This is a genomic window from Rahnella sp. ATs2 (assembly GCF_051851855.1).
In the GTDB taxonomy this organism is placed as follows: Bacteria; Pseudomonadota; Gammaproteobacteria; order Enterobacterales; family Enterobacteriaceae; genus Rahnella; species Rahnella variigena.
This window is the reverse complement of record NZ_JBLYPL010000011.1, coordinates 1-57,671: the sequence shown is the minus strand read 5'-3', so window position 1 is coordinate 57,671 and position 57,671 is coordinate 1. Positions and strand designations below refer to the sequence as shown.

The window sequence follows — 57,671 nt, the reverse complement described above, 5'->3', positions numbered from 1 at the left end:
TGTCATGCAGTCCGATTCCCTGGGTTTTCCGCTGGAAACAACCATTGTTTTTGTCGTCGTGGCGGTCGCCGCGTTGTTAACTGACATCTTTGCGCACCGCAGTCACAAGCCGATTGGCCTGAAAAGTGCCTCTTTATGGACACTGTTCTGGATTGCCGTTTCCCTGAGTTTTGCCGCGTTTTTATATGTCCATCATGGCAAAGAAGTCGCGAGTCTTTTCCTCACCGGGTATGCGCTGGAGCAGGTGCTTTCCATCGATAACCTGTTTGTGATTATGGCGATTTTCGCCTGGTTCAAAGTGCCTGACGGTTATCGTCACCGGATTTTGTACTGGGGCGTGATTGGCGCAATCGTGTTCCGTGGGATTTTCGTGGTGATCGGCACCAGTTTGCTGGCGCTCGGACCCTGGGTCGAAATGGTGTTTGCCGTGGTGATCCTCTGGACAGCGATCCTGATGATGCGTGCGGGAAATGATGACGAAGATAATGATGATTACTCAGATCATATCGCCAACCGGCTGGTTCGCCGTTTCTTCCCGGTGTTTCCAAAACTGGTCGGCCCGCATTTTCTGGTCAGCAGTGAACAGGTCGAAGCTGAGCTGGCAAAGCCTGAAAATCAGGGCTTCAGTTTTACGGTGAAAAAGGGCGTGCGTTACGCGACGCCGTTGCTGTTGTGTATTGCCGTGGTTGAGATTTCTGACCTGATGTTTGCGTTCGACAGCGTGCCTGCGGTTATCGCCGTCAGCCGCGAACCGCTGATTGTTTATTCCGCCATGATGTTTGCCGTACTCGGTTTGCGTACGATGTATTTCGTGCTTGAAGCATTGCGTAAATATCTGGTGCATCTTGAGAAATCAGTGATTTTCCTGCTGTTCTTTGTGGCGGCGAAACTGGCACTGAATTCCAGTAATCATCTGTGGCATCACGGGGTTGAAATAAGCGCTTTAGCCAGCCTCTACGTGGTGCTGGGTGTTCTTGCGCTGGGCATTATTGCCAGCTTGTTGTTTCCCGGCAAAAAAGAAGCCGCATAGCGTGAGCTGACGTTAAGGTATAAAAAAACGCTGCGGATGCAGCGTTTTTGCTTTGTGCGGAGAGAGAAATTACCGGCGCTACACATCACCCTCGTTATCTTTTTCCACCGCTTCGTGAATGCGATCCAGCATATCCGGGAAGGCAGACTGTACGCGGCTCCAGCTCGGGATAAAGGGTTTTTCGCTCGGCGTATCCACAAATGCCTGACCGGCTTCCATAATCGCGCCTGAAAACAGTTCTACAGCAGATTCTTCGCTGTGACGGTCAAACGATAATCCGTTCATTTTTGCGTCATTCTCAAACCCGTCAATCATATCCAGCGCATTGCGATAGTAGGTGGCTTTGAGGATACGGAAAGATTCGCTGGTGATATTCACTCCAAGGATCGCCATCTTGCGGTAAAGCGCCTTGGTGATATCGATACTCATGCGTTGCAGCCCGTTTGTCGCATCATCTTCGGACATCGGCTGGTGCTTATGATCGTAGGTATCGGCGATATCGACCTGACAAATACGCTTGGTCGCCGTATTTCGATGAAGTTCTGAAAGCACGCCAATCTCCAGACCCCAGTCGCTCGGGATACGCAGGTCATTCAGAATGTCCGTGCGCATCGCAAATTCGCCGGAAAGCGGATAGCGGAAGGTACGCAGGTATTCCAGAAAGTCAGAGTGGCCGTAAACAATTTGCAGCGATTTCAGCAGCGGGAAGACCAGAAGACGTCCCACGCGGCCATTGAATTTTCCGTCGGCGACGCGCGCGTAATACCCTTTACAGAAATCGTAATGGAAGTTGGGATTCGCCACCGGATACATCAGACGGGCCAGCATATCGCGGCTGTAAGTGACAATGTCACAATCATGCAGTCCGACCACCGACGTGCGCCGCGATGCCAGCGTATAACCGGCACAGAACCACACGTTGCGGCCTTTGCCCGGCTCATTCGGTGAAAGATTTTCTTTTTTCAGCCCTTCATCCAGCGCTTTGAGGCGCGGGCCATCATTCCATAAAATTCGGTGGCGCTGCGGAAGGCGGGAGAAAAATTCACGCGCAAATAAAAACTGATCGCGATCAGCGCGATCTAACCCAATAACAATCTCTTCCAGATACGGGACTTTGGTCAGCTCATCCACAATGCGGGTCAGCGCCGGACCTTCAAGTTCTGAAAAAAGTGACGGTAATATTAATCCCATTGAACGGCGGCCTGAAAAAACCTGCAAATCGTATTCCAGTTCTTCGACTTTGCGGTTAGTCAGATTATGAAAATTGGTAATGACTCCATCCTGATAAAAATCGCTCATACGGTATTCTCCAATTTTAGAATTGATAAAATTATTGGAAGTCTTCTCTGTAAATACAGAACGATAAACAATGTGAAAACAATTTATTAATAAAGGCCATTACCTCTTCAAATTTGCCCTTTAATGAGGGGGATAAAATGACTCAGCCCCTGACTCCAGCCATGAGGTCCAAATTCACTGGTACGAAAAACTCCTGAGATATCGTAACGATGCAGCGGCATTTCATGGTCATGATGACCTTTAACCACCACCGCATAATTCACCACCTCCAGCATGGATAAATCATTCGGGCCATCGCCAAGACCGATGCTGATAACCGCTTGCCCGCGTTTTTGCTGATAGCGATCAGACAACCACTGCACAGCCTGACCTTTACCTGCACCGGCTGCCATGACATGCCAGAACCGTCCGCCACGGGTGAGTGCCAGACCTTCGCGGGCCAGGCATTTTTTCAGATGCGCAAAATCCAGATCATTCCCAAACCAGACCAGCGGTTCGGACGCCACGCGCTGCATGGCGAGCTCAGCTTCCTGCTCCGATAAACCCGTCCAGACGGCGACTTGTTTTGGCGTGACATCACCAAAACCGCGAAACTCAAAATCGTAACGCTGACGCAATTCGACCAGCGTCTGGCGGATTTCGCTGTAGCCCGCGCCATTGATATAAAACGGGACTTCATCCGCGGTTCGCCAGTCCGGCGGCAGATGGATCATCGCGCCATTTTCAGCGATAAAAGGCTGGTGCGTCAGGTGCAAAGCTGACTGCAATGTCGCGACTTCAGCAGACGTTTTACTGGTCGTCAGAATAAGCGGAATTTTTGCCGCCGAAAGTTTATCCAGCCAGGGTTGGGCCGGTTGCCAGCTGTAATCATGATGATCGAGCAGGGAGCCATCAAGGTCAGTAAAAATAATCAAGGGATCGTCAAGGTAAGGCATCTTTTCTCCTCAATTCAGCCGGTAACAGACGCAAATCTTTAACGATTTAGTTTTGTCCCAGCAGCTAAGTATAGATAGAAAAATGAGTTTTATTGACCGCGCCGCCATTTCAGGATTTTTTACCGCCGCAGGCTCGTTTGCTGACAGCTTTACCCGCAGGAGGTTTACAGGGATAATTTGCAGCAGTCCCACCGCTGAGAAAGAGGTAAGCAGATGAGCGAAGATGATGATTTATTCAGTCAGGAAATGGCCGGAGTTCAGCCACTGGCGTCGGATAAACGGGTGGTCTACCTCAAAAACTCAACGACCGGACAGAAGGTCAGCAGCGAAGAGGTAACGGAAAAACGTGAAAATCCGCTGACCACTGGCTTTCTGAATATCCAGCCGTGCGACGAACCGCTCGGGTATAAGCATGACGGTGTTCAGCAGGGCGTTCTCGACAAACTTCGTCAGGGAAAATACCCGCTGGAAGCCAGCCTGAATCTGCTGCGCAAACCCGTTGAACAGTGTCGTCAGGAGCTATTTACGTTCTTCTGCCAGGCACAGGCCGAAAATCTGCGTACTTTGCTGATCATCCACGGTCGTGGCCGTGATGATGAAAGTCATGCCAACATTGTGCGCAGTTATCTCGCCAAATGGCTGAAACAGCTTGATGATGTTCAGGCGTTCTGTGTGGCCATCCAAAAAGATGGCGGTGCCGGTGCCTGTTATGTCGCGTTGAAAAAATCCGCGCAGGCGAAACAGGAAAACTGGGAACGCCACGCCAAACGCAGCCGCTGATACTCGCGGATCCGGCCAAGTCAACGTTTGTTGCCGCGTGGTTTAAGCGCTATCCCTTACTGTCCTGACACTTTTCCATGCCCGGTAACGGGCACTTAATTGAGTTATTTGCATGTTCCTGAAACCGATTTATTTGCGCTGCGCGCTGTTGCTTTGCGGCGTCACTCTTTTATCTGCCTGTGACCGCAAAGCGGCTGAACAGGGCAAGACGATGGTGATTGAAGGTAAGACCATGGGGACGTTTTACCGCGTCAGTCTGGCGGGTGTGGATAAAAGTCGTGAAGCCGCGCTGCGCGAACAAATCGAGGCGCAGCTTAAAGAAGATGATCACCAGCTTTCGACTTACAAAGAAGACTCGGTGCTTTCGCGCTTTAATCAGTATCAGGGCAGCGTGCCGCAACCCATCAGCGCAGGCATGGCCGATGCGATTGTTACGTCTATGCGCATCGGAATGCTGACCGGCGGCGCGATGGATATCACCGTTGGCCCGCTGGTCAATCTTTGGGGCTTCGGACCGGACAAACAACCGGTCAAAACGCCGACGCCGGATCAGATTGCCGCCGCACGTAAACTGACCGGATTACAGCATCTGAAAGTGATCCAGCAAAGCGACGGACAGTATCTGCAAAAAGATTTGCCGGGGATGTACGTGGATCTCTCAACGGTCGGCGAGGGTTACGCCACGGATCATCTGGCGCGTCTGATTGAAGGCAATGGCATCAGTAATTATCTGGTGTCTGTGGGCGGTGCGGTGGTGTCTCGCGGACATAATGCAAAGGGCAATCCGTGGCAGGTGGCGATTCAGAAACCAACGGACAAAGAAACGGCCGTGCAGGCGATTGTCGATTTGCAGGGCATGGGTATCAGCACGTCCGGCAGCTATCGCAATTATTACGAACTGGATGGCAAACGCCTTTCACACATTATTGATCCCGCCACGGGTTCGCCGATCACGCACAAGCTTGTATCCGCGACGGTGATTGCGCCTACCGCGCTGGAAGCCGATGGATGGGATACCGGACTGATGGTGCTGGGCACGCATAAAGCGTTGGCGCTGGCGGAAAAACAGCATCTGGCCGTGTATCTGATCACCAAAGAAGGTGACACGTTCAAAAGTTATATGTCGCCGCAGTTCAAAGCCTATCTCAAAGACCCGGAATAATTCCGCGTAATGAATCCGCAGACTACAGCGCCCCGTGAAGTTTTTCTGAGAGGAAATCCAGAAACACCCTCAGCGCGGGCGACTGGCCTTTATGACTGGCATACAACGCAGAAATGGAAGACGGCTGCGTTTGCCAGTCAGGTAGCAGAGGCATTAATTTGCCTTTGTTCAGACTCTTTTTGCAGGCCATTTCCGGCAACAGCGCGATGCCCATGCCGTCCACCGCCGCCTGACGTAAAACCAGTAAATTATTGCTGATCATGCGGGGGGTTAACGACACCTTTCGCGTGCCTTCCTGCGGATGAGCCAGTTCCCACTGTGATCCGGCCCACGGTGTTTTGCGCACCAGCGTTGGCAGATAACTCAGTTGATCCACAGAAGGCGGCGCAGGTAATGCCGCAACAAACGCCGGACTGGCAACCAGCACATATTTCAGCGTCCCGAGCGGTTTGCGGTACAACCCGGAATCTTCCAGAGGTTCGCTGTGCGAATGTATCGTCACATCAAAATTTTCCTCGAGTAGATCCACGCTGCGGTTAATAGCCAGAAGTTCCAGCGTGATAGCCGGATAACGTGTCAGAAACTCGGTCATCAGCGGAGCCACGACCATTTCCGCCATCATTACCGGCGTGCAAACCCGCAACAATCCGCTGGGATTTTGCTGTAAATCGTCAATCACCTGTTGTGCCGTTTGCGCCTGTTGCAGCAGTTTCTGGCATTCGATGGCGTAGCACTCGCCGACACTGGTCACGGAAAAATGGCGGGATGTGCGTTGCAGCAGCCGGACCCCGAGACGGGTTTCCAGTGCGTCAATCCGGCGGCTGAGCAGGGATTTTGAAACGCCCAGCGCCCGCGCCGCGGCGGTGAATCCCTGATGCTGTACGACGGCGGCAAACAGCGCCATATCATTGAGATTATCGTTCATCTGCCTTCTCATATTCATCGTTGCAAAATGGCAACGATATGTTGCCATATTAGATATTTCACGCCATATCAACAACGATTATCCTGTGTTCATTCCGCAGAACATCTGCCAACAGGATTTAAAAATGAAAATATTACATATCGATTCAAGCCCGTTTATTAACGAGTCCGTTTCCCGTGAACTCTCGGCGATGATTGTCTCGGAACTTTGTTCACGTCATCCGGACGCCAGCGTAACCTATCGCGATCTCGGTACTGCGCCACCGCCGCACCTTTCAGCCGGTGCCATGAGCCTGCTACACAACGCGCAGGATGTGACGATCACGCCAGAGTTGCAGGCCGAACTCGACGGGATTTATCAGTCAATCGAAGAACTTGTCGCCTGCGACGTACTGGTGATTGGCGCTCCGATGTATAACCACTCGATTGCGAGCAACCTGAAAGCGTGGCTGGATCAGGTCTGTCAGAAAGGCAAAACGTTCCGTTATACCCCGCAGGGTGTGGTCGGGCTGATCCCAGGCAAAACGGCTTTTGTTGCCTCAAGTCGCGGTGGCGTTTACAGCACACCGGAAACACTTCCGCATGATTTTCAGGAGCCGTATCTGGCGTCGATTCTGGAACTGATGGGCGTAGCGGATTGCCATATTATTCGTGCTGAAGGTGTGAGCCGTCAGGCAATTGGACGTGAGAAAGGGCTGGCAGAGGGAAGAGAAACGCTGCTTCAGATCCTCGGTAACTGAAACAGCGCTGCCCGATTTTAGTGTTTCGAGGTACTTATCAGTTCGAAAAGCACCACGGTGCGGGATGTGCAGATATACTCGCGGCCGAATTCGAAATTATGTTCGTTAACGTCATCCGGCTGGAAGGTGTCGAAAATATGCCGCCAGCTTTCGCCGTGTGCAACGGAAGGCAGCGTGAACACCACGTCTTTGTGTGAGGCGTTAAACAACAGCAGGACCGTACTTAACGAACCCTGACGCAGTAAACCAGTCGGTTGTGCGCGACCGTCAAGCAGCATTGCAATGCATTTGGCGTGCGGATCTTTCCAGGCTGCATCGGTCATTTCCGGCCCCTGTGGCTGGAACCAGCTGACATCTTTCACGCCCAGCTTCTCGTGAACCGCACCGGTGAGAAAGCGCCCGCGATGTAAAATAGGGAAGCGCTTACGCAATGCAATCAGCCGGTAAGTGAACAGCAGTAACGCCTGACCTTTTTCTTCGATATTCCAGTTAATCCACGCAATCTCAGTGTCCTGACAATAGGCATTGTTATTGCCATTCTGCGACCGCGCAAACTCATCACCGGCCAGCAGCATCGGCGTACCTTGTGAAAGCAGCAGTGTCGCCAGCATATTGCGCATCTGCCGCAACCGGAGTTCATTGATGGCCGGATCATCACTCGGGCCTTCCACACCGTAGTTGGCCGAGATGTTGTTATCGCTGCCGTCCTTACCATTCTCGCCGTTGGCTTCGTTGTGTTTGCTGGCATACGAAACCCAGTCATTGAGTGTAAAACCGTCGTGCGCGGTAATAAAATTCACAGAAGCGTAGGGCTTGCGGCCACGGTGATTGAACAAATCCGCTGAACCGGAAAGCCGTGTGGCGAACTGCGCCAGCTGGCCTTCATCACCTCGCCAGAATTTGCGCACCGTATCGCGGAAACGGTCGTTCCATTCCATCCAGCCCGGCGGGAAGCCGCCCACCTGATAACCGCCGGGGCCACAATCCCAGGGCTCAGCAATCAGTTTGCACTGGCTTAAGATCGGATCCTGACGGCAGGTATCGAGAAAACCGCAACCTTCGTCGAAACCGTAACTTTCACGCCCGAGAATGGTTGCCAGGTCAAAGCGGAAACCATCGACCTGCATTTCTGTCGCCCAGTAACGCAATGAATCGGTAACCATTTGCAGCACACGTGGATGGCTGAGATTGAGGGTGTTTCCGGTGCCGGTATCGTTAATGTAATAACGTTTATTGTCCGGCATCAGGCGGTAATAGCTGGCGTTATCAATGCCTTTAAATGAGAGTGTCGGTCCGAGTTCGTTACCTTCCGCCGTGTGGTTATACACCACATCCAGTATCACCTCGATATTGGCGGCGTGCAGGGTGGCAATCATCTGCTTGAATTCGTTTACGGTGTGCGTCGCCATATATTGCGGATGCGGCGCAAAGAAACTCAGCGTGTTGTAACCCCAGAAATTATGCAGTCCTTTGTCCTGCAAATGCCGGTCATCAGTGAATGCATGAATGGGCATCAGCTCGACTGACGTTACGCCCAGCGAGCGGATGTATTCCACAATGTGCGGGGTACTCATGCCGGAAAATGTTCCGCGCAGATGTTCGGGAACCGCCGGATGGCGCATGGTATAACCGCGAACATGCGTTTCGTAGATCAGCGTTTTTTCCCACGGAATGTGTCTTTTACGCGAGCGTGCCCAGGAGAACGCCGGGTCGATTACACGACACTTGGGCAGAAACTCCGCGCTGTCGCGGTTATCAATGTGCAGGTCTTTTTTCGGGCTCTGCATATCATAGGCGAACAGCGCATCGTCCCATTTCAGCTCACCGACAATCTGTTTAGCATACGGGTCGAGCAGCAGTTTGGCGGGATTAAACCGGTGTCCGTCATGGGGCGCATACGGGCCATGCACGCGATAGGCATAAAGCAGACCGGGACGGGCATCGGGCAGATAACCATGCCAGACCTCATCGGTATATTCCGGCAGCTCAATCACGTCGTACTGTTCGCCGTCTTCATTGAAAAGACACAGCTCGACTTTGGTGGCATTAGCCGAGAAAAGGGCGAAATTCACACCCAGTCCGTCCCATGTCGCTCCCAGCGGTACGGGCAATCCTTCACGTACGCGGGTGGTATGTCCGGAATCGAAACTGCGAACAATTTCGCCGTCACTGTAGGGATGGATAATCCTTACGCCGAGTTCATCCACGGCGATATCAACCTGAGCATGTGAAGGAACTGTGCGAACTTCTTCCTTTGTGGCGGTAGGTTTACTTGTCTTGCTGGACCGGGCCTTTGTCATACTCGACGTCACTCCGTTTCAGGGAAATCTGACAAAAAATTGCCGAAAGAGGGCCATCTGCGCATGCACAAACGACAACAACGAGTGTAGACCGGAGTTTGGAACTTCTCCCGTTAACCGTCGAAAAGCTGTACAAGGCGCCGGGCTTCAATGATAGTGAGAACGAAAAGGCTAGCCTGCTAGTTATTGTCTGACTTTCTCCCGAGGAATCCCCATGACCATCGCGTTACTCAGCCATGTCGATCTTGATGCTGGCTATCCTGACCGGTTCGAAGCGGCCGGTTTTACTCTTTATTTTGCGACGACCCCGGAACAACGTGCCTCGCTGGACCCGCAAATAGCGCAGCAGATCCGCGCGGTGCTGACTATCGGCAGTATCGGTTTAAGCGCGGCAGAAATGGATAACCTGCCCAATCTGGAAATCATTTGTGCGCAAGGTGTCGGGTATGAACATATTGATGTGGTTGCAGCGAAACAGCGCAGTATTTATGTCACGCATGGTCCGGGAACCAATAATTCTTCCGTGAGCGATCACACGCTGGCGCTGATGCTGGCGATCACCCGTAAAATCCCGCAATTTGATGCGGCGGTGCGTGGCGGAGAATGGAAAAAAGCGCGCTGGAATACGCCGGGAATGGCGGGTAAGCGTTTAGGGATTATCGGCATGGGCAACATCGGCAGTCTTATTGCACGCCGCGCTGCGGGCGGGTTTGATATGGAAATTGCTTATCATAACCGTCGTCCTCTGCAGGACACGCCATACCGTTATTTCCCGGATATCACTGGACTGGCGCAATGGGCCGATTATCTGGTGGTCGCCACGCCGGGTGGCAAAGATACGGTCAGGCTGGTGGATGCGGAGGTGCTTCGCGCGCTGGGGCCGGACGGATTTGTGATTAACATTGCCCGCGGCAGCGTGGTGGACAGCGGGGCGCTGATCGCCAGTCTCCAGAATCGTGAAATTGCCGGCGCGGCGCTGGACGTGGTTGATGGCGAGCCAAAGGTACCTGCACAAATGCTGACACTGGATAACCTGGTCATCACGCCACACGTGGCAGGCCGTTCGCCAGAATCCGTGGAAAACATGATGACGCTGGTATTATCTAATCTCACAGCGCATTTTAGCGACAAACCGGTCATGACCCCGGTGCCGGAATAGCACGTTATCACCGCTCGCCTGCACCCTGAAATAAACGCCGCCTGACGGCGTTTTTTTTCGAGTGTCATCCCTCCGTTAGTCAGAAAAAGCATAAGACACAGCTTTTTCTTATTTGTCTGGCATAGCAACAGATCGTAACAATAGGGTTTTGGCAAGCAAGAGGCAGACAGCGGTGAACTTTCAACAACTCAAAATTATACGGGAATCAGCGCGATGCAATTACAACCTGACTGAAGTCTCGAACATGTTATTCACTTCACAGTCAGGGGTCAGCCGCCATATCCGCGAGCTGGAGGATGAGCTGGGCGTTGAGATATTTATCCGTCGTGGTAAGCGTTTGCTGGGGCTGACGGAGCCCGGTAAAGAGTTGCTGGCTGTTGCCGAAAGGATCCTCAACGAAGCCCAGAACATTCGCCGTCTGGCCGATGTTTTCTCGAAAGAGGACGCTGGCGTTCTGACTATTGCCACGACACATACCCAGGCGCGTTACAGCCTGCCGAAAGTCATCAAAGCGTTCCGCGCGATTTATCCCGGCGTTCGTCTGGAATTACATCAGGGCTCGCCACAGGAAGTCCTCGCGATGCTGCTGAGCGGGCAGGCGGATGTGGCCATCGCCAGTGAAAAACTGATGAACGACCCGGCTGTGGCGGCGTTTCCCTATTACCGCTGGCATCACGCGATAGTGGTTCCGCAAGGGCATCCGCTGACGTTGCAGCACCCGGTGACATTGCAGCATCTCAGCGAACAGCCGTTAATCACTTATCGTCAGGGGATCACCGGCCGCTCGCGTCTCGATGAAGCGTTCAGCCGCGCCGCGCTCACCGCCGACATCGTGCTCAGCGCTCAGGATTCCGATGTGATTAAAACCTACGTCGAGTTAGGGCTGGGTGTGGGGATCCTGGCGGATAAAGCGTTCGAAGCTGCCCGTGATACTGGCCTTCAGCTGATTAACGCCGAGCATTTGTTCGAAGCGAACACCGTCTGGCTGGGGCTGAAAAAATCGCAATTGCAACGTAACTACGTCTGGCGGTTTATTGAATTGTGTAATCCGGGACTGTCGGTGAATGAGATTAAAGAGAAGGTGTTTACGACGGGGGGAGAACCGGTAATTGACTATCAGATCTGAGAGAACGGGCTGGCTTTTCGCTCCTCCCCCTGCGAAGGGGGAGGTTGAGAGGGGGTATAGCAAACGAAATTAATGCCAAAGCATACTTCAACTGTTTGATTTGTCAGTAATACCCCACCCCAACCCTCCCCTTCGCAGGGGAGGGAGTTGACAGAGCACTTTCTCAGCAATGCCTCTTTTGGGCATAAAAAAACCGGTCCTGAGACCGGTTTTTTACCTTCGCTAAACGCGAAATTTACACCGCCGGTTTAGCAATTACATTGCGATTTTCCATGCGAACTTCCGCAATGTTCACATCAATGATGTCGCTCTGACGGTAGGCCACTTCGCCTTTGATCAGCACGGTGCCGGTATCAGCGCTGCATACCAGTTCGTCGCGCACACTGTGCAGGAACGGAGCAGGGATGAATGCCACGGCGCCGATATCTTGCAGACGCACTCGCAGACCGCCGCGGGTGACATCGATGATTTCAGCGCTGAATTTAACGTCAGTGCCGACTTTATCTTCCAGATAACGCGCATACAGCCAGTCACCAACATCGCGCTCGGCCATGCGGTTGGCACGGCGGCGTTCTGCCAGCTGAACAGTCATCTCGTCCTGAGGTTTCTCAGCAGACTGTTGCAGGATCATCGCTTTCAGCAGACGGTGGTTCACCATGTCGCCGTATTTACGGATTGGCGATGTCCAGGTGGCGTAAGCTTCCAGACCCAGACCGTAATGCGGCCCAGGGGTGGTGCTGATTTCTGCAAAAGTCTGGAAACGACGGATACGGCTGTCGAGGAACTGCGTTGGCAGCGCATCCAGTTTACGGCGCAATGCGCAGAAACCTGGCAGTGTCAGCAGTTCTTCAGCATTAGCTACTACGTCGTTGGCCTGCAACACGGTCACTGCGTTTTCTACCAGCAGCGGATCAAAACCGGTATGCACGTTGTAAACGCCGAAACCGAGGCTGTCACGCAGGGCGATAGCCGCACAGACGTTGGCGGCAATCATCGATTCTTCCACGATGCGGTTAGCGATACGACGATGTTCAGCGACGATTTCCAGCACGTTGCCTTTCTCACCTAACACGAAGCGGTAATCAGGACGATCTTTGAATACCAGCGCGTGCTCGGTGCGCCATGCGCTGCGCACGTCACAGACGCGTTTCAGCAGACGGATCTGAGAAGCAATGACATCGCTGGCCGGTTGCCATTCGCTTTTCTCATCCGCTTCAAGCCAGTCAGACACATCGTCGTAAGCCAGTTTGGCTTTGGATTCGATGGTCGCGGCGAAGAAGCGAATATCACTGCCCAGTGCGCCATCGGTGCCCAGCGTCACAGAGCACGCCAGAACCGGACGGCTGACGTCCGGCCACAGGGAACAGATATCATCAGACAATTCACGCGGCAGCATCGGGATGTTGAAGCCCGGCAGATAGTTAGTGAATGCGCGTTTTTTGGCAATATTGTCGAGATCGCTGCCTTCACTGACGTAAGCCGTCGGGTCAGCAATCGCGATAGTCATTTGCAGGGTGCCGTCGCCGTTGTCTTTCACATACAGCGCGTCATCCATGTCCTGCGTGCTGCCGCTGTCGATGGTGACGAATGGCAGGGCAGTCAGATCTTCGCGGGTCAGGCCTTCATCGCGCAGTTCAGCGATGTCAGATTTTGGCGCTTCACGTTCGAGATTATGACGTGCCAGCGTTACCCACCACGGGGCGAGATCGTCGGTGCCGGTAGTGATCCATTCGGTGATTTCAGCCTGGAAGCTGTGATCGCCTTCTTTCAGCGGATGGCGGCGCATTTCAGCCACACACCAGTCGCCGTCGCTCACTTCATGATTGATATTGCGGGCAACACGGCACTGAATGGAATCACGTAATAAAGGATGGTCCGGGATAATGGAAAGACGGTCGTCTTTCTTGGTCACGCGGCCTACAAAACGGCTGAGGAACGGCTCAACCAGCGTTTCCGGCTGGACGATTTCACGCTCTTTCTCAGTTTGCAGGGAGGCAATGACGCGATCCCCGTGCATGACTTTTTTCATGTACGGAGGCGGAATGAAATAGCTTTTTTGACCGTCTACTTCAAGAAAGCCAAAGCCTTTCTCAGTGCCTTTCACGATGCCTTCGACACGTGGAGTCTGAGAGTGAAGTTGCTGTTTTAGCTGCGCGAGCAGCGGGTTATCTTGAAACATATCGTCCAGAGAATTGGGGGTTAATGTGGCTCGATTAGCGGCAGACAGTTTTACGCGATCTGGCCCCTTCGGGCAAGCGGCATCTACCCCTTTCGCCTCATAACCCTGAAGCGAAAGGGGAGATTTGCGCGATGGTGCGCAAGTCTGACTTAAGCGATACGTTGCAGGTCGACTTTTTGCTCGCAGCGACGGATAGTCACCGGAACAGCTTTGGAGGTCGGGGTGTGGGTCTGGTCGCCAAAACTGGACATCGGCACCAGCGGATTGGTTTCCGGATAATAAGCCGCCAGATTACCGCGCGGAATGTCGTAACTGACCAGTTTGAAGCCGGTAACTTTACGCTCGATACCGTCGTTCCACAGCGTTTCTATTTCCACCAGTTCGCCGTCTTTCAGGCCTAAATCAGCCAGATCCTGCGGATGGATGAACAGCACTTCGCGCTGGCCGTAAACGCCACGGTAACGGTCATCAAGGCCGTAAATGGTGGTGTTGTACTGGTCGTGCGAACGCAACGTTTGCAGGGTGAACGGCGCATTTTGATCGCCCATCGGGATCAGCACGTCCGGCAACGGAGCCGCGCTGAAATTCGCCTTGCCGCTGAGCGTGTTGAAATTCAGTTCCGCTGCCGCATTGCCCAGATAGAAGCCGCCTTTGATATCGCAGCGTGCATTGAAATCTTTAAAGCCCGGAATGGTCGCTTCGATGTGGTCGCGGATCAGGTTGTAATCGTCAGCCAGCGCCATCCAGTCGAGGTATTTATCACCGAGAACGGCATTGGCGATACCGCAGACAATCGCGGTTTCGGAACGTTGTTCTTTCGATAACGGAATGCCGACGCCTTCGGACGCATGTACCATGCTGAAGGAGTCTTCAACGGTGATGAACTGCGAACCGGTGGCTTGCATATCCAGCTCAGTACGCCCCCGTGTTGGCAGGATCAGTGCTTCTTTGCCCGGTGTCAGATGCGAGCGATTGAGTTTTGTGCTGATTTGCACAGACAACTCAAGATTACTCAGCGCCCGTTCGGTGCGCGGTGTGTCCGGTGCCGCCGCTGCCAGATTACCGCCGAGGCAGATCAGAACTTTGGCTTCTTTACGCAGCATCGCTTCCAGCGCTTCAACGGTGTTGTGGCCCGGCACGCGTGGTGGCGTGAATTTAAAGTGGCTTTCCATGGCATCGAGCAACGCTTTTGGTGCTTTTTCATCGATGCCCATGGTGCGGTTGCCCTGTACGTTACTGTGGCCGCGAACCGGACACAGACCGGCGCCCGGTTTACCGAGCTGACCAAACAACAGTTGCAGGTTAGTGATTTCACGCACGGTCGGAACGGAGTGTTTATGCTGCGTTATGCCCATCGCCCAGGTACAAATCACGCGTTCGGCGTTCATATAAATAGACGCTGCTTCACGCAGATCCTGTTCGCTCAGACCGGACTGTTCGGTGATTTTTTCCCAGCTGGTGGCATCCACGACGGCCAGATACTCATCCACGCCAACGCTGTTAGCCGCAATAAAATCTTCATCGAAAAGGGAAGGCTGACCGGAAGCGATACGCTCACGGTGAGTCTGCAACAGCGCTTTGACGATACCGCGCACGGCGGCCATATCGCCACCAAGATTCGGCTGATAATACGCCGCACTGATGCGACCGGCTTTAGGTGTGACCACTTCCAGCGGTTTTTGCGGATCGGCAAAACGTTCCAGACCACGCTCACGCAAGGTGTTAAAACTCACCACTTTTGCGCCACGGTCAGAAGCATGACGCAGGCTGTGCAGCATACGCGGATGGTTGGTGCCCGGATTCTGGCCAAAGACGAAAATGGCATCGGCTTTTTCAAAGTCATCCAGACGGATAGTGCCTTTACCGACGCCGATACTTTGTTTCAGGCCGACACCGCTGGCTTCGTGACACATGTTTGAGCAGTCAGGGAAGTTGTTAGTACCGAACATGCGGCCGAAGACCTGATACAGATACGAGGCTTCGTTACTGGCGCGGCCGGAGGTGTAAAAATCTGCCTGATCCGGGTTTTCCAGACCTTTCAGATGACTGGCGATCAGCGCAAATGCGGCGTCCCAGCTGACAGGTTCATAATGATCAGTTTCGCGGTTATAGCGCATCGGGTGAGTCAGGCGTCCCTGGTATTCCAGGAAATAATCGCTTTGTTCGCGCAGCTTGCTCACGCTGTGTTGGGCGAAGAATTCAGGCTCAACGGCTTTACGGGTGGCTTCCCAGCTGACGGCTTTCGCGCCGTTTTCACAGAAGCTGAAGGTGCTGTGGTTATCATCGCCCCAGGCACAGCCCGGACAGTCAAATCCGCGACCTTTGTTAACACGCATCAGGTTACGCAGATTAGACAGAACTTTTTTACTGTCGAAGACGAAACGGGTGGTTGATTCCAGTGCACCCCAGCCGCCGGCCGCGCCGTGGTAGGGTTTGATCTCAGTTTTGAATTTCATAATTATGCTTCGCAGGTGATTTTTGTCTGATTTAAAACAACCGCAACGATGAATTGTTAACCGGATTGTTAATTTTATGTCACAAGTTTAGGAGGGGTATGCGTTGCCGTCTAATCGAATGCCATGATGGTGTGATAGAAGCGCTCTATCGCAGGAAAATATCGGGGAATAACGCAAATAGCGTCTAAAAATCAGGGGCGGGAGCGCACTGCCAATCAGTTTGAAAACAGCGGGTTGTGATAATGAAAACTAATGACCTCGCGCGATGTGGTTTTCGGCTGAAATTAACACAAGTTGTAACAGTATCGTTTCATTATGAAATGCTTAGCAAAAGACTAAGGGTTTTTCTGCGAGTAGTTTTAGTGCAACCTATGCCGCAGATTTTGAATCCATAGGTTTTTTGTATAGAGTGCGGCTCAGTTTATGCCCCGACTCTGTAGCGCGTTTAAGGAAGATTCAGTGAAACGTAGTGTAATTAGTGTCTTATCTTGTGTATTGATGTTCTCCGCAGGCAGTGCGAAAGCTATCGCACCACTGGATTTCCCTGTTGTCCCGCCGAGCATTGATGCAGCTTCTTTTGTGCTGATGGATTATGCCAGTGGTGATGTGCTGGCCGCCGGCAACCCGGACGACCGCCGCAATCCGGCAAGCCTGACCAAACTGATGACAGGTTATGTCATTGACCGCGCACTGGATCATAAAAAAATCACCATGGACGATGTGGTCACCGTGCCTCAGGAAGCCTGGGTTGCTGGTAACAAGAGCCTGGAAGGTTCTTCGCTGATGTTCCTCAAACCGGGTGACCGGGTGAGCGTGCGTGATCTGATCCGCGGCATCATCATCACTTCCGGCAACGATGCCTGTGTGGCGATGGCCGATTATGTCGCGGGCAGCCAGGACTCATTCGTTGGCATGATGAACCAATACGTCACCAGCCTCGGCCTGACCAATACGCATTTCGAAACCGTCCACGGTCTGGATGCACCGGGTCAGTACACCACGTCTTATGACCTCGCGAAGCTGTCCCGCGCCATTATCGGCGGTGAGCCTGAGGAATATCGTATGTATGCCGAGAAATCGCTGACGTACGACAACATCACCCAGCAAAACCGTAATGGCCTGCTGTGGGATAAAAACCTGCAGGTGGATGGCCTGAAAACCGGTCACACCGAAAGCGCCGGTTTCAACATCATCGCCTCTGCGACGCAGGGTGATCGCCGTCTGATTGCCGTTGTCATGGGCGGTAAAAGCTCAAAAGGGCGCGAAGAACAGGCGCGTAAACTGCTGACCTGGGGTTTCCGCGAATACACCAGCAAACAGATTTTCAAAGCGGGTCAGACCGTTTCGGATGAGCACGTCTGGTTTGGTGCCGCTCCTCAGGTGAAAGTAGGTTCCCTCAGCGATGTGTTTATCAGCGTGCCGCAGGCTGACGCCGATAAACTGAAAGCGCAGTATGTGCTGACCAATCCGCAGATTGACGCGCCACTGAAAAAAGGCCAGGAGCTCGGCAACATTAATATCGTGGATAACGGCAAAGTCATCAAAACCGTGCCGCTGGTGGCACTGGAAGATGTCGCAGAAGGCGGCATCATCAGCCGTGCGATTGATTACGTGAAACTGAAAATCTGATTCGATTTTCTGAACGTAAAAGGCGCCGCTGCGGCGCCTTTTTTGTCCCTGAGATTCACATCGAACTTCCCGGCCTGAAAATCGAAAATTGTCACAAATGATTGTTAACAAGGTGTAATTAATTTTGAAATCACCGGGTGAATGGCTCACATCCGCCCGGTGAGTGTGCAAAATTTCAGAAAACTTTGGAGGAGAAATCGGTTTTCACTTCGCTTTCGATGTAGGTATTTAAGCCCCATCCGGCACGGGCCAGTTCCTTCATCTTCTCAAGATGCTCAGGGCCGGGATGGCGGATGTCGTAGAGATAAACGTGGTTATTCTTGAAACGGACTTTGATTGAATTGGCATCAATCTGGAAGCTGACGACCTGTGAATCACCGCTTTTATTGGCGTAATTTTCCATGCTGCATCCTGTTAGCTAAGCCTGATTTCTGGCGACGTCTTCTATTAACCACGTCCGGCTTTCAGTTACAGGGTGATAGTTCACATTATCAGCACGTTAAGTCGGATGATTGGCGTAATGAATGGCGGGAGGCAGAAATAGCGAGGTGAACCGGCACCTGCTGATCGCCGGTGCCGTCGTTTTGATGTGGTTATTTCAGCAGGAACGAGTGATCAAACGTACCGGTGACATTCAGAGCGACGGGCAACAATCCCTGCTCATGATAGAAATCCGCCGTTTGCTGTTGCTGCGTTTCAGTCGCGGCATCAATCGGTTGCCAGTAGGATTTACGTCGCTCAAATCCGAGTTTCGCCGCATCCAGCGGGAAGCCGATGATTTTCGCCAGCTTATCGCTATATGCATCCAGATTCTTATATGCCCAGATTTGCGCATCGCTCAGACGTTGCAGGTAGTCGGCAATCGCCTCACGTTTGGCTTTATCTTTAAGCGCGGTATCTGTTGCCGCCAGGAAACTGTTGCCCGACCACAAATCGCGGCCATTCACCAGAACCCGCAGATGATCCTGTGTTTCGGCGAAAGCGGTGTAGGGTTCCCACGTTGCCCAGACATCCACGGAACCCTGGGTCAGCGCCAGTTTGGCGTCGCTCGGCGGCAGGAAACGGAAGGTCACGTCTTTGGCCGTCAGTCCGGCAGATGCCAGCGCTTTTAGCGCCACGAAATGCCCGATGGAACCGCGGTTCGTGGCAATACTTTTACCTTTTAAATCTGCCGCACTTTTAATCGGGCTGTCCGGTTTTACCAGCAGCGCGGTGCCATAAGCATCCGATTTATCCACGGCAATGGCTTTCACTTGCGCGCCTGCGGCTTCGGCAAATAACAGGGGGGCATCACCGATAATACCGACGTCCACCGCCTGCGCATTCAGCGCTTCAGCCAGCGGTGCGGCGGCAGGGAATTCTGACCACTCAATTTTGTACGGCAGATTATCCAGTTTATTGGCCGCCTCCAGTTGCGCGCGCATATTGCCTTTCTGGTCGGCCACCCGCAGGGTGATTTGTTCGGCATTGACCGCAAAGGCGCTGCCAATCAGCGAAACCAGCAGCAGAAGATTTTTCACATTCACTCGCATCACGATTCCTTATACCAGCGTGGTGGCGGCGGTTTTATTTTGTGCCTGACGGGCAGCGATTTTCTGCCTGGTCAGCGGGATCAGATTTTTGCCGTACTCGGTGGCGTCGTTGAGCGGATCAAAACCGCGGATCAGGAACGTGGTGATCCCCAGATCGTAATATTTCAGCAGGGCATCGGAGACTTGTTCCGGCGTGCCGACCAGCGCGGTGGAGTTTGAACCGCCGCCAATCAGTCCGGCAATGCCGGTCCACAGGCAGGAATCCAGACGGTCGCCTTGTGCTACTGCCTTCAGTAAACGCTGTGCGCCGACACTTTGCGGTTTAGCCGCCAGCGCCTGACCTTTTTCAGCCTGTTGTGCGGTGGCTTTCGCGAGGATTTCGTCGGCTTTGGCCCAGGCTTCTTCCTCGGTTTTACCGAGGATCGGGCGGAATGAAATACTGAAGTCGATCTCCCGCTGATGTTGTGCCGCAGACGCTTTCACCGCTGCGACCGTTTCCGCAGCACTTTCCAGCGGCTCACCCCAAAGCGCGAACACATCTGCCTGTTTTCCAGCAACGCGAATGGCGTCATCAGAAGATCCGCCGAAAAATACCGGCAGCTTTTTCTGATATGGCTTAATGGCGGAGAAGGCGTTTTCCGCCTGATAAAACTCACCCTGATGATCAAAGCCCGTTTCCGAATACCAGCTCTGTTTCAGCACATCGATATATTCGTCCGTGCGCTGATAGCGGCCAGATTTCGGCTCGAAATCGCCGTCACGACGCTGTTCGGCGTCACTGCCGCCGCTGATGATATGTACGGCGACGCGTCCTTCCAGCAGGTGATCCAGCGTGGCGAGTTTGCGCGCTGCCAGTGTCGGGGCGACAAAGCCCGGACGATGTGCCAGCAGAAAATGGATACGGGAAGTGCTGGCACCGGCGTGCGCCGCGACCAGAAATGCGTCAGGCTGATCGGAGGCGTAAGCCACCAGAATGCGGTCAAAACCGGCATCTTCATGGGCTCTGGCGAAATCGGCGATGTATTTTTTATCGAAAATCGGGCCTGTAGGCGGGATGATTTCAGAAGCCAGACGATGGCCGATCATACCAATAAATTGCACGCTCATAAGCTGTCACTCCTCAGATGAGGCCAGCGAATGAAGGTCTGCGCTGGCCGGAGGTATCACCTTAAACGGCAACCTACTATGTGAGAAATTCATTATCTTGATAAGCTAATATGAAAAATGTGCATTACAGGGCGTGAGAGAAAATAAACGGAGTTGCCCAGCGGGATCGCACGGGTGAATTATTTTCGGGAGAAGGGTTTAAAAGGGGGGGTATCAGAGATTAACCCTCCCTCTGAAAGAGGAAGGGGCGGAGCAAAACGATTCCGTGATTGCTATGTTACTGGGAATCCTGGCTGGTGCCGGTTTTCGGGCTGGCAGTAGAGGTGTCTCCTGCATCCGCAGTTTTGGTGTAAACAATTTTCTGGCTGTCATTACCGCAATGGCCGACGACCTGACCACCGCTCTGGTCAGCCTGATCGTTAGGAACGATGTCCAGTTTGAACCCGGATTCAGGCAAACCGTTTGCCACAATTTTTTGGGTAATGTCTGCTTTGACGCTTTCACAGGATGCCTGTGCCATCAGAGGTGCAAACATCACGACAGCGAGACCAGCTAAGAGTGTCTTTTTCATCATTCATTCCTTTTATGAGAACCGGCGAATTACTTATTATGAGAAGAAAATAATTATCTAAAGAATAAGTTTAGCAGATATGCCGTGGCGGTAAGATTTACCGCCACGGGTGAGAGACAATCTGGAAGGAAATTATTACGGCGCCATCAGCTGACGGCCTGTACGGCGGTCGAGGCAGCGTTCAGTGTTCGGTTCCCAGTACGCATTGATGTTTTGGCTGGCTTCACATTTATCGCGCAGATCTATGGCGTTGTCATATTTGGAGAAATCCTTCTCGTTGCGCTGATTTTTCATCGCACGCAGACGCTGGGTTTCATTCCACTGTTCTTTGCTCTGACGTGCTTCTTCGTTGGTCATGGCATCATTGCCGGTACCGCCAAAGACACAGGTTCCCCCCGCACAGTTGGTGGCAGCTTGCACAGGAACCTGCCAGCCGACGGTCATGGCCAGCAAAGCAACAGGAAGCATGGCGCGCGTCAGTCGGGTTATAAACGTTGTATTCATTAGCTAATCCTTTTAATTTACACATCGCTCAGGCGAATCATTGAATTATAACACCCACCTGAATGGCGTCACCCTTTGCCTGTAAACTGGTTGATATCTTATTGAAGTCCGCACTGTAAACCTGGCTCAACTATGCTCAAAACATCTTTACTCTTCTTTGCCACGGCGCTGGCGGAAATCATAGGCTGCTTTTTACCTTATCTCTGGCTGCGCAAAGGGGGCAGTATATTGCTGCTGCTTCCGGCGGCTCTCAGTCTGGCGGCGTTTGTCTGGCTGCTGACCCTGCATCCGGCGGCGAGCGGCAGGGTATACGGGGCTTACGGCGGTGTGTATGTCATGACCGCGATGTTGTGGCTGCGGTTTATCGATGGCGTAAAACTCAGCACCACCGACTGGCTGGGCGCGTGCGTGGCGCTGGCGGGGATGCTGATCATCATTTCAGGCTGGAAAGCGTCATAAGCGATTACTGCGACAACCTTTCCATCAGCACAATGACTTTCTGAATCACGATTTGCGCAGCGCGGGACAGCTGACGGCGGGGCGCAACGCACAGAGCCAGCGTCAGCGGTTTGGCTGTCCGTCCCTGCAGCGGCACAAACGTCAGCCGCTTTTCCTGTAAATCAGGCAAAACATCCAGCAGGCTGAGCACGCCAACACCGGCACCTTTACGAATGAGTTCGCGCATCATGCGCACGTCATTACAGACGATCGATGGTGTTTCCAGCAGCTGATAGCGGTTGTACAGCAATCTGGCGCGGGCATTCACCATCAGCGGTTCCGAGGGAATGATCTGCCGGTAGGAGGCGATATCGCTGAAAGACAGCGATTCCTGATGTGAAAGTTCGTGTCCTACCGGCATGGCAATGCCGATGGGTAATTCTGCGAAAGCCCGCACTTCAAGCCCGGTATGCTCCACCGGATCCAGTAACAATCCGAAATCAACCTCCGCCGAACTTACCTGTTCGCTTATATTCCGGCTGTCTTCTATACGAATATCAAATGTCAGATAAGGATGTTCTGCGCCTACTTCCGCAATCAGCTCCGCCACCATGCCTTCGCTGAGTGCTGCGATCATCGAAATAGTGACGTGTCCGCGCCGCAATCCCTGGATCTCATCGAACCGTTCCTTTGTGCGGGAAAATTCTTTTCGCCAGCGTCGGATGTCATCAAACAAAATTTCGCCCGCAGAGGTCAGTTTCAGACCGGTGGGCAGGCGTTCGAATAATGGGGTTTCCAGCGTCTGTTCGGCCTGCAATATCTGCCGGTTTATGGCCGAGGCGGAGACATGCAGCACTTCTGCCGCTTTGCGCAAACTTCCTGTTCGGGCGACTTCAGTAAAATATTGCGAAAAACGGGAGAATGGGGACATGGGTGTACTAATTTATGCAGTGAATAAGTGAGATATCTATTATGGACTGCATCACTCAATTTTCCTAGATTGTGCGATGCCCCTTTGTAAAACAATCACCTCAGGTTGTTTTACAGTCAAAATGGGCAAATGACAGGGTTCGTCAAAACACGTTTTAGCTCGTGTGCCGCTATCAGTGATGGAAAGCGGGGCGAACGGTGGCATTTGCACCGCTGGCACATGATCGTGTTTTGAAAAACAACACTAATAACAAGCGTGCATGTTTGAAAACCAGACTCAACGTGATCATGCGACCAAGAGATACCTTCTCATGTTAGAAAAACTATTTAAGTTAAAAGCTCACCGTACCAACGTGCGGACTGAGATTGTGGCAGGACTGACTACATTTTTAGCAATGGCCTATATTCTGTTTGTTAACCCGTCTATTTTGGGCGCGACGGGGATGGATAAAGGCTCTGTATTTGTGGCAACTTGTCTTGCTGCCGCAATCGGTTCCGCACTGATGGGCTTTATCGCCAACTACCCGATCGCACTGGCGCCGGGGATGGGCTTGAACGCCTTCTTTACCTATACCGTCGTGTTGCACATGGGTTACACCTGGCAGATCGCATTGGGTGCAGTTTTCCTCTCGGCTTGTATTTTCTTCGCGTTATCTATTTTTAAAATCCGCGAATGGATTATCCGCAGTATTCCGTTGCCATTGCGTTCGGCGATTGCGGCGGGTATCGGCTTATTCCTGGCGCTGATTGCGCTGGAAAACGCCGGTATCGTCATTGCTAACCCGGCAACGCTGGTCGGTCTGGGCGACCTGACCAAGCCTGGCCCGCTGTTCGCGATGCTCGGCTTCATTCTGATTGTGGTGCTGGAAGCGCGTAAAATCACCGGTGCGGTGCTGATCGGCGTGCTGGCCGTGACTGTTCTGGCGATTGCCCTGGGGTATTCTCCGTTCGGTGGCGTGATGTCTATGCCTCCGTCGATTGCGCCAACCTTCATGCAGCTGGACATCAAGGGCGCATTCAACGTTTCGCTGATAAGCGTGGTGTTCGCGTTCCTCTTCGTGGATGTGTTCGATAACTCCGGAACCCTGATTGGCGTGACCAAACGTGCAGGGCTGGCGGATGAAGACGGCAATATCCCTAAAATGGGCCGTGCGCTGGTGGCTGACAGCGCCGCTGCGTTGTTTGGTTCTCTGCTGGGGACGTCGACAACCACCAGTTATATCGAATCCGCCGCGGGCGTGAGTGCCGGTGGACGTACCGGTCTGACAGCGATTGTGGTCGCAATTCTGTTCCTGCTGAGCCTGTTCTTCGCTCCGCTGGCGGGCAGTGTCCCGGCATTCGCAACCGCACCGGCGCTGCTGTTCATCGCGGTTCTGATGACCTCCGGTCTGGCAGAAATCGACTGGAAAGATATTACCGTTGCTGCACCGGTCACCGTGACTGCGCTGACCATGCCATTCACGTACTCTATTGCTAACGGCATCGCGTTTGGTTTCATCACCTGGACGCTGGCAAAACTGCTGACCGGTCGTGCGCGTGAACTGAATGCAGCGCTGATTGTGCTGTCCATTCTGTTCGTGATTAAACTGGGCTGGCTGAGCGCGTAATACGCATTCAGTTATCAGAAAGGCGCGGGCACGTTTGCCGTGCCTTTTTTGTTGGCCTGAGAAAATGCAGGAAATAAAACAGGTAATAAAAAAGCAGCCGAAGCTGCTTTTGTTGTAAATCAGGAAGCAGTATCACGCTTCGCGATGTACCTGCAAGCCTGCCAGAGACTGGCTGACTGGCATCATTTCAATGCTGTTGATGTTGACGTGCGCAGGCAGGGTTGAAACCCAGAATACCGATTCTGCGATATCTACAGCGGTGAGCGGGTTGGTGTTGTCATAGGTCTTGCTGACTTTCTCATCGTCGCCTTTGAAACGCACGTTAGAGAATTCAGTTCCGCCGCACAGGCCCGGTTCGATGTTGGTGACGCGCACATGGGTGCCATGCAAATCGGAGCGCAGATTCAGGCTGAACTGACGGACAAACGCTTTGGTCGCGCCGTAGACGTTACCGCCAGCATAAGGCCAGTTACCTGCGGTAGAACCGATGTTGATCACATGACCGATATCACGCTCTACCATGCCCGGCAGAACTGCGCGGGTCATGTACACCAGACCTTTGGTATTGGTGTCGATCATCTTGTCCCAGTCTTCCAGCGACGCTTTATCGGCTTTTTCAAGACCCAGCGCCAGACCGGCGTTGTTGACCAGCACGTCGATGTTACGCCAGTCAGCAGGCAGGCTGTCGATAGCGTCCTGAATGGAAGCGCGGTTAGTCACGTCCAGTTCTACTGCGTAAAGTGCGTCTCCCAGCTCGGCTTTCAGATCATCCAGGCGCTCTTTACGGCGACCGGTTGCAATCACTTTGTGGCCTTCTTTAACAAATCGACGTGCGATTTCTGCACCAAATCCGGCGGTAGCGCCGGTAACAAAAATAATCATCCCGGTATTCCTCTGTTTTAAGCAAGGTGCGCTTGAGGCGCACAAAAGAAACTCTGTAAGTATTAACACAAAAATAACGAGACCGGCATCATCAACCGGTCTCAGTGCGTATCATTTTGTTGCGGTTACTTTTTCAGATACGGCGCGATCAGCGATAAGTCCGCCGCAGAAAGGCGGTCGGGTGCGGTTTGCGCCTGATGCCAGTAAGGATACAACAAAGGCAACTGGCTGACTTTATTAAGTCTTTCAATTTCTTCGTTATTGAGGGTTAAGTCAGCGGCGAGCAGGTTGTCCTGCAGCTGTGCGTCAGTACGTGCGCCGACAATGACAGACGTGACTTGCGGACGGGCAATCAGCCACGCCAGCGCAATCTGCGCCGCAGACACACCGCGGGCTTCAGCGATTTCCACCAGCACATCGACCACATCGTACAGTGCGCTTTCATCGCGCACCGGCGGTTCGCCCCAGTCAGCCAGATGGCGCGTGCCTTCAGGTGCCGCCTGATTACGGCGATATTTACCGGAAAGCAGACCGCCCGCCAGCGGACTCCATACCAGTACGCCAAGTCCCTGATCTTGCGCCACCGGCAGCAGTTCATACTCAGCTTCACGCGCCTGCAGGGTGTAATGAATCTGCTGGCTGACGGGGCGGATATAATGATTCGCCTGCGCTACGCCCAGTGTTTTCATAATGTGCCAGGCGGAAAAGTTCGATACGCCGACGTAACGCACTTTGCCGCTGGAAACCAGATCGTCCAGCGCGCGCAACGTCTCTTCCAGCGGCGTCAGGCCATCCCATTCATGCAACTGATACAAATCCAGATAATCGGTGTTAAGACGTTTCAGGCTGGCTTCACAGGCACGCAGAATATGGTGGCGGGATGAGCCGCGATCGTTCGGGCCTTCGCCCATCGGGAAGCGGGCTTTACTGGCGACCAGCACGTCGTGGCGTTTGCTGCCCAGCGCCTTGCCTAAAATCACCTCTGATTCACCGCCTGAATAGACATCCGCGGTATCGAACAGATTAACGCCGGCATCGAGGCACAATCCAATCTGGCGCTGGGCGGTACCGACGTCAGTTTGTCCGGTTTTGGCAAATTTGCCCTGACCACCAAACGTCATGGTGCCCAGGCTGAGAACTGAAACTTTCAGACCAGAATGGCCTAACAAACGGTATTCCATGGTATTTCTCCATTTTTCGGAAACGTGATTTCAGTCTGACTGTGCCTTTATTTTTCCGGCACAGCCTGTCGGGGTACAGATTCTTTTTTACGCCTTATTTCATCGCCTGCGGTTTTATCGAGTGTCAGGCTGTCGAGCGTGCCCGCCAGCGAAAACAGACCAATGATGATAAAGGCAATGTGAAACGTGTCGATCTGCAATGTCTCGCTGGCCGGTAAGAAGTGTCCGGCAATACGCAGGGAAAGCGCGCCGATGGCAATTCCGAGGCCGGTAGAAAGCTGCTGAGCCGTATTAAACAACGTATTCGCGCCGCTCATTTGCCCGGCCGGAACCTGCGAAAAAGCCAGTGTATTGAGTGCCGTGAACTGCATGGAGCGGGTCATGCCACTGGCGAACAGCAGTAACAGTGTCAGTGCGGTCGGGACCTGAGGCGTGAGCAACGCACAGGCAAAAATAGTCACTGAATTCAGCAGGCCGTTAACCAGCATAATCGACTTAAAGCGGAAACGATGCAAAATCGCCGAGGTAAAAGGCTTCATCGCCAGATTTCCGGCGAAGACCGACAGTACCAGCAAACCCGCATCAAAGGCGCTCATGCCGTAGGCCAGCTGGAACATCAGCGGCAGCAGGAAAGGCAGGGCGCCGATGGCCACGCGAAACAGCGATCCACCATAAATTGTGACGGCGTAACTTTTAATGTTCAGCGCCACCAGCGGTAACAGCGGATACGCGGCACGTTTTGAATGCCATATTGCCAGTGCGCCGGTCATCAGTGCAGCGCCGATCATGGCGAACGGTTTCCAGTCAATATTCCCCTCGTTGAATTTATCCAGCCCGAAGATCAGCCCGAGGCAGGCAATGCCGGTCAGTACGAAACCAGTAACATCAAAGGGCACGCCTTTTTCGCCTGGGATCTGCGGGATAAGCCTGCGTGCAAACAACAATGCGACCACGCCCAGCGGAACATTGAGGATAAAAATCCAGTGCCAGGAAGCGTAAGTGGTAATGAAACCGCCGAGCGGTGGCCCGAGGATTGGCGCCACCAGCCCCGGCCAGGTGATGGTGGCGATAGCGCGGATCAAATCCGATTTTTGCGTATTTTTCAGTACCACTAAACGCCCGACCGGTACCATCAGCGCACCAGCGAATCCCTGCAACATGCGCGCAGCCGTAAAGGTGCCGAGACTGACGCTGGCGGAACATAGCACGGAGGCGAGAGTAAACAGAACAAGCGCCATCGAGAACACATTGCGCGTGCCGAAACGGTTAGCAATCCAGCCACTGGCGGGAATAAAAACGGTCAGCGTCAGAATATAGGCCGAAACGCCGATGTTCATATCCACCGGATGCACGCCGAAATCTTTCGCCATTTGCGGCAGCGCGGTGACGATCACCGTGGCATCGAGGTTTTCCATAAAGAAAGCCCCGGCGACCAGCAGTGGCAACGCAGAACCTGCCGGAAGTGAGAATTTTTTGTTTGAGAAGAAGCTCATAGAAGGTAAGCGCGCTAATGAATCAGGCAAGGTCTGAGCATAGCGCATCGCAGGATAGCGTCAATGATTTAGCGTCTCCCCCGGATAAGGGGGAGAACAAAGGAGTAAGACTCAGACTTCCGCCAGCCTTTCACCCGTCGCCGCATCGAACAGATGGATCGCTTCGCTGTTGGCTTCCAGATACAACGGCTGATCGGCGCTGACGCGGGCGCGTCCGGCAAACTGAACATGCAGCGGGAAACCGCTCCAGTCGATATGCAGCAGACTGCTTTCACCGGTGACTTCAAGCAAGCGCAGCGTGGCTGCCGGTTGTACGCTGTGCTGCACCGGTCTGATATCGTGCGGTCGCAGGCCGAGGGTAACCGGCTGTCCTTCGGAATGCCGTGCCTGCAACGCCCATTTTTGCGGCAGTGCGAACCACAGCTGATTGCAGGTCACGCCCGGCTGACCGTCGATATTCTGGAATACGCCATTGAGCAGATTCATTGGTGGCGAGCCGATAAAACGTGCCACAAAGGTATTCACCGGTTTGTCGTAAATCGACAGCGGGTCGCCTTGCTGTACGATAAAACCGTCTTTCATCACCACGATATTATCGGCCAGCGTCATCGCCTCTATCTGATCGTGCGTCACATACACCGTAGTGGTACGGAACTGCTGATGCAGGGATTTGATTTCTGCCCGCAATTCCATGCGTAACTGGGCATCGAGGTTGGAAAGAGGCTCATCGAACAAAAACACTTTCGGATTACGCACCAGCGCACGGCCCATCGCCACGCGCTGACGCTGACCGCCGGACAAATCTTTTGGCAGACGTTTCAGCAGATGATCAATCCCCAGCACTTTCGCGGCCTGTTGTACTTTGGCTTGCTGTTCAGCCTTTGGCACTTTTTTCACCTGCATGTGAAACGCCATATTCTCAGCCACGGTCAGATGCGGGTACAGCGCGTAACTCTGGAACACCATCGCAATATCACGATCCGCAGGGTCAAAATTATTGATCTGCTGTTTATCGAGCAGAATGTCGCCGTCAGACAGTGATTCCAGCCCTGCCAGCAGGCGCAGCAACGTGGATTTTCCGCAACCAGACGGGCCGACCAGTACGGTGAAACTGCCGTCAGGAATGGTCAGATCCAGCGGTTTGAGGACCTGCACTTTGCCATAATGTTTGGCGACTTTTACCAGTTCAACCAGAGCCATTTAGATTTTCTCCACAAGGCCAAAAAGCGATTGCCAGTCAGGATAACGGCGCGGGGAACTGCTGATCGCACAACCGGCGACGCGCACCCCCCATTTCAGCGCCGTGGCAGGCGGCAGGCCATAAATCAGCGCGGATAAAAATCCGGCGTTAAAACTGTCTCCGGCACCGATGGTATCGACCACATCGACCGGTTCAGCGTGCTGATGCAACGTCAGGTTTTTCGCCCATAAGCGCGCACCCTCCGGCCCGCATTTCGCGACGCAAAAAGCATTCTCAGCCATCTGCGACAGTAACCCCAGCGCCGCAGGATCCAGCGTTTCAGCGTCCGCCAGCCCGAGCGTTTCGACTTCATTGAGCAGCAGCGCATCGCAGAATGGCAGCCAGTTTGCCGCCTGTTCACGTAACGCGTCGCTCCAGTCTTCCGGCGGCCAGCCACTGTCGACAGCCACCTGATAACCACGCTGTTTCAGCGCTGCCAGCAGTTGCGGATAGTCAGCGTAAAGCGCGGTACACAGCCAGGTGCCGCACAGCAATACCCAGTCACCGGACCGGGCGGTTTGCGGGATTTGTGCCAGTACGTCCTGCATGGATAAACGGACGATATGTCCCTGATTGCTGAAAAACGTGCGCTCGTGATCCGGATGCGTCACGCCAAAGGTCAGCGAGGTTTCGCAATCGTAGGTCGGCCAGAGCGGTGCGCTTTCCGGGAACATAGCCGCCAGCCAGTCGCTGAACTGGTCATTGCCCTGATTCGCCACCAGACGAAAGGGCGCTCCCAGCGCCGAGAGCGCCAGTGCGCAGTTTCCCGCAGAACCGCCTGGGCGCAGTGAGCTGCTTTCGAGCATCGCTTCGGTGCCTTTTTTCGGCCATTCATGCAGCGTGCTCATGATCAAATCCACGTTGATATTGCCCGCCACGTACAGCGTGGCGCGGGTGTCCGGTCGGGTAGTCATTGATGAGGTTTCCCTGATGTTCATAATCAGCCCTTACTGCCGCCGGCGGTTAACCCGCTGACCAGCGTTTTTTGCAGCCAGAGTGCAATAAAGAGCGGCGGAATGGCCGCAAGAATGCCGACGGCGGCAATCAGCCCGTCATCGGTGGCGCGCCCGGCAGTGAAACCAGCGATGGTTACCGGCAGCGTCTGGGCGTTGATATTGTTGGTAAACAGCAATGCGTAGAAAAATTCATCCCACGCCAGCAACCAGCCGAACATCGCCGAAGCACCCAGCGCCGGTTTTGCCAGTGGTAATGTGATGCGTAACAACACCTGCCAGTAACGAAGCCCGTCGAGGCGTGATGCCTGTTCGATATCCACCGGCAACGCATCAAACTGGTTTTTCAGCATCCAGGTCAGGAACGGTAAAATCATTGAGCAATACACCAGGATTAGCCCGATATGCGTGTTCAGCAGAGTCAGCTTTTCCAGGATAAAGTACAGCGGTAGCACGAAGGCCACCGGCGGCACCATGTAAATCGCCAGACTGCCAAACAGCCAGCCGTCGCGACCGGGATAACGGGAAAAACTGTAGGCGGCAGGAATGGCCAGCAGCAGGGAAATCACCGTTGCGCCACAGGCGACCAGCAAACTGTTACCGAGCGCGTGCAAGAACAATGCACCGGGCTGACCTGCCTGCAAGGTCAGCAGGCTGGCGTAACGACTGAAATCCCAGTGGCGCGGCAGCCATTCAAGCGGAATACGGGTCAGGTCTTCCGCCGAGCTGACGCTCATCAGGAACATCCATAACAGCGGTGCAATAATCGACACCGCCAGCACCAGTGCGGCGAAATAGCGTAAAACGAGCCGGATTTTCTGTTTCATTCGGCGCTCCCTGAACGACGCTGGCGCAATAACATCACCATATAAATCAGAATAAGCAGGGCGCAGATCAGCGTCATGAGAATGGCGTAAGCCGCGCCGCTGCCTGCACGCAGATAGCTGAAAGATTCCTGATAGACAAAGAAACTGACGGTTTTTGTGCTGTCGAGCGGGCCGCCTCGTGTCATGACATAAATGATGTCGAAGATTTTAAACGCATCGATAGTGCGCAGGATAAGCGCCACGGCCAGCGGGGCGGCAATCGCCGGTAAGGTGATTTTACGGAAACGACGGAAAGCTGATGCGCCGTCAAGTCGCGCCGCCTCGAACAAATCTTCCGGAATGGTTTGCAGCGCCGCCAGCACCAGCAGGGTGATCAGCGGATAGTTCTTCCAGATATCAGCGAACATCACGGCATTAATGGCGGAAGACGGGTCACCCAGCCAGCTGCGGTAAGTATCAATCAGCCCGAGCTGGGAAAGCAGGGCGTTGATGCTGCCGTAATCCGGATTGAAATTCAGCCGCCACATCGTCGCGTTGACGATAGTTGGCAGAGCCCATGGCAAAATAACCAGCACGCGCAGGGCGCTTCGTCCCCAAAATTGCTGGTTCAGCAACAGCGCCACCAGCACGCCGATAATGCCTTCAATAATCACTGAAACCACGGTGAAATAGAGTGTGCGCCAGAGTGCAGCGCGAAAATCAGGATCCGTCAGGGCATAGATAAAATTATCGCTGCCCACCCAGTTGGGCGCAGAACCGTCACCAATCAGGCCGGCATCGGTAAAACTGAGCCACAGCGTGCGGGCCAGCGGCCAGGCAGTCAGCAGAAACATCATTAGCAGCATGGGTGCCAGAAGCAGCCAGGCCTGACGGCGCTCGCGTTGGGGTAAAGTCAACATAATGAATTTCCGTGGTGTTGGTACGCCCGTCAGGCCGGAACCTTCAGGGCGTTGTGTTGGCTTTTAAAAACTCAACGTAAACGGTCAGCGGCAGTTGTTGCGGCTTCCATACCGTCTTTTGCCGGGGTTTTACCCTGCAATACCGCCTGAATGTTTTGCTGCAAAATGTTCGACAGACGTGAGTAATCCGCCGTCACAGGACGCGATAACATCACGTTCAGCGAGGTTTTCGCCGCGGCGATCAACTGCTCCTGATCTTTCTGTACCGCCGGATCTTCATAAGAAGATTTCCAGATTGGCAGGCTCAGTTTGGCGTATTTATTTTGTACCGGTTGCGAGGTCATATAGCTGATGTATTCCCACGCCTGATCCGGATGCGCGCTGGCTTTGGCGATGCCCAGACCCATCGAACCGTTAACGCCTGAAGCGCCACCTGCGGCTTCACCCGGTGCCGGGATCACGCCGACGTCACCCGCGACTTTGCTCTGTTTCGGGTCGTTGGCCATGTTGTACATGTACGTCCAGTTCAGTGCGAAAGCGGCATCGCCGTTGGAGAATGACTTACGCACATCTTCTTCCAGATACTCGCGGGAGTTCGGGTTGGTCAGCCCTTTATCCAGCGTCTCTTTCATATAATTGATGGCTTTCATCGCGCCTGAATTGGTGAAATTCAGTTTGCCGTCTTTATAGAAATCGCCCTTAAACGCGGAAACCAGCGTGGTGTAGTCGCACAGCAGCGCTTCGGACTGTGACCAGCTCCAGACCAGCGGATATTTCACGATGCCTTTTTCTTTGAGGATCTCAGATTGCTTCTCAACGTCAGCCCAGGTGGCAGGCGGGGTGGTGATCCCGGCTTTAGCCAGCATGGCTTTGTTGTAATACAGATATTTGGTGTCGAGGATCCACGGCATTCCCCAGCGTTTATCTTTGTAAGTCACGGTAGAAATCGCGCCGTCAAAAATCTTGTTGCTTTCGTCCGCAGGAATACGCGCCGTCACGTCCTGCAACAGGCCGTATTTGTTGAATTCAGCAGGCCAGATGGCATCGAATAACACCACGTCGTAGCCTTTGTCTCCGGCACCGCGTGCGGCAACGATTTTGTCATGCAGCGCTTCGTAAGGCACAAATTCGAGATTCACTTTGATATCCGGATGCTGCTTAGTGAAATCTGCGGTCATGGCACGGATATCCGCTTCGCTGTACGCCGCCTGCGTCATAAACAGGGCACTGAGCGTGGTGTCCGCCAGCGCATTGACGGAATATCCCAGGGTGAGAGCAGAGAGGGCACACAGGGTGGCCGCAGGGGAAAGTCGTAGGCTCATCGTCATTCTCCGAAACAGGGTTAAGTTTATTAAATCAATTTGATTGCTTTAATCGGCTAAAAAAAATGGGAAGGCATAGTTCTGCCAGTCCCTGCGTCCCTGCCGGATTGTGCTACTGGATCTGAAGGTGAATCTTAAAAACATTGGAAAGCGAATAGTGACTGGCGATTATTATTAACATGGCAATAACATTCAAAGCTGTGATGGCACCGTCATATTCATATTCTGTTATTTATAAAATCAATTTGATTGCTGTAATCAGTGACAGCATACTGCCCGCAGGTCTCCTGTGGGGTACAAGCCGTGATAACAACTTCTGGCACCAATCTTGAGCACGCCCGTGCTCACAATCGTCGGGTGGTGATTGAAGCCATTCGCCTTAACGGTGAACTCACCCGTGCCGAAATTGCCCGGCTGACGTCACTGACTCCGCAAACCGTTTCTAACATCGCTACCGAACTCGAGCAGGCGGGGATTTTGTCATCCCACCTGCCGCGCCGTGCGGGAGGGCGTGGTCAACCAGCAACGCCACTGACACTCAATCCTGACAGCGCCTATTCTATCGGCATCCATCTTGATCATCAGTCGCTGCTGATTGTGCTGGTGGATCTGACGGGAACCGTCCGCTTTCGCAAACTGATCCATGTACAGAAACCTCAGCCAGAGCCCACGCTGGCTCTTATCGATCAGGTTCTGCAAGAAATGCGCCAACAGGTGAAAATTGACTGGCGAAAAATCCTGGGTATGGGTGTGGTGATGCCGGGGCCGTTTGGCGTGGAAGGGATTTCGTCACAGGGGCCGACCACACTGCACGGCTGGGATCACATTGATATTGAAGCCCGTTTAAGCGCCGCGACCGGCTGGCCGGTGACGCTGGAAAACGATGCCACCGTCGCCGCCATTGGTGAGCGTTTTCACGGTGTGGCTAAGCAATTATCGTCGTTTGTGTATCTGTATATCGGCACCGGACTCGGCGCAGGTATCTTCACCGACGGGCGGATTTACACCGGTCATGCACACAATGCGGGCGAGGTCGGCCACATTGTGGTGCAACCGGGCGGTCGGGAATGCTATTGCGGCAACAAAGGTTGTCTGGAACGCTATGTTTCTTTGCAGGCCGCGTACGAAGCCTGCGGTCTGGATCCGATGTCTGCGATGCCGGAAGACCTGCTTAAAGTGGATGAAAAGCTGTTTGATCAATGGTTGGATACCGCTGCCGAACCGGCGTTGCAGGCCATCAATATTATGGAATGCGTGTTCGATGCGCAGAGCGTGGTTATCGGCGGAACGATGCCTAAGCCTCTGGTGGAGAAGCTGATCCGGCGTCTGACACCACTCTACAGTTCGGTCCGCAGCCGCTACGCACAAAGTGCCCGCATCCGTCTCGGCATGTCCGGCAGTGACACGGCAGCATTGGGTGCGGCGGCACTGCCGATCTTCGACGAATTCAATCCGCAATATGAGGTGTTACTGAAGTAGAGTTTCCTCTAACCCTAAAAAACATCCACACGGTCTGACCGATCGGTCAGATTTGGCATACGCTTTGCACATGTTCTGTTATCAATCATGAACGTGAATGTTGCAGAGAAGGTAAATGCCATGAGTCAGATCATCACCCGCGCTGTACGCGGCAATTTCTTCGATATCCGCGAGCCGGTGTTGCGGCCGGAAGATTTTGAAGCGCAGGTGCGCTATATCGAAGACGGCCTGATGTTGCTCAGCGGCGGTCATATCGTCTGGCTGGGCAGCTGGCAGGAGGGTGAAGGCAGGCTGGCGCTGGCACAAAAAACCGCAGGTCTGGAAATCGATGATTATCGCGACAAACTGATCGTGCCCGGTTTTGTCGATACGCATATCCACTATCCGCAAACTGAAATGATCGGCGCTTACGGCGAGCAACTGCTCGAGTGGCTGACCCGATATACCTTCCCGACCGAACAGCAATATCACTGCGCGGATTATTCAAAGCGCATGTCGAAATTCTTCCTCGGTCAGCTGTTACTCAACGGCACCACCACGGCGCTGGTGTTTGGCACCGTGCATCCGCAGTCGGTCGACGCACTGTTTAAAGAGGCATCCGACATCAATATGCGCCTGGTGGCAGGCAAAGTGATGATGGACAAAAACGCCCCCGATGCCTTGCTGGAAACCCCTGAAGAAAGCGAGCGTGATACGCGCGCATTGATTGCGCGCTGGCACAATCGTCAGCGCCTGAGCTACGCACTGACGCCACGTTTTGCGCCGACATCTTCGCCGGAGCTGTTGCAAAAAGTTCGACTGCTGAAACAAGAATTCCCCGATGTCTACATGCATACCCATCTGAGCGAAAACGTTGCCGAGCTGTCGTGGGTGAAAGAGATGCACCCGGAACATCAGCATTATCTCGACGTTTATCATCAGTACGGTCTGACCGGCGAACGCTGTGTGTTTGCGCACTGTCTGCATCTGGATGACAGCGAATGGGATTGCCTGCACGACACGGATTCGACCATTGCTTTTTGTCCAACGTCCAACCTGTTTCTGGGAAGCGGCCTGTTTAATTTGCAGAAATCCTGGCAGAAGCAGGTGCGTGTCGGGATGGGCACGGACGTCGGTGCGGGTACCACTTTCAATATGCTGGAAACACTGTCGGAAGCTTATAAAGTCGGACAACTTCAGCGCTATCGTTTATCCGCCTTCGAAGCCTTCTATCACGCCACACTCGGCGGCGCGCGGGCACTGCATCTCGACGACAAGATTGGCAATTTCAACGCCGGTAAAGAGGCCGATTTCGTAGTGCTCGAACCGGGTGTCAGTGCATTACAAAAATTGCGCGCATCCAACAGCAAAACGCTGGCCGAAAAGCTGTTTGTGCTGATGACGTTGGGTGACGACCGCAATGTTTACTGCACGTATGTCGATGGCGAACAGGTCTATGCGCGGAATGCTTTGCAGGGGGAATGTTGCGCATGATGAACAACGAAACCGGTGGCAAAGTCCGTGTTGCACGCGAGCGCACGCTGGAAAATATCCACGCTGCCGCGATTGCGGAATTCAGTGAAAAGGGCTTTCAGGGCGCGACGACCCAGGCCATTGCCCGGCGTGCGGGGATCAAAAAAGCCCAGCTGCACTATTACATCGCCGGGAAAGAAGAGTTGTACGAAGAACTCTTGCAGAAAGTACTGAAAGTCTGGGGCGACATCATCCAGTTTGACCCGTCGCTCAGCGAGCCGCAAGCGGTGCTGAGTCGCTATATCCGTAACAAACTCAATTTCAGTTTTGATCAGCCCGAACTGTCGCGCATTTTCACCAGCGAATTGCTTGGAGGCGGTCATTATCTTCACAAATACTGGCCGCAGGCCACGCAGAATATCACCGGCAAAGAGAACCTGATCCATCAGTGGATTGAGCAGGGCAAAATCCGCGCGCTGGATGCCCGTCTTTTCATCATGCATATCTGGGCGGTGACGCAGTATTACGCCGATTTTGCGGTTCAGGTGAAGCATATGTACGGCAATTTTGAAGGCGATGAACAGGCGCGTGAGCACATTATCGATGAAGTGACGACACTGATTCTGAACGGCTGTAAAGCCTTTGCTCCTCCCCCTGCGAAGGGGGAGGACGGGAGGGGGTATTAAGGGCTGACACCCGGTCAAAGCACACATCAACGCTTTGATTTTGCTTTGAAACTCCACCCCGACCCTCCCCTTCGCAGGGGAGGGAGCAAACCAGTGATTTTTGAAGGATATGATCATGATCCAATTTCTGATGAACGGCAGGATCCACACGGAAAATCTGCCCGCTGACACGACGGTATTACAATATCTGCGCCGCGATGCAGGGCGTTGCGGTACCAAAGAAGGGTGTGCTTCCGGTGATTGCGGCGCCTGTACGGTGGTGCTGGCTGAACCGCAAGGTGATGCGTTGTCCTACCGGACCGTCAATGCCTGTCTGACATTTATGCCCGCGGTGCATGGTAAACAACTGATCACCGTGGAAGATCTCAAACACCGTGGCGAACTGCATCACGTGCAACAGGCGATGGTGGATAACCATGCCTCGCAGTGCGGTTTCTGCACGCCGGGGTTTGTGATGTCCCTGTTTGCACTGGAAAAACAGCAGCAAACATTCAGCGTCCCACAGACTCAGCACGCGCTTTCCGGCAATCTTTGTCGCTGTACCGGTTACCGGCCGATCATGGATGCGGCGAAAGCCATTTGCGACGCGCCGCAACCGGATCAGTTTGATGCCGATGCCCGGCTAACGCTGGACAAACTCCGTGCGATTTCAGCCACAGGAGAACCGGTCAGTATTGATGAACTGGCCGACCGTTATCTTGCTCAACCTGATGCCCGACTGGTGGCCGGGGGGACGGATCTGGCGCTGGAGGTCACTCAACGCTATCAGCGTCTGCCTGAACTGATTTCGCTGAGCCATATTCCCGAACTCAAAGTTATTACGCTGACCGGTCAGGCTATTCACATTGGTGCGGCGGCATCGCTGAGCGACTGTATGTCGGTCTTACACGATGAATTCCCTGAATTCGGCGAGTTGCTGGAACGCTTTGCCTCACAGCAAATCCGTAATCAGGGCACCTTTGGGGGCAATATTGCCAACGGTTCGCCCATTGGTGACGGCGGACCGGTGCTGCTGGCGCTGGGTGCTTCGTTGTTACTGCGGCGGGGCGCGGAACAACGTGAATTGCCGCTCGATAAGTTTTTCCTCGGTTATCGCAAAACGGCGCTACAGCCCGGCGAATTTATCGAACAAATTCGTATCCCGCGCAACTCTGGCGTGGCGCGTCAGTTGCGGATTTATAAAGTGTCGAAACGGCTGGAGGATGATATTTCGGCCGTCTGTGCGGCTTTACACATCGAAGTGCAAAAAGGCGTGGTGATACATGCCCGCGTGGCGTTCGGCGGCATGGCGGAAGTGGCGAAGCGCGCTATTTCCTGCGAGGCACAACTGCTCGGTCAACCCTGGCAGACGGCGACTATCGAGCGTGCCTGTCAGGCGCTGGAGCTAGATTTCACGCCTATCAGCGATTTCCGTGCCAGTCGCGAATACCGTATGCAGGTGGCGAAAAACCTGCTGCGCCGCTGTCATATCGAAATGACTTCTCCTGAAACCCTGATGCGGGTAACTCACTATGTCTGAATCTAAACCGGCTCTTTCGCAACAGGAAATGGAGACGCTGTTCCGCTCAGGATTGCAGAGCGGCGTCGGCAAAAGCCAGAAGCATGAAAGCGCGGATAAACACGTCAGCGGCGAAGCAGTGTATGTCGATGACCGGCTGGAATTCCCTCATCAGCTGCATCTGGTGCCGCTGCTCAGCCCGCATGCGCACGCCGACATTTTGCATATCGATACCGGACCTTGTTACGCCGTGCCCGGTGTGGTGCGGGTGATGACCGCCGAAGATGTACCAGGGGATCCGGACATTGCGCCGCTCACTTTTGGTGATCCGCTGATGGCGCGGGGCATCGTGCATTATGTCGGCCAGATTGTGCTGGTGGTGGCAGCAACCTCAATGGAGGCCGCCCGTGCCGCAGTCGCGCGGGCGAAAGTGGAATATCAGCCGCGAGACGCCGTACTGACCGTGAAACAGGCGCTGGCGCTGGAACATTACGTGGAGGAGCCGCATCAGCATAAACGCGGGGACGCTGAAATGGCGCTGGCCTGCGCGCCTCACCGTTTGCAAGGTGAACTGGAAATAGGCGGCCAGGAGCATTTTTATCTCGAAACGCAGATTGCTTCGGTGATGCCTGGTGAAGACGGTGCGATGCTGGTGTACAGCTCGACACAACATCCGACCGAAGTGCAAAAGCTGGTGGCCTCGGTGCTTGATTTACCGATGCACAAAGTGGTGGTTGATATGCGTCGCATGGGCGGTGGTTTTGGTGGCAAAGAGACGCAGGCGGCGGGGACGGCCTGCCTTGCGGCGCTGGCGGCTCATCTGACCGGACGTCCGGCGAAAATGCGTCTGACGCGTCAGGATGACATGCTGATCACCGGTAAACGTCATCCGTTCCACGTCAGTTATGACGTCGGGTTTACTGATGAGGGCGTCATTCACGGCATCGACATTAAACTGGCGGCTAACTGCGGTTATTCGCTGGATCTCTCCGGTTCTATCGTCGATCGCGCGATGTTTCATTCTGATAACGCCTATTACCTCGGCGATGCGCTGATCACCGGTTATCGCTGCAAAACCAATATGGCGTCGAATACCGCTTATCGCGGATTTGGCGGGCCGCAGGGTATTGTGGCGATTGAGCACATTGTCGATCACATCGCCCGTGAACTGGGGCTGGATCCGCTGTCCGTGCGTAAAAATAATTACTATGGTCAGGAAAGCCGCAACGTTACCCATTATCACCAGCCGGTCGGGCAAAACTTATTGCATGAGATGACGGCGCAACTGGAAAAGAGTGCAGACTATACGGCGAGACGTGACGCTGTCACAGAATTTAACCGCCACAACCGTTATCTGAAAAAAGGTCTGGCGCTGACGCCGGTAAAATTTGGTATTTCATTTACCGCCAGTTTCCTCAATCAGGCCGGCGCGCTGGTACTGGTGTATACCGACGGCAGTATTCAGCTCAACCACGGCGGCACCGAAATGGGACAGGGGCTGAACACCAAAGTTGCGCAGGTAGTAGCCGAGGTGTTTCAGGTCGATATCAGCCGTATTCAGATCACCGCCACTGATACCGGCAAAGTGCCGAATACGTCGCCAACCGCAGCGTCATCCGGCGCTGACCTGAATGGTAAGGCCGCGCAAAATGCGGCGGAAATTATCAAAGGCCGCATGGTTGAGATGCTGATGCGTGTTCATGATGCGCAGGAAACGGACATCACTTTCAGTAACGGTCAGGTGCGGGTTAACGATCAGTATTTCAGTTTTGAACAGGTTGCCACACAGTGCTGGCTGAATCAGGTGCCACTGTCCAGTACCGGCTATTACAAAACGCCGAAGATTTTTTACGACCGCAGCAAAGCCGCCGGACATCCTTTCTATTACTTCTCCTACGGCGCAGCCTGCGCGGAAGTGCTGGTCGATACGCTGACCGGAGAATACAAACTGCTCAGGGCGGATATCCTGCATGACGTTGGCGATTCGCTCAATCCGGCGATTGATATCGGTCAGGTGGAAGGCGGGTTTGTGCAGGGCATGGGCTGGCTGACGACGGAAGAACTGGTGTGGAACGACAAAGGGCGGTTAATGACCAGTGGTCCGGCAGCCTACAAAATTCCGGCTATTGGTGATATCCCGCAAGATCTGCGGGTGAAACTGGTGGAAAACCGCAAGAACCCGGAAGACACGGTTTTCCATTCCAAAGCCGTCGGTGAACCGCCGTTTATGCTTGGGATTTCGGTCTGGTGTGCAATTAAAGACGCCGTTGCCAGTCTTGCTGATTACCGCGTGCATCCGCATATCGATGCGCCCGCCACGCCCGAAAGAGTGCTTAACGGCGTGAATCAGTTACATTTTTCAGGTGACGTTGTCACTTGTGATTCTGCCGAACGCGTCAACGTTACCGGCTAACGGAGGTTTTCATGCGTACTGATGACTGGATAACCCGTCTGCATGATTTGCAACGGCGCGGCGAGCCGTTTGTGGTGGCGACTCTGGTCGAGAATCAGGGCTCCACGCCACGTGATGCGGGCAGTAAAATGTTGATCACCGCTGACCAGATATTTTATACGCTTGGCGGCGGTAATCTGGAATTTCAGGTGACCAGCATTGCCCGTGAAATGCTTGCATCTGGAGCGAAAATCTCCCGTTTCGAACGCTTTTCCTTAGGAGCCCGCCTCGGGCAATGTTGCGGCGGCATGGCGTCGGTGTTGCTCGAACCGCTCGGGCAACCGCAGCCGCACGTGGTGGTCTATGGCGCGGGGCATGTCGGACGGGCACTGGTGAATATTCTCAGCACGTTGCCGTGCCGTATTACCTGGGTAGATGCCCGTGCCAGTGAATTTCCCGTGGTAGTGGATCCACAAATTACCTGCATCGTCGATGAAGAACCTGAAGGTACCGTGGCGCAGATGCCCGCCGGCAGTTATTTCATGGTGCTGACGCACGATCATCAGCTGGATTTCGCCCTGAGCGAGCGGATCCTCAAACGTGGAGATTTCCGCTATTTCGGACTGATTGGCTCGGAGACTAAGCGTAAACGCTTTGACTACCGGTTATCGGGGAAAGGGATTTCGGATGAGCAGCTGGCGAGAATGCGCTGCCCGGTCGGGCTGCCTGATGTACGCGGCAAACTCCCCGCAGAAATCGCCATAGCCATTGCCGGAGAGTTTATCGCCGCGTATGGCGCGCACAGTCAGGTGGTCAGCTGAGTTTTTTGAACTCGAAGGTGCCGCCGAGTGCGACGGCGTAACGGCTGATGGTGGTCAGAGTTGGGGACGCGACACCGTTTTCCAGGCGACTAATATTTTGCTTTTTAAGCCCGGTGCGGCGTGCAATGTCTTGCTGTGTCAGGGATTCTGCAATTCGCATGGCTTTAAGATCTGCGACCATTTTTTTATGCATTTTGTGTGCGGCGTAAGCGGCGACAAACTCGGGATTCTTCATCGCTTCCGCTTTCACCACGCTAAAGGGGATCAGTTCATAGTCATCATCATCGTCAATCATGCTTCATTCCTTTTGACCGTTTTCATACGTTTTATAGCCAGCTCTAAATCATGGGGAGGCGTCTTATCCGTCTTTTTATGAAGTATATGGACGACATAAATACGGCGACCCTTCATAAAAAAGTAAAATGCTCTGCCCAGACCATCCCGGCTGGTAACCCGAATCTCTCGTAATCCTTTTCCAACATATCTTACTAAGGGTTCTTGCAGATCAGCTCCGTAGTTCTCAAGATCTTCCAGTGCATCAACGATAGCGGCATAAAGTGTCATCGGCAATTTCAGAAGTGTTTTCTGAGCACTGGGCAACAGGGTTACGTCGTACACAATCGCTTTCCTTGCGGTGGAGTATGATTACTCTTTGTTCAAATAGGAAGTAATCATTTATGATTCTTTTTAAACCGGAAGCTGTCTCGTATTTCTGCCTGCTTCCGCCGTTTCGTGTGATCACGAACAAGCATTCTGTCCCTCTTTTTCACCGTGATCAGATGGACGGTGTTTTCCTCCGCGATGTCTCGCAAAAAATAACTCACTGAAACATCAGTCAAACCAAACCTTCGCCACCGGTTCATAAAACAGTCACAAAACCGCAGTAATTTGTTTCCTCATCGAACAGGCCATTGGCGCACTGAGGAAACCTCCGACGCATGTCTGCTATCCAGATCTCCCACCTGAGCAAATCCTTCACCACACAGCCGGTGTTAAATGATGTTTCGTTGCATATCCGGCACGGCGAGTTCGTGGCAGTGCTCGGGCCTTCCGGCTGCGGAAAAACGACTTTACTGCGCACTATTGCCGGTTTTGAGCCGGTCAGCAGCGGTACGATCACCGTGGGAGATCGTCTGTTTTCATCATCTGACACTCATGTGGCGCCGGAGAAACGTGACCTGGGCATCGTGTTTCAGAATTACGCGCTATGGCCGCACATGTCTGTTGAGGAGAACGTGGCGTACAGCCTGAAAGTGGCGGGAATGGATCGTAATGAACGCCGCACCAGAACGCAGGATGCGCTGGCGCTGGTCGGTTTAGGTGATTATGCGACGCGTCGTCCTGCGGATCTGTCCGGTGGTCAGCGGCAGCGTGTGGCACTCGCGCGTTGCCTGGTGACACGCCCCGGTGTGGTGCTGCTGGATGAGCCGCTGGCGAATCTCGATGTGCATTTGCGTGCAGCGATGGAGGAGGAGTTCAGCCGTTTTCATCAGCATACCGGCGCGACGTTGCTGTATATCACGCACGATCAGCAGGAAGCGATGGCGATTGCTGACCGCGTTGTGGTGATGAATGAAGGTAAGGTCATGCAGTTCGCGACACCGCAAACGTTATATCGGGAACCGGCTAACGCCATGGTTGCGTCCTTTATCGACGACGGTCGCGTTATTCCGGCACAGAACATCCTGCCAGCAGAAAGCGGCAGTGCTCTGGCTGAGATTCTGGGGAGGCGAGTCCGCTTGCGGGCATCACCTGACCAGACTCCGGTTCCCTGCGCACAAGTTTGTGTTCACGCCGATGATTTACGCTTTGCTCAGGCCGGTGAACAGGGTATCGCTGCCCGTATCACCCGGGTGATTTATCGCGGGGGATATCATCAGTATGACGTTGAACCCTTAAGCGCCCCCGAACTTCGGCTTTCACTGCATTCATCTGCCGGCAGACTTTGGTGTATTGGTGACAATGTCACTTTTGTCATCACTGACGGCTGGATCATTCCTCAGTAATTTTCATTTCTTAAGGACCGGGCTACGAACATGTTTAATAAAATAAAATTCACGTCTTCTGCTTTGACTTTTACTTTGGCAGTGGCGCTGTCAGCTCCGGCATACGCCGCAGATGCTGCTTCAGGCAAACTGGTGGTTTACACCTCGCAGGCTCCTGAAATCGCGCAACAGACCATCGATGCCTTTAAGGCGGCATATCCGAATGTACAGGTGGAATGGACGCGTAATGGCACCACGCAGTTAATGAATGTGTTGCAGACGGAAATGATGGCCGGTGATGTGAAAGCTGATGTGCTGCTGGTCGCGGATTCCATCAATCTGGGTGCGCTGAAAAAAGACGGCAAGCTGATGGCTTATGCCGATGCACCGGTGGGGAATATCAGCCCGAATTTCTATGACAAAGATAAAACATGGTTTGGCACCAAAATCATTGCCACGGTGATTGCCTATAACACTAAAAATGCCAAACCCGCAGACAGCTGGATGGCGCTGACCGATCCACAAAACAAAGGTCAGGTGGCCGTGCCAAGTCCTCTGTATTCCGGGGCGGCGTTATATCATCTGCATACGGCGATTAATACGCCTGATATTGGCTGGGCGTTCTATCAGAAACTGGCGGCAAACGGTATTACACCGGAAGGGGGTAATGGTCCAGCGCTGAAGGCGGTCGCCAGTGGAATGGCGAAATACGGTGTGATCACTGACGCCGATATTATCCGTGCCAAAAAACAGGGCTCACCGATAGATCTGTTTTATCCGAAAGAAGGGGCTTCTTTCGTGACGGAACCGGTCGCGATACTGTCCGGAGCGCATAACGTGCCGGCAGCAAAAGCGTTTGTCGATTTCATGCTGTCGCCACAGGGTCAGCAACTCGTGGCGAAGCAGGGCAACCGTCCGATTGATGCCGGCGTTGCGGCGCCCGAAGGATTTGCTCCGATGGATTCGTTCAAACTGCTGACCCTCGATTCAGATAAAGCAGTCGCAGACGACAAAGAAGTCCGCGCAAAATTCACTGAAATCTTTGGTGGCTGACAGCACAAAGGGCAGATAAATGAGCGTGATGAGTGAAATCCAGCGCCGGGTAACCCCTTCGCGTCGTGGGTGGCCGGGCAGTGAGAAAGCGGTGCTCTGGGGACTGACGCTGTTGATAGGCATATTATCGATAGCGCCTCTCACACGGCTGGTATGGGCGGCAATTGCCCCCGATGGCGTGCCGGACGTCACACGATTTATGCATCTGCTGGGTACCCGCAAAGTGGTGTCCGCCACGGTGAATACGCTGACGATTGCCATTATCTCAACACTTCTGGCGATGTTGCTGGGTACGGTGGCGGCGCTGCTGATTGCGCTGACCAATCTGCGCGGTAAGCAGGCATGGGTATTTACCTTTATTCTGCCACTGATGATCCCGCCGCAGGTTACGGCACTGGCGTGGGTGCAGGCACTTTCACCGTCGAGCCCGGTTTTGCAATTCCTGGGACTCAGTTTACCCGCCGGTTCACCTTCACCGTTGTATTCGCTGACCGGTATTATCGTTTTGCTGGGGCTGCATAACGCGCCGCTGGTGTTTCTTATGGTGCGTGCAGGATTACGCAGGCTTCCGGCTGAACTGGTGGAAGCGGCACGCAGCGGCGGAGCTAAACCCTGGCAGGTGCTGTTTACAGTGATTTTGCCGCTGGTACGTCCGGCCATTTTTGCGGGTGCGGCACTCTCTTTTGTCACCTCCGCGGGCAATTTTGGTATTCAGGCGATGCTCGGTATTCCGGGGCGGATCCCGACGCTTATCACGCTGGTTTATCAGCAGCTCAACAGCGTGGGCGCATCGGCTCTGGCGGATATGGCCGTGCTTTCATTGCTGATTGCCGCGATTACGCTGGCCGGACTGATGTTCAGCCGCTGGCTGGGCGGCCGACAGGATGTGCGGGTCACCGGTACGCCGCGGGCGTTGCATCAGACACTCGGTCGCTGGCGTTTGCCGGTTGAGGTAGCCGTGTGGGGATGGATGGTGCTGACGCTCATACTGCCAATGTCCGCGTTGCTGACCACCTCGCTGACAACCGGCTTTGGTCAGGCGCTGACGGTACAAAGCCTGACGCTGAGCAATTACGCTAATGCGTTGTTTGGCTATCCGGCTATACGACACGCATTTATCACCAGTCTGGGGCTGACCGTGATGACCGCGCTGATACTGACCTTAGTTTCGCTGTTTCTGGCCTATTTTCTCAGCTGGCAACGTACGCGTCTGGTGCGGATTTTGCAGCTGTCCACCGAACTGGCGTACGCATTGCCGGGGATTGTCACGGGCATTGCGGCGATCCTGTTTTTCCTCAGGCCATTGCCGCTGCTGCACATCAGCCTTTACGGCACCGTCTGGATCATTCTGGCGGCATATCTTTCGAATTTCATGGCGCTGGTGCTGCGCCCGACACTGGCCGGATTCGCCCAGATCGAACGCTCGCTGGATGAAGCCGCGCAAATCTTTGGTGCGGGATTCCTGCGAAGAATGCGCGATATTCTGATGCCGCTGGCCGCGCCTTCGGCGATGGCCGGAACTATTCTGGTCTTCCTGACCGCACTCAATGAAATTCAGGTGTCGATTTTGCTGGTGACGTCCGGCACTCAAACCCTCGGGCCGATGATTGTCTTTCTGGATGAAGGCGGTTCATCAACCCTGGCCGCTGCAGTGGGATGTCTGATGATTGTCGTCGTGCTGGGATTTATGCTGCTCGCCTCGCTGTTCGCGCGTCGTCTTCCTGAAGGCGTCTTGCCTTGGCGGATATGAATGAAAAAGCCTGCTGCATAAACTCGCATCAGGCTTTTTTTTAACAGTTATCGTTTTTAGCAGATAGCGGTTTACAGCGTTTTAAGCGGCTCACTACGTTTCCAGAAAGCAATGGCAGAACCCAGGCACAACAGGTAACCCATCATTTCGGTGCCTTCTTCGACAATATTTTTCACTTCCCGGACATAGTCGCCCTGCATCACGGCTTTCCAGATAAGGTTCATTCCGAAGACGCGGGAAAAGACCAGGATCAGCACCAGACCGCAAACCATATAATGGCAGGCCGGATGGGCCAGAAAAGCGGACAATCCGCGCAGGCTGGTTTTCGGTGTGATACATGCCCAGACAATACAATAGACCGCGATCAGGCTGGCAAAATAGACCCATGAACCATAGTGGATCTGATCAAATAAGGCGTCGAGTTCGCGGATAAGCATACAGAAGAAGAACCCGCCAATCAGGATCATGCCGCCGCGCAAGGCCGGATGTTTTTTGGCCTGCAGGAAAAACAGTGCGCTGATGGCCAGCAGTGTCAGTTCCTGCAGGATTTCAGTGGCGGAAATTTCCTGCACACCGTCTTTGAATACAGCCACATCCAGCCAGATGACCAATGCAGTGAAGACGGCTCCCAGTGCTAATACGATAAAATTGAGTAAATGTTTCAAAAGTGTGTGTTTCATTATTGTCCTGTTTTCAATACGTTGGTGCGCTTACTTTACATGTTCTGAACATTTATCTGCATAGCGTGAGGTACAGCAAGGATACGGAAGGTCATCGCGGGGATATTGGGAATGTGTGCTGGAATGATAATTACTATGAATGTTAAGTGCTATTTCCTAGGATTTTTTGCATGATTTGGGACTGCACGTCATTTACTAATGACGAAAGCAAACGGTTGATGTTAGCGTGCAGGGAAACTGCCAGAAAGAGGCCATTTAGCATTCCATGAGTAATCCAACTACAACCGCCAAGCAGCTGGAAGTTCAGCGCATTGTCGACGTTTTATCAAAAGCCATCGCCCAGCAACGCCTGCGTCCCGGCACACGTCTGGTCGAATCTCAACTCGTTGAGGCACTCAGCGCTAACCGCAATCATGTTCAGGTGGCGTTACAACGTCTGGCTTTACAGCGTATTGTCACCATCGAACCTAACCGCGGCGCGATGGTGGCTCAGCCCACGGCGAAAGAGGCGCGCGAAGTCTTTATTGCCCGCCGTGCTATTGAACGCGCCATTGTGGAATGCATCGGACAGGATGTGATCCGTCGTCATCGTCAGCGGATCACTGCCCATTTGCGCGGTGAGCGAGAAGCGGTATCGTCTGAAGACCGCCGTGCCGTCGTGCGGGAATTAAGTGAGTTCCATCTGATACTGGGCGAAATTTCAGGTAACGATGTGCTCAGTGAAATTCTGTCGAATCTGATGGTGCGCAGCTCCCTGATTGTCGCGCTGTATCAGCGTAATGAAGTTCCTTCATGCCAGTGTGATGAGCATCAGGCGATCATTGATGCGCTGGAAGCCGGTGACAACTCCCTGGCGGCAGAAATCATGCAGGAACATCTCGACGATCTGGAAGGGGTGTTGGATCTTGACGATGAGGCAGCCGGGGAAGTGAATTTGCGTCAGGCGTTATCGGATTTATAACGCCGTAAAGGCAGAGTGCCCGCCAGTGAAACCGCTGACGGGCAAGAAAATATTATGATGATTGCAAATCGCGCAGTTGAGCACGGTCATTGTAGAAACGTTTATAAGACAGATAACCGGCAATAATTGTCGATAAACTGGCGGTCGCCAGCAGCATAAACGTCACCATAATCTGATACTTGATCGCTTTCACCGGATCGATACCCGCAAAAATCAGCCCTGACATCATCCCCGGTAAACTCACAATCCCCACCGTTTTGGCGGCATCGACCGTCGGGATCATCGCCGCACGAATACTGTCGCGAATAATCTGCCCTGAAGCCATTTTTACCGGCGCACCCAGACTCAGCATCTCGAGGATTTTTTGCTGATTATCGAGAAAGCGCTGATTCAGATTGCTGTAACACAACCCTACCGCCACCATCGCGTTACCGGCAATCATTCCTGAAATCGGGATAACCTGCATGGGCAGAAACTCAATCGAGCCGCTCAGGATCAGAATGGACAGGGTCAGCGCGGTGCCAGTCGTGATCGCGATAAACGAAATAATAAAACCGTTATCAATGTTGCGGCTGCGTTTTTTGGCGTTCAGTGCGGCATTCACGCAGATGAACAAAACCATCAGTACCGTTAACACACTGTTATTGATATCGAAAATGTATTTGAGCACATAGCCGACAATCACTAACTGCACGACGGCGCGGGCGACGCTCCAGATAATGTCTTTTTCGAGACCGAGTTTTTCTTTTTTGCTGACCAGCAGGGCGACGACCACCAGGATCAGTGCGAGAGCCAGTGACTGGTTAGTAATATTATGCTGATTCATGAGCCGCGCTTCCTTGTGAATGACGGGTCAAAGTGACGACATGTTTCGCGTGGCGGATTTCATTCTGATCATGGCTTACCCACAATACGGCGATCCGCTCTTTGTCAGCCAGATCCGCGATGATCTTGTTGATGTTTTTCTTATTTTCTTCATCGAGTGCGCTGGTGATCTCATCAAGCAGCAATACGTCCGGCATAAATTGCAGATTACGCAGCAGGGCGACACGCTGCTTTTCTCCGCCGGAAAGCTCCTGTGTTCGCTTGGTCAGCATATCCTCCGATAAATTCACCCGTTTCAGCCAGTCGCGAAGTTGCGCGTCATCAGGCTTTTTATTGCGGATCTGATAAGGCAGGGCGAGGTTGTCATACACTGTTTCGCCAAACAGCGATGGTGTCTGGAAGCAATAGGACACCCGCTGGCGGTAGGTTTCGGGCTTAATTTGCGCGATATCTTCACCTTTAAACCAGAGCTTCCCGCCGGTCGGCGTTTGCAACGCAGCAACGATCTTCAGCAACGTACTTTTACCGCTGCCCGAAGGGCCGGTCAGTAAGGTGAATTCACCCGGATTGAGGGTGAGGGAAACAGGTTCAAGAAGCGGAATATTGTTGAGTGTAAAAGAGACGTCTTGCAGACGAAGGAGGTCAGTAGGAGTGGTCACGCCTGAAAATCCTATGGTAAAAAATTGATTGTGTGAATCATATCACTCTTTTACCGGATAAAACGCAGGGGTTTGTAGGCTTATGACGCATAAAAAAAACCCGTTTTTCAACGGGCTTTGATCAGTTCCAGTAATATGAGCTCTGTCGTTACAGATTACTGAGCCGGAACGGGTGCTACCGGGGTTTCCTGCTCAGGCGTCGGGGCTGGCGTTGCTGGCCCACCCAGAATACCGAACAGCCCGGCGAATTCCTGCAACGTCATTTTCTGGCCATTCAGGTCAACCTGATTGTCAGCGTAATGGAAACTGCTGGTGATAGTGTCGTCTTTCACTGTGGTCAGTTTAAACATCTGACCCATCGCCGCCAGCCCCTGAACCTGCTGCTGAGCCAGTTTAGTGGCGTCGTCAGCATTATAGCCTTCGATCTGCGCAACCTGAGTGGTCACCTGAGTCGCCATTGGCAGAGGGATCGTCAGTTTGGCGTCCACTTTATTCACCAGCTGAGACAGCATCTGATCTTGCGTTTGTGCCGGGGTGGCAGCCGGGTCTTTCAGATCCAGCAGCAGATTGAAGCTGCTTTCGCCTTTGCTGTTTTTCCAGCTCAGCGGAGCAATGCTGATGGTCGGATTACCCTTGAGCAGTAACGGCAGATTTGCCAGCAGTAAATCCGCAGCCTGCTGCTGATAAGCCGCAGGGTCAAGTTCACCTTGCTTCATCAGCAACTCACGTGACTGCTGATTGTAGTTGTCGGCAAACTGTTTCAGGGCTGCGCCATCAAGCTTATCCAGCTTCAGGGTCAGTTTTGCAGAACCGAAATCCTGACCCTGAACTTTCAGTGCATCGATGGTGTAATCTTGCTGTCCGCCAATGTTATTGCCGTTTTCTGAGAATTTGCTGACCAGCTTGAAGTTGTCCAGAGAACCGGCGTCTTTGCCATCAACGTTCACCAGGATCTGCTTCACGGTCAGGTTCTGATCGCCCACGCCCACCTGGAATTTACCCTGACGGGTATCACTGTCCATGCTAAAACCTGCCAGAGTTACTTTCTCTAGTTGCCCCCACTGGTTTTTAGACGTCAGCGCGATGCTGTCGGTATTAGCATCGAGCTTCATGGCGGTCAGGTCTTTATCAACATCCACATTGATGGTACCGCCGGAGAAGGCCAGCTGGCTTTCGTCTTTCTGGTACGTCACAGGAATGATGTCAATCGCCGATGCACTCGCGCCACTATAAGAAACGCGGGTATCGACGGTAACCAGGGATTTCCCTTTGGTCACATCAAACAAGCCTTTAACGGTCGGCGTGTTTTGCAGTTCGGAATGAACAGAGGCCATGCTTGGGTTCAGGTTGAATTTTTTCAACTGAGCGGCAGGGAACGGACCGTGGTCGATGGTTTCGATAAAGGCAATTTCGTCACCGGTTTTCAGCACACTGCTGCCTGCGGTGGCAGCGGCAGCATCCGGACGCAGCACGATGCGCATTTTGCTGCTGAACAATCCGCGCTGGTAATCTTCATAGCTGACTTTAAGACCGGCTTTCGGATAAGCGCTTTGCAGCTGGCTGTTGGCATTGGCGACCTGCTCATCCATATGCTGCTCAATCAGTTTACCCGTGTACCAGGAGACGCCTGTCCAGGCCGCGCCAAGGACTACAATGACGCTTACAGCGACTAGTGACTTCTTCATATCTCTGTTTATCCTTATGAAATATCCCGAAAATAAAAAACGCCTTACGGCGTTATTAGTCTTCAGAGTGTAGCTGAATCAGCAAAAAAATCATCAAAATGGGGCAGTTAGCCCCATTTTGTTTAGGCTTCAGATCATTTCACCAGCGTATTGAACACCCGTGCAATGCGACCGTTACCGCTGACCGTGACCGGAGACTCACCGGCAGACAAGAAACATGATTCGCCAGGGCTGAGCACCAGCGTTTCATCATTTTTTGCCAGAACGCTCTGGCCTTCAATACAGAAGACAATAGCAGCGCTGTCCTGTTCCAGCGTTTGCGGTTCTGCAGCAAGGCTGTGAATTGAAAATGCAAAATCTTCGACAGGGATCGGGAAGTTGAGTTCTGCGCCTTTTACGACCGGCGTAGTGAGTAATTCAGCGGCCGGTTTCGCATTGAATTTCAGGTTGGCCAGTAATTCAGGAATATCGATGTATTTTGGCGTCAGACCGGCGCGCAGCACGTTATCGGAATTCGCCATCACTTCCAGTGAAACGCCTTTCAGGTAAGCGTGCGGGGTTTCAGCATACAGGAACATGCCTTCGCCCGGTTGCAAGGTAATCACGTTCAGCAGCAGCGGAGAGAACAGGCCGCTGTCATCTGGATAAAATTCAGAAATGCTGCGGATGGTGTCCCACGGCTCGCCGTGTTGATCATCGAGCACGGATTTCAGAACGTCCAGCGCACGGGATTTTTCTTCACCTTCGAGGCTCAGCAGACCGGCAAACAGGGTACGCAGATGGTCAACATCCGGGAAGTTCAGGAAGCTGGCGATCAGCTGATGCGCGCCTGCGACAGGTTGCAGTAAAGAAACGATGTCGCGCAACTCACGAAAACCGTTCATTGCCTGGAAAGGCGTCAGGGCATAAACCAGCTCAGGCTTGTGGTTCGGATCTTTATAATTACGCTCGGCGGCGTCCAGCGGGATCCCGGCAGCATTTTCCTTCGCAAAACCAATTTCAGCGGCACCTTTGCTTGGGTGAACCTGAATAGAAAGTGGCTGATCGGCGCAAAGCACTTTGAACAGGAATGGCAACTCGCCAAAACGTTTAGCGACTTTAGTCCCTAACTGACCGTTAAGGTCAGCGCTGATTTGATCACGCAGAGAGACGGTCTGACCGCTGGCATTCTCAACCTGAGAACTGCTTTTAGGATGAGCGCCCATCCATAATTCGGCCATCGGACGGTCTTGCGGGTCGGTAATTCCGTAGAGTTTGGTCAGCGCGTCTTTGCTGCCCCAGGCGTAATTCTGTACACCGTTATGCATCTTTTGCATTGCTTCATCCTGAATAGAAAATATTGCCGCCTAGTAAACAATGCCAAAGCAGGCATTACAACTGCGAAGCCCCAAAAAGTGCCATGAGCGCGTAATTTTGGTATGGGGCTCGAATCGAATTATACGCCAGCCTTATAAGTCACTATAATTGATCCGTCGCCAACGGATGCGTGGGAGCGCGAGCGGCATTCAAAAACCTGCAAAAAAACCTGATTCATCATCGTAATAAGCATCTAAGGAGACAGTAATGGCAGCAACACGCATTGAAAAAGACTCAATGGGGCCAATTGATGTTCCGACAGATAAGCTTTGGGGTGCACAGACGCAACGTTCCCTGGAGCATTTTCGTATTTCTTCTGAAAAAATGCCTGAAGCGCTGATCCACGCGCTGGCTCTGACCAAACGTGCGGCCGCCAGTGTGAACATGGATTTGGGATTGCTGCCGGCAGAGCGCGGAAACGCCATTATTGCCGCCGCTGATGAAGTGCTTGCCGGGCAGCATCCGGCAGAATTCCCGCTGGCTATCTGGCAGACCGGCTCCGGCACCCAGACCAATATGAACATGAATGAAGTGCTGGCAAACCGCGCCAGTGAAATTCTCGGCGGCGAGCGGGGCGAAGCGCGTAAAGTTCACCCGAACGATGACGTCAACAAGAGTCAGAGTTCCAACGATGTGTTTCCGACCGCGATGCACGTTGCCGCGGTGATTGAACTGCGTGAGACGCTGATCCCTGAGCTGAAAGTGCTGCACAAAACGCTGGCAGCAAAAGCGGATGCGTATCGCGATATCGTCAAAATTGGCCGCACGCATTTACAGGACGCCACGCCGCTGACGCTGGGTCAGGAAATTTCCGGTTGGGTGGCGATGCTGGCGCATAATTTAACTCACATTGAAAACAGCATTCCGCACATTGCCGAGCTGGCGCTGGGCGGTACCGCAGTGGGAACCGGCCTGAATACGCACCCGGAATATGCGGTGCGCGTGGCGAAAGCATTGGCGGAACTGACCAATCAACCGTTTGTCACGTCGCCGAATAAATTCGAAGCGCTGGCCACCTGCGATGCGCTGGTTCACGGACACGGGGCGCTGAAAGGTCTGGCCGCCTCGCTGATGAAAATCGCCAACGATGTACGCTGGTTATCTTCCGGCCCGCGTTGTGGTATTGGCGAAATTTCTATCCCCGAAAACGAGCCAGGCAGTTCCATCATGCCAGGTAAAGTGAACCCGACGCAGTGCGAAGCCATGACCATGCTGTGCGCGCAGGTGCTGGGTAACGATGTCGCGGTGAATATTGGCGGGGCTTCCGGTAACTTTGAGCTGAATGTCTTCCGTCCGCTGGTGATCCATAACTTCCTGCAATCGGTGCGTCTGCTGGCCGACGGAATGCGTGGTTTCAATGAGCATTGCGCTGTGGGTATTGAACCGAACCGCGACCGGATCACTCAGTTGCTGAATGAATCGCTGATGCTGGTGACGGCACTGAATACGCATATCGGCTATGACAAAGCCGCTGAAATTGCCAAGAAAGCACATAAAGAAGGGCTGACGCTCAAGGGTTCTGCACTGAAACTCGGTTATCTGACTGAAGAACAGTTTGATGAATGGGTGCGTCCGGAAGCCATGGTTGGCAGTATGAAAGCTTAAGGTTTTTCATCAAAGCATAGTGAATAAGGTCCGGGAAACCGGACCTTTTTTATGGCGGCATTCTGAGGTTTATAGCGGATAGTCGGTGTACAAATGCAGGCGCTTAATCAGCAGACTCAGCGGCTGTGACTGCGGCTTGTATTTATGCTTAATGGTTGTGACATCGTAATCATGCAGCTCACCTAACTTCGGCACCTGCATCATCGGAGAGCGCAGGCATAAAGCAATCAGCGGCAACGGGCAGGGATGTTGAACCTGTTTCTGGCTGTTGCGATACCACACGCGGGCGATAGGTTGCACTTTCACCGGACGTTTAAATTTCAGCGCAGCGTGTTCCGGCAGACGTTTCACATCGCTCATCTCACGATTAATATTTTCCACCCATTGTTCACGCGTATAAGGCGAAACGGCACGTCCTGCATTCAGGCTTTTTTCCAGCTGTGCCAGCACTTCATCACGGGTGACATTCTTAATAATGTGCTTATTTGCCCAGCCAAAACGCACCGAATCCGGGTCAGTCAGATACGTCACCGAGCGGTAGGCGTTGAGCGTAATCAGCCCGCGAAGGTGTGTATGCACAAACTCGAAACGCTGTTCGCGGGCAAGGCCGGACTCCACCGTCACAATATGTTCCAGTTCGGCTTTCAGCTTGTTCACTTCTTCAATCAGTAGCAGGGCAGACTGATGCTCTGCGGGATCAACGGCATAACACAGCACACCGGGCAAACGTACGGCGGATTTACTGCTGACATTCTCATTATTATGATGGATAAACAGGCGCTGAAAATGCTGTAACGCCAGTTGCTGCGCGGCTTCGCCGGTGTGGGGTGTCACGATGATTTTGTCTGCGGGGTTATGTTCTTCACCTTTGACAACTTCAGGAAGCGCAAAGACCCGCGCCTGCAATAATTCCAGCTGACTCAGAAAATGCCCCAGATCCTGCAACGCCAGTTCCAGTTCGTTAAAACAACCGTTCATCCGGGCAATTAAATCATAATCCGCCATAAACCCTCCAGTTAGTTACAACATACAGTGTAGGGTATAATGATAAAACGTGCACACATGAACTTCAGGGAAATCATCAGTTTCGGAGTTTTAGTCGCTTAGCAGGGCGGGAACAAAGTTTATCACGTCCTGATACCTGTCAGGTTAGAATAAAGGATGTATCCGTTGCAGGAGTTCGCTATGACTGACCTTATCCGTTGTCCGTGGGGCACAACTGACCCGATGATGCTTGAGTATCACGACAAAGAATGGGGGAAACCTGTACGTGACAGCCGGGCACTTTGGGAAAAACTGATGCTCGACGGTTTTCAGGCCGGATTATCCTGGCGAATTGTGTTGAAAAAACGCGATGCATTGCGGCTGGCATTTAGCCATTTCGAACCGGAGAAAGTGGCTGAATTCACTGAAGATGACATCGAAAGGCTGGTGAATAACGCCGATATTATCCGCTCGCGCATCAAGATTACGGCGGTCATTAATAACGCCCGCGCGTATCTTGCGATGCAGCAGGCTGGCGTTGATTTCGGTGAGTGGATTTGGGCACAAATCGGCGGAAAGGCCATTCAGCACGTGGGTCCGGTTCCGACGAAAGATGCGCTTTCCGAGCGTATTTCAAAGGATCTCAAAAAGCGTGGCTTTAAGTTTGTGGGACCAACAATTGTGTATGCCTGGCTGGAAGCTACCGGCCTGATCAACACTCACCATCCGGAGTGTTTTCGTCGTACGCAGGTGGCGAAAGAAGCCTGATTTTAATAACTTTTTATGAAAAAAACTTAACGAATAAGTAGAAAAGGGCGCGCGGGTTTGATCCATAGCGCGCCTTTTAAGCTGTGTCGAAATGACCTCAGATAAGCCGGAATTCAATCATAAACAGCTCTTTCAGGCCCGGATAAATTTCACTAATGACATCCTTTAACTGTTCCAGTGTCATATTTTCCTGCACGGCATGTTTTTCATTCAGATCATCGAACATCACTGGCGTTACCGAAATTACCTCGATATTGCAGAAAAATACGTCATCCTCATAACGGCTGACTCGCACCTTATCACCGGCAGAAAAATTTGCGTCACTGGCTTCGCGCAGGGTGATTGTTTTACGACCGGCAAGAATATCATCTTCAAATCTGCCATAAAAAGTGATGTCTTTCATAAAGTTTCCAATAAAAGGGGAAAAGGTGTTGTTGATTATATAACGGCTGCTGCGTCCGCCCGCTGCGGTTTTGGTCAGACAGCCCCGGGCGACCAGATCAGCGAGATGACGGGTAGCGGTCGCCTTACTGACTTTCGCCACTTTCTGATACTGTCCCGCGCTGATCCCTTCGGCAAATCCGTTATTGCCTCCGTCCAGCAAACGATTCAGCACCTTAACTTGTTCAGCAGGGAGTGCGTTGTTGTGGTGCACTTGCCAGAAAAGCGTTTTTGCCAAAGTCTGATCGATACGTCTGGTCGCAGTATCTACGCTGGTTTCGAGCATTTTAAGAAACCAGCTGAGCCAGGCCGTTAAATCCATCGTTCCGCGCTGTGTGGCCTCCAGCACGTTATAATAATCTTTCCGGTGATTGAGAATGGCTTCTGAAACAGCGTATAAACGTACGCTTTGATCGTCGGCCTGAAATAACGCCATATCAGTGAGGGCACGAGTAATCCGACCGTTCCCGTCTTCAAAAGGATGAAGTGTGATAAACCAGAAATGTGCCAGCCCCGCACGAAGGAGAGGATCCAGCGCCGCCCGATAGCGTGACTGATTATACCATTGCATAAAAGCGGTGAGCTCAGCACAAAGTTGTTCGCGTGGCGGTGCCTGATAATGCACTTTTTCCTTTCCAGTCCGGCCTGATACGACACGCATTGTTGCATCCCCGCGCCATTCTCCACGTCGTAAAAAAGCCGGCGCTGGATCCGGAAATAACCAGCAATGCCATTGAAAAATAAGGGATTTAGTCAGATCACCCGCCTGAGGATTGAAAACATCCATCATCATTTTGGCTAAGCCTTCCGAGTGTTCTGTGGTGGTTCCAGGAAGATGCCAGGTTAGACCAAGACGTTTGGCCAGCGATGAACGGACAGAATGAGCATCAAGCCGCTCATTCTCGATAGCGAATGATGAAAGAATATTACTTAGCATCGCATCGAGAGAATATTCGGCAGCATCATGGCCGGGCCGTGATTCGGCTTTACCGACCAGTTTACCTATTTTCAGGCGTGTCTGACGCAGTTGGGGCTGAATGATATCGTCATCCCAGTTGAACTGAGGCCACTCGGGTGATTGCCAAATCCATTGCCGGTTATCCATTTAGAGTCCTGTGAGCCGATTAGCGATCTTATTCGGCTCATTATACGAGCCGAATAGGGATTGTAAACGTTCTTGATTTACGGGGTAGGGAAAGTACGGTATCCGTGTTTTTGTTTTTGCTGATCCCGATGGCAACCGCATAGACGTCGGTCAGATTATCCGTGAGTAGATCCGCAAGCAATTGAGTTGAGCGGTATCCGGGGCAAGAACTTCCGGATACCGTGTGAGTCTGAAAGGTATCGGTAATGCCGTTTAATCAAGGATCGTATAATTCGCGATTT

At 53.1% G+C, this 57,671-nt stretch carries 50 protein-coding genes and 1 pseudogene; 21 read left to right on the top strand and 30 right to left on the bottom strand.

From position 1 onward, the window contains the following. The first annotated feature begins 4 nt into the window (after positions 1 to 4). Positions 5 to 1,030, top strand: coding sequence for a TerC/Alx family metal homeostasis membrane protein (locus ACJY2G_RS13735; protein WP_430320210.1), 1,026 nt, complete (start codon positions 5 to 7; stop codon positions 1,028 to 1,030). 78 nt (positions 1,031 to 1,108) lie between these two features. On the opposite strand, the gene ACJY2G_RS13730 is transcribed toward ACJY2G_RS13735, so the two are convergent. Together ACJY2G_RS13730 and ACJY2G_RS13725 are read right to left on the bottom strand one after the other, a co-directional pair. Further along, a complete protein-coding gene (locus tag ACJY2G_RS13730; protein ID WP_439291833.1) occupies positions 1,109 to 2,329 on the bottom strand; it encodes a glycosyl transferase in 1,221 nt (406 codons plus the stop codon). Positions 2,330 to 2,436: 107 nt separating this feature from the next. Beyond that, the gene (locus tag ACJY2G_RS13725) at positions 2,437 to 3,264 is read right to left on the bottom strand and encodes a mannosyl-3-phosphoglycerate phosphatase-related protein (RefSeq protein ID WP_439291832.1); all 828 of its coding nucleotides are present in this window, start codon (positions 3,262 to 3,264) and stop codon (positions 2,437 to 2,439) included. Between the two features lie 213 nt (positions 3,265 to 3,477). Here ACJY2G_RS13725 and smrA point away from each other — a divergent pair, with 213 nt between their 5' ends. Beyond that, complete coding sequence (gene smrA / locus ACJY2G_RS13720; RefSeq protein WP_112288683.1) at positions 3,478 to 4,044, top strand: DNA endonuclease SmrA; 567 nt, start codon at positions 3,478 to 3,480, stop codon at positions 4,042 to 4,044. Between the two features lie 112 nt (positions 4,045 to 4,156). Beyond that, a complete protein-coding gene (apbE, locus tag ACJY2G_RS13715; RefSeq protein ID WP_439291831.1) occupies positions 4,157 to 5,206 on the top strand; it encodes an FAD:protein FMN transferase ApbE in 1,050 nt (349 codons plus the stop codon). Between the two features lie 22 nt (positions 5,207 to 5,228). Here the strand turns inward: apbE and ACJY2G_RS13710 are convergent, their stop codons facing one another. After that, positions 5,229 to 6,131 (bottom strand): LysR substrate-binding domain-containing protein, encoded by a 903-nt coding sequence (locus tag ACJY2G_RS13710; RefSeq protein WP_439291830.1) that lies wholly within the window; start codon positions 6,129 to 6,131, stop codon positions 5,229 to 5,231. A 124-nt stretch (positions 6,132 to 6,255) separates the two neighbouring features. Here ACJY2G_RS13710 and ACJY2G_RS13705 point away from each other — a divergent pair, with 124 nt between their 5' ends. Next, positions 6,256 to 6,870: an FMN-dependent NADH-azoreductase gene (locus tag ACJY2G_RS13705; RefSeq protein WP_439291829.1), complete on the top strand. Its 615-nt coding sequence runs from the start codon at positions 6,256 to 6,258 to the stop codon at positions 6,868 to 6,870. Positions 6,871 to 6,887: 17 nt separating this feature from the next. Here the strand turns inward: ACJY2G_RS13705 and glgX are convergent, their stop codons facing one another. Then, complete coding sequence (glgX, locus tag ACJY2G_RS13700) at positions 6,888 to 9,170, bottom strand: glycogen debranching protein GlgX (RefSeq protein WP_120162542.1); 2,283 nt, start codon at positions 9,168 to 9,170, stop codon at positions 6,888 to 6,890. A 214-nt stretch (positions 9,171 to 9,384) separates the two neighbouring features. On the opposite strand from glgX, the gene ACJY2G_RS13695 reads away from it, so the two are divergent. Both ACJY2G_RS13695 and cbl read left to right on the top strand, forming a co-directional pair. Continuing rightward, positions 9,385 to 10,329, top strand: coding sequence for a 2-hydroxyacid dehydrogenase (locus tag ACJY2G_RS13695; RefSeq protein WP_439291828.1), 945 nt, complete (start codon positions 9,385 to 9,387; stop codon positions 10,327 to 10,329). A 172-nt stretch (positions 10,330 to 10,501) separates the two neighbouring features. Next, positions 10,502 to 11,455: an HTH-type transcriptional regulator Cbl gene (cbl, locus tag ACJY2G_RS13690; protein ID WP_120162544.1), complete on the top strand. Its 954-nt coding sequence runs from the start codon at positions 10,502 to 10,504 to the stop codon at positions 11,453 to 11,455. Between the two features lie 235 nt (positions 11,456 to 11,690). Here cbl and ACJY2G_RS13685 read toward each other — a convergent pair whose 3' ends face one another. Together ACJY2G_RS13685 and ACJY2G_RS13680 are read right to left on the bottom strand one after the other, a co-directional pair. Continuing rightward, positions 11,691 to 13,634 (bottom strand): exoribonuclease II, encoded by a 1,944-nt coding sequence (locus ACJY2G_RS13685; RefSeq protein ID WP_439291827.1) that lies wholly within the window; start codon positions 13,632 to 13,634, stop codon positions 11,691 to 11,693. A gap of 149 nt (positions 13,635 to 13,783) precedes the next feature. After that, positions 13,784 to 16,090: an FdhF/YdeP family oxidoreductase gene (locus ACJY2G_RS13680; RefSeq protein ID WP_439291826.1), complete on the bottom strand. Its 2,307-nt coding sequence runs from the start codon at positions 16,088 to 16,090 to the stop codon at positions 13,784 to 13,786. A 459-nt stretch (positions 16,091 to 16,549) separates the two neighbouring features. On the opposite strand from ACJY2G_RS13680, the gene ACJY2G_RS13675 reads away from it, so the two are divergent. Further along, positions 16,550 to 17,719: a serine hydrolase gene (locus ACJY2G_RS13675; RefSeq protein WP_112288586.1), complete on the top strand. Its 1,170-nt coding sequence runs from the start codon at positions 16,550 to 16,552 to the stop codon at positions 17,717 to 17,719. Between the two features lie 175 nt (positions 17,720 to 17,894). Here ACJY2G_RS13675 and ACJY2G_RS13670 read toward each other — a convergent pair whose 3' ends face one another. The 5 genes from ACJY2G_RS13670 to ACJY2G_RS13650 form a co-directional block, all read right to left on the bottom strand. Next, on the bottom strand, positions 17,895 to 18,122 hold the full coding sequence (locus ACJY2G_RS13670) for a hypothetical protein (protein ID WP_015697366.1): 228 nt from the start codon (positions 18,120 to 18,122) through the stop codon (positions 17,895 to 17,897). 190 nt (positions 18,123 to 18,312) lie between these two features. Then, positions 18,313 to 19,251 (bottom strand): ABC transporter substrate-binding protein, encoded by a 939-nt coding sequence (locus tag ACJY2G_RS13665; protein ID WP_430320217.1) that lies wholly within the window; start codon positions 19,249 to 19,251, stop codon positions 18,313 to 18,315. Between the two features lie 9 nt (positions 19,252 to 19,260). Next, a complete protein-coding gene (locus tag ACJY2G_RS13660) occupies positions 19,261 to 20,358 on the bottom strand; it encodes an LLM class flavin-dependent oxidoreductase (protein WP_430320218.1) in 1,098 nt (365 codons plus the stop codon). Positions 20,359 to 20,635: 277 nt separating this feature from the next. Then, positions 20,636 to 20,929: a DUF1161 domain-containing protein gene (locus ACJY2G_RS13655; protein WP_430320219.1), complete on the bottom strand. Its 294-nt coding sequence runs from the start codon at positions 20,927 to 20,929 to the stop codon at positions 20,636 to 20,638. Positions 20,930 to 21,064: 135 nt separating this feature from the next. Continuing rightward, a complete protein-coding gene (locus ACJY2G_RS13650) occupies positions 21,065 to 21,433 on the bottom strand; it encodes a DUF1283 family protein (RefSeq protein ID WP_430320220.1) in 369 nt (122 codons plus the stop codon). A 132-nt stretch (positions 21,434 to 21,565) separates the two neighbouring features. On the opposite strand from ACJY2G_RS13650, the gene ACJY2G_RS13645 reads away from it, so the two are divergent. Then, the gene (locus ACJY2G_RS13645; protein ID WP_430320221.1) at positions 21,566 to 21,892 is read left to right on the top strand and encodes a YnfA family protein; all 327 of its coding nucleotides are present in this window, start codon (positions 21,566 to 21,568) and stop codon (positions 21,890 to 21,892) included. A gap of 4 nt (positions 21,893 to 21,896) precedes the next feature. Here the strand turns inward: ACJY2G_RS13645 and ACJY2G_RS13640 are convergent, their stop codons facing one another. Beyond that, positions 21,897 to 22,802: a LysR family transcriptional regulator gene (locus ACJY2G_RS13640; RefSeq protein WP_430320222.1), complete on the bottom strand. Its 906-nt coding sequence runs from the start codon at positions 22,800 to 22,802 to the stop codon at positions 21,897 to 21,899. A 310-nt stretch (positions 22,803 to 23,112) separates the two neighbouring features. Between ACJY2G_RS13640 and ACJY2G_RS13635 the strand changes: the two genes are divergently transcribed. Continuing rightward, complete coding sequence (locus tag ACJY2G_RS13635; protein WP_112288579.1) at positions 23,113 to 24,408, top strand: NCS2 family permease; 1,296 nt, start codon at positions 23,113 to 23,115, stop codon at positions 24,406 to 24,408. A 132-nt stretch (positions 24,409 to 24,540) separates the two neighbouring features. Here ACJY2G_RS13635 and ydfG read toward each other — a convergent pair whose 3' ends face one another. The 8 genes from ydfG to ACJY2G_RS13595 form a co-directional block, all read right to left on the bottom strand. Then, positions 24,541 to 25,290 (bottom strand): bifunctional NADP-dependent 3-hydroxy acid dehydrogenase/3-hydroxypropionate dehydrogenase YdfG, encoded by a 750-nt coding sequence (ydfG, locus tag ACJY2G_RS13630; protein ID WP_112288578.1) that lies wholly within the window; start codon positions 25,288 to 25,290, stop codon positions 24,541 to 24,543. Positions 25,291 to 25,415: 125 nt separating this feature from the next. Continuing rightward, complete coding sequence (locus tag ACJY2G_RS13625) at positions 25,416 to 26,471, bottom strand: aldo/keto reductase (RefSeq protein ID WP_120162551.1); 1,056 nt, start codon at positions 26,469 to 26,471, stop codon at positions 25,416 to 25,418. A 47-nt stretch (positions 26,472 to 26,518) separates the two neighbouring features. Beyond that, entirely contained in the window at positions 26,519 to 27,964 is a 1,446-nt protein-coding gene (locus ACJY2G_RS13620; protein ID WP_430320223.1) for an MFS transporter, read from the bottom strand. A gap of 111 nt (positions 27,965 to 28,075) precedes the next feature. Next, a complete protein-coding gene (locus ACJY2G_RS13615; RefSeq protein ID WP_430320224.1) occupies positions 28,076 to 29,164 on the bottom strand; it encodes an ABC transporter ATP-binding protein in 1,089 nt (362 codons plus the stop codon). After that, on the bottom strand, positions 29,165 to 30,118 hold the full coding sequence (locus ACJY2G_RS13610) for a carbohydrate kinase family protein (RefSeq protein ID WP_439291825.1): 954 nt from the start codon (positions 30,116 to 30,118) through the stop codon (positions 29,165 to 29,167). A gap of 26 nt (positions 30,119 to 30,144) precedes the next feature. Continuing rightward, positions 30,145 to 30,984: a carbohydrate ABC transporter permease gene (locus ACJY2G_RS13605; protein ID WP_120162554.1), complete on the bottom strand. Its 840-nt coding sequence runs from the start codon at positions 30,982 to 30,984 to the stop codon at positions 30,145 to 30,147. Next, on the bottom strand, positions 30,981 to 31,883 hold the full coding sequence (locus ACJY2G_RS13600; protein ID WP_112288573.1) for a carbohydrate ABC transporter permease: 903 nt from the start codon (positions 31,881 to 31,883) through the stop codon (positions 30,981 to 30,983). Before ACJY2G_RS13600 ends, ACJY2G_RS13605 begins: the two co-directional genes overlap by 4 nt. A gap of 71 nt (positions 31,884 to 31,954) precedes the next feature. Next, entirely contained in the window at positions 31,955 to 33,205 is a 1,251-nt protein-coding gene (locus ACJY2G_RS13595) for an extracellular solute-binding protein (protein ID WP_112288572.1), read from the bottom strand. Between the two features lie 306 nt (positions 33,206 to 33,511). Between ACJY2G_RS13595 and ACJY2G_RS13590 the strand changes: the two genes are divergently transcribed. The 6 genes from ACJY2G_RS13590 to xdhC all read left to right on the top strand — a co-directional run bounded on the left by ACJY2G_RS13590 (position 33,512) and on the right by xdhC (position 41,533). Further along, positions 33,512 to 34,684: an ROK family transcriptional regulator gene (locus ACJY2G_RS13590; RefSeq protein WP_208644628.1), complete on the top strand. Its 1,173-nt coding sequence runs from the start codon at positions 33,512 to 33,514 to the stop codon at positions 34,682 to 34,684. 120 nt (positions 34,685 to 34,804) lie between these two features. Continuing rightward, a complete protein-coding gene (gene guaD, locus ACJY2G_RS13585; RefSeq protein WP_430320226.1) occupies positions 34,805 to 36,157 on the top strand; it encodes a guanine deaminase in 1,353 nt (450 codons plus the stop codon). Then, entirely contained in the window at positions 36,154 to 36,822 is a 669-nt protein-coding gene (locus tag ACJY2G_RS13580) for a TetR family transcriptional regulator C-terminal domain-containing protein (protein ID WP_430320227.1), read from the top strand. The genes guaD and ACJY2G_RS13580 overlap by 4 nt, the downstream gene beginning before the upstream one ends. A gap of 115 nt (positions 36,823 to 36,937) precedes the next feature. Next, on the top strand, positions 36,938 to 38,341 hold the full coding sequence (gene xdhA / locus ACJY2G_RS13575; RefSeq protein WP_430320228.1) for a xanthine dehydrogenase small subunit: 1,404 nt from the start codon (positions 36,938 to 36,940) through the stop codon (positions 38,339 to 38,341). Then, the gene (gene xdhB, locus ACJY2G_RS13570; RefSeq protein ID WP_430320229.1) at positions 38,334 to 40,733 is read left to right on the top strand and encodes a xanthine dehydrogenase molybdopterin binding subunit; all 2,400 of its coding nucleotides are present in this window, start codon (positions 38,334 to 38,336) and stop codon (positions 40,731 to 40,733) included. The genes xdhA and xdhB overlap by 8 nt, the downstream gene beginning before the upstream one ends. An 11-nt stretch (positions 40,734 to 40,744) precedes the next feature. Next, positions 40,745 to 41,533 (top strand): xanthine dehydrogenase accessory protein XdhC, encoded by a 789-nt coding sequence (xdhC, locus tag ACJY2G_RS13565; protein WP_430320230.1) that lies wholly within the window; start codon positions 40,745 to 40,747, stop codon positions 41,531 to 41,533. On the opposite strand, the gene ACJY2G_RS13560 is transcribed toward xdhC, so the two are convergent. Together ACJY2G_RS13560 and ACJY2G_RS13555 are read right to left on the bottom strand one after the other, a co-directional pair. After that, positions 41,526 to 41,825, bottom strand: coding sequence for a helix-turn-helix transcriptional regulator (locus tag ACJY2G_RS13560; protein WP_112288591.1), 300 nt, complete (start codon positions 41,823 to 41,825; stop codon positions 41,526 to 41,528). The genes xdhC and ACJY2G_RS13560 overlap by 8 nt on opposite strands. Continuing rightward, on the bottom strand, positions 41,825 to 42,151 hold the full coding sequence (locus tag ACJY2G_RS13555; RefSeq protein WP_430320231.1) for a type II toxin-antitoxin system RelE/ParE family toxin: 327 nt from the start codon (positions 42,149 to 42,151) through the stop codon (positions 41,825 to 41,827). Before ACJY2G_RS13555 ends, ACJY2G_RS13560 begins: the two co-directional genes overlap by 1 nt. A gap of 320 nt (positions 42,152 to 42,471) precedes the next feature. Here ACJY2G_RS13555 and ACJY2G_RS13550 point away from each other — a divergent pair, with 320 nt between their 5' ends. Genes ACJY2G_RS13550 through ACJY2G_RS13540 form a run of 3 tightly spaced genes read left to right on the top strand, consistent with a single transcriptional unit; the run spans position 42,472 to position 46,321 of the window. Beyond that, on the top strand, positions 42,472 to 43,539 hold the full coding sequence (locus ACJY2G_RS13550) for an ABC transporter ATP-binding protein (protein WP_439291824.1): 1,068 nt from the start codon (positions 42,472 to 42,474) through the stop codon (positions 43,537 to 43,539). Positions 43,540 to 43,569: 30 nt separating this feature from the next. Continuing rightward, complete coding sequence (locus ACJY2G_RS13545; protein ID WP_430320233.1) at positions 43,570 to 44,571, top strand: ABC transporter substrate-binding protein; 1,002 nt, start codon at positions 43,570 to 43,572, stop codon at positions 44,569 to 44,571. Positions 44,572 to 44,590: 19 nt separating this feature from the next. Then, the gene (locus tag ACJY2G_RS13540) at positions 44,591 to 46,321 is read left to right on the top strand and encodes an ABC transporter permease (RefSeq protein ID WP_430320234.1); all 1,731 of its coding nucleotides are present in this window, start codon (positions 44,591 to 44,593) and stop codon (positions 46,319 to 46,321) included. 71 nt (positions 46,322 to 46,392) lie between these two features. Here ACJY2G_RS13540 and ACJY2G_RS13535 read toward each other — a convergent pair whose 3' ends face one another. Continuing rightward, positions 46,393 to 47,001 carry a hypothetical protein gene (locus ACJY2G_RS13535; RefSeq protein WP_120162564.1) on the bottom strand — a complete coding sequence of 203 codons (609 nt, stop codon included), beginning with the start codon at positions 46,999 to 47,001 and terminating at the stop codon, positions 46,393 to 46,395. A gap of 265 nt (positions 47,002 to 47,266) precedes the next feature. On the opposite strand from ACJY2G_RS13535, the gene ACJY2G_RS13530 reads away from it, so the two are divergent. Further along, on the top strand, positions 47,267 to 47,962 hold the full coding sequence (locus ACJY2G_RS13530; protein WP_159281172.1) for a GntR family transcriptional regulator: 696 nt from the start codon (positions 47,267 to 47,269) through the stop codon (positions 47,960 to 47,962). Positions 47,963 to 48,014: 52 nt separating this feature from the next. On the opposite strand, the gene fetB is transcribed toward ACJY2G_RS13530, so the two are convergent. The 4 genes from fetB to manA form a co-directional block, all read right to left on the bottom strand. Then, positions 48,015 to 48,788 (bottom strand): iron efflux ABC transporter permease subunit FetB, encoded by a 774-nt coding sequence (gene fetB, locus ACJY2G_RS13525; RefSeq protein ID WP_430320235.1) that lies wholly within the window; start codon positions 48,786 to 48,788, stop codon positions 48,015 to 48,017. After that, a complete protein-coding gene (fetA, locus tag ACJY2G_RS13520; protein ID WP_430320236.1) occupies positions 48,775 to 49,446 on the bottom strand; it encodes an iron efflux ABC transporter ATP-binding subunit FetA in 672 nt (223 codons plus the stop codon). The genes fetB and fetA overlap by 14 nt, the downstream gene beginning before the upstream one ends. A gap of 155 nt (positions 49,447 to 49,601) precedes the next feature. After that, a complete protein-coding gene (locus ACJY2G_RS13515; RefSeq protein WP_430320237.1) occupies positions 49,602 to 51,131 on the bottom strand; it encodes a YdgA family protein in 1,530 nt (509 codons plus the stop codon). A gap of 134 nt (positions 51,132 to 51,265) precedes the next feature. Next, entirely contained in the window at positions 51,266 to 52,447 is a 1,182-nt protein-coding gene (gene manA, locus ACJY2G_RS13510) for a mannose-6-phosphate isomerase (protein WP_430320238.1), read from the bottom strand. Between the two features lie 247 nt (positions 52,448 to 52,694). On the opposite strand from manA, the gene fumC reads away from it, so the two are divergent. Further along, complete coding sequence (gene fumC / locus ACJY2G_RS13505) at positions 52,695 to 54,092, top strand: class II fumarate hydratase (protein ID WP_120162570.1); 1,398 nt, start codon at positions 52,695 to 52,697, stop codon at positions 54,090 to 54,092. A gap of 69 nt (positions 54,093 to 54,161) precedes the next feature. Here the strand turns inward: fumC and tus are convergent, their stop codons facing one another. Further along, positions 54,162 to 55,097, bottom strand: a complete 936-nt coding sequence (gene tus / locus ACJY2G_RS13500; protein ID WP_430320239.1) for a DNA replication terminus site-binding protein — start codon at positions 55,095 to 55,097, stop codon at positions 54,162 to 54,164. A gap of 180 nt (positions 55,098 to 55,277) precedes the next feature. Here tus and ACJY2G_RS13495 point away from each other — a divergent pair, with 180 nt between their 5' ends. Next, positions 55,278 to 55,844 (top strand): DNA-3-methyladenine glycosylase I, encoded by a 567-nt coding sequence (locus tag ACJY2G_RS13495; RefSeq protein WP_112287031.1) that lies wholly within the window; start codon positions 55,278 to 55,280, stop codon positions 55,842 to 55,844. A gap of 97 nt (positions 55,845 to 55,941) precedes the next feature. On the opposite strand, the gene yqfB is transcribed toward ACJY2G_RS13495, so the two are convergent. Together yqfB and ACJY2G_RS13485 are read right to left on the bottom strand one after the other, a co-directional pair. Further along, complete coding sequence (yqfB, locus tag ACJY2G_RS13490; protein WP_165929008.1) at positions 55,942 to 56,247, bottom strand: N(4)-acetylcytidine aminohydrolase; 306 nt, start codon at positions 56,245 to 56,247, stop codon at positions 55,942 to 55,944. 39 nt (positions 56,248 to 56,286) lie between these two features. Continuing rightward, positions 56,287 to 57,390: pseudogene (locus ACJY2G_RS13485) on the bottom strand (Fic family protein); the annotation flags it as partial. Between the last annotated feature and the right edge of the window lie 281 nt (positions 57,391 to 57,671).

Coding starts and splice junctions, on each gene's coding strand:
- ACJY2G_RS13685 (WP_439291827.1), bottom strand. CDS start 13,634: ATGTTTCAAGATAACCCGCTGCTCGCGCAGCTAAAACAGCAACTTCAC.
- ACJY2G_RS13535 (WP_120162564.1), bottom strand. CDS start 47,001: ATGAAACACACACTTTTGAAACATTTACTCAATTTTATCGTATTAGCA.
- ydfG (WP_112288578.1), bottom strand. CDS start 25,290: ATGATTATTTTTGTTACCGGCGCTACCGCCGGATTTGGTGCAGAAATC.
- xdhA (WP_430320228.1), top strand. CDS start 36,938: ATGATCCAATTTCTGATGAACGGCAGGATCCACACGGAAAATCTGCCC.
- ACJY2G_RS13545 (WP_430320233.1), top strand. CDS start 43,570: ATGTTTAATAAAATAAAATTCACGTCTTCTGCTTTGACTTTTACTTTG.
- ACJY2G_RS13635 (WP_112288579.1), top strand. CDS start 23,113: ATGTTAGAAAAACTATTTAAGTTAAAAGCTCACCGTACCAACGTGCGG.
- ACJY2G_RS13680 (WP_439291826.1), bottom strand. CDS start 16,090: ATGAAATTCAAAACTGAGATCAAACCCTACCACGGCGCGGCCGGCGGC.
- ACJY2G_RS13705 (WP_439291829.1), top strand. CDS start 6,256: ATGAAAATATTACATATCGATTCAAGCCCGTTTATTAACGAGTCCGTT.
- ACJY2G_RS13640 (WP_430320222.1), bottom strand. CDS start 22,802: ATGTCCCCATTCTCCCGTTTTTCGCAATATTTTACTGAAGTCGCCCGA.
- ACJY2G_RS13620 (WP_430320223.1), bottom strand. CDS start 27,964: ATGAGCTTCTTCTCAAACAAAAAATTCTCACTTCCGGCAGGTTCTGCG.
- ACJY2G_RS13610 (WP_439291825.1), bottom strand. CDS start 30,118: ATGACTACCCGACCGGACACCCGCGCCACGCTGTACGTGGCGGGCAAT.
- fumC (WP_120162570.1), top strand. CDS start 52,695: ATGGCAGCAACACGCATTGAAAAAGACTCAATGGGGCCAATTGATGTT.
- ACJY2G_RS13730 (WP_439291833.1), bottom strand. CDS start 2,329: ATGAGCGATTTTTATCAGGATGGAGTCATTACCAATTTTCATAATCTG.
- ACJY2G_RS13615 (WP_430320224.1), bottom strand. CDS start 29,164: ATGGCTCTGGTTGAACTGGTAAAAGTCGCCAAACATTATGGCAAAGTG.
- yqfB (WP_165929008.1), bottom strand. CDS start 56,247: ATGAAAGACATCACTTTTTATGGCAGATTTGAAGATGATATTCTTGCC.
- ACJY2G_RS13645 (WP_430320221.1), top strand. CDS start 21,566: ATGCTCAAAACATCTTTACTCTTCTTTGCCACGGCGCTGGCGGAAATC.
- ACJY2G_RS13625 (WP_120162551.1), bottom strand. CDS start 26,471: ATGGAATACCGTTTGTTAGGCCATTCTGGTCTGAAAGTTTCAGTTCTC.
- ACJY2G_RS13655 (WP_430320219.1), bottom strand. CDS start 20,929: ATGAAAAAGACACTCTTAGCTGGTCTCGCTGTCGTGATGTTTGCACCT.
- ACJY2G_RS13495 (WP_112287031.1), top strand. CDS start 55,278: ATGACTGACCTTATCCGTTGTCCGTGGGGCACAACTGACCCGATGATG.
- ACJY2G_RS13665 (WP_430320217.1), bottom strand. CDS start 19,251: ATGCGAGTGAATGTGAAAAATCTTCTGCTGCTGGTTTCGCTGATTGGC.
- ACJY2G_RS13600 (WP_112288573.1), bottom strand. CDS start 31,883: ATGTTGACTTTACCCCAACGCGAGCGCCGTCAGGCCTGGCTGCTTCTG.
- glgX (WP_120162542.1), bottom strand. CDS start 9,170: ATGACAAAGGCCCGGTCCAGCAAGACAAGTAAACCTACCGCCACAAAG.
- apbE (WP_439291831.1), top strand. CDS start 4,157: ATGTTCCTGAAACCGATTTATTTGCGCTGCGCGCTGTTGCTTTGCGGC.
- ACJY2G_RS13670 (WP_015697366.1), bottom strand. CDS start 18,122: ATGGAAAATTACGCCAATAAAAGCGGTGATTCACAGGTCGTCAGCTTC.
- xdhC (WP_430320230.1), top strand. CDS start 40,745: ATGCGTACTGATGACTGGATAACCCGTCTGCATGATTTGCAACGGCGC.
- ACJY2G_RS13605 (WP_120162554.1), bottom strand. CDS start 30,984: ATGAAACAGAAAATCCGGCTCGTTTTACGCTATTTCGCCGCACTGGTG.
- ACJY2G_RS13725 (WP_439291832.1), bottom strand. CDS start 3,264: ATGCCTTACCTTGACGATCCCTTGATTATTTTTACTGACCTTGATGGC.
- ACJY2G_RS13550 (WP_439291824.1), top strand. CDS start 42,472: ATGTCTGCTATCCAGATCTCCCACCTGAGCAAATCCTTCACCACACAG.
- ACJY2G_RS13580 (WP_430320227.1), top strand. CDS start 36,154: ATGATGAACAACGAAACCGGTGGCAAAGTCCGTGTTGCACGCGAGCGC.
- ACJY2G_RS13595 (WP_112288572.1), bottom strand. CDS start 33,205: ATGAGCCTACGACTTTCCCCTGCGGCCACCCTGTGTGCCCTCTCTGCT.
- ACJY2G_RS13660 (WP_430320218.1), bottom strand. CDS start 20,358: ATGAGCGTGCAATTTATTGGTATGATCGGCCATCGTCTGGCTTCTGAA.
- ACJY2G_RS13710 (WP_439291830.1), bottom strand. CDS start 6,131: ATGAACGATAATCTCAATGATATGGCGCTGTTTGCCGCCGTCGTACAG.
- xdhB (WP_430320229.1), top strand. CDS start 38,334: ATGTCTGAATCTAAACCGGCTCTTTCGCAACAGGAAATGGAGACGCTG.
- guaD (WP_430320226.1), top strand. CDS start 34,805: ATGAGTCAGATCATCACCCGCGCTGTACGCGGCAATTTCTTCGATATC.
- manA (WP_430320238.1), bottom strand. CDS start 52,447: ATGCAAAAGATGCATAACGGTGTACAGAATTACGCCTGGGGCAGCAAA.
- ACJY2G_RS13540 (WP_430320234.1), top strand. CDS start 44,591: ATGAGCGTGATGAGTGAAATCCAGCGCCGGGTAACCCCTTCGCGTCGT.
- ACJY2G_RS13695 (WP_439291828.1), top strand. CDS start 9,385: ATGACCATCGCGTTACTCAGCCATGTCGATCTTGATGCTGGCTATCCT.
- ACJY2G_RS13515 (WP_430320237.1), bottom strand. CDS start 51,131: ATGAAGAAGTCACTAGTCGCTGTAAGCGTCATTGTAGTCCTTGGCGCG.
- ACJY2G_RS13530 (WP_159281172.1), top strand. CDS start 47,267: ATGAGTAATCCAACTACAACCGCCAAGCAGCTGGAAGTTCAGCGCATT.
- fetB (WP_430320235.1), bottom strand. CDS start 48,788: ATGAATCAGCATAATATTACTAACCAGTCACTGGCTCTCGCACTGATC.
- ACJY2G_RS13650 (WP_430320220.1), bottom strand. CDS start 21,433: ATGAATACAACGTTTATAACCCGACTGACGCGCGCCATGCTTCCTGTT.
- tus (WP_430320239.1), bottom strand. CDS start 55,097: ATGGCGGATTATGATTTAATTGCCCGGATGAACGGTTGTTTTAACGAA.
- ACJY2G_RS13735 (WP_430320210.1), top strand. CDS start 5: ATGCAGTCCGATTCCCTGGGTTTTCCGCTGGAAACAACCATTGTTTTT.
- smrA (WP_112288683.1), top strand. CDS start 3,478: ATGAGCGAAGATGATGATTTATTCAGTCAGGAAATGGCCGGAGTTCAG.